Annotated in this window: 54 protein-coding genes, 1 tRNA gene and 2 pseudogenes; 31 read left to right on the top strand and 26 right to left on the bottom strand. The window is 58.4% G+C overall.

Going from position 1 to position 55,917, the window contains the following annotated elements:
• Positions 1-409 precede the first annotated feature (409 nt).
• Together preA and MUU53_RS16035 are read right to left on the bottom strand one after the other, a co-directional pair.
• Positions 410-1,723: an NAD-dependent dihydropyrimidine dehydrogenase subunit PreA gene (preA, locus tag MUU53_RS16040; RefSeq protein ID WP_247261793.1), complete on the bottom strand. Its 1,314-nt coding sequence runs from the start codon at positions 1,721-1,723 to the stop codon at positions 410-412.
• 15 nt (positions 1,724-1,738) lie between these two features.
• Positions 1,739-3,100, bottom strand: a complete 1,362-nt coding sequence (locus tag MUU53_RS16035) for an NAD(P)-dependent oxidoreductase (protein ID WP_247261792.1) — start codon at positions 3,098-3,100, stop codon at positions 1,739-1,741.
• A 232-nt stretch (positions 3,101-3,332) separates the two neighbouring features.
• Here MUU53_RS16035 and MUU53_RS16030 point away from each other — a divergent pair, with 232 nt between their 5' ends.
• The 5 genes from MUU53_RS16030 to MUU53_RS16010 all read left to right on the top strand — a co-directional run bounded on the left by MUU53_RS16030 (position 3,333) and on the right by MUU53_RS16010 (position 6,953).
• Positions 3,333-3,764 (top strand): hypothetical protein, encoded by a 432-nt coding sequence (locus MUU53_RS16030; RefSeq protein ID WP_165135033.1) that lies wholly within the window; start codon positions 3,333-3,335, stop codon positions 3,762-3,764.
• Positions 3,765-3,993: 229 nt separating this feature from the next.
• Complete coding sequence (locus MUU53_RS16025; RefSeq protein ID WP_062553783.1) at positions 3,994-4,335, top strand: DUF2325 domain-containing protein; 342 nt, start codon at positions 3,994-3,996, stop codon at positions 4,333-4,335.
• 3 nt (positions 4,336-4,338) lie between these two features.
• Complete coding sequence (locus tag MUU53_RS16020) at positions 4,339-4,569, top strand: hypothetical protein (protein ID WP_247261791.1); 231 nt, start codon at positions 4,339-4,341, stop codon at positions 4,567-4,569.
• Positions 4,570-4,641: 72 nt separating this feature from the next.
• Positions 4,642-6,189: a cryptochrome/photolyase family protein gene (locus tag MUU53_RS16015; protein ID WP_281435161.1), complete on the top strand. Its 1,548-nt coding sequence runs from the start codon at positions 4,642-4,644 to the stop codon at positions 6,187-6,189.
• A 74-nt stretch (positions 6,190-6,263) separates the two neighbouring features.
• Positions 6,264-6,953: an SDR family NAD(P)-dependent oxidoreductase gene (locus tag MUU53_RS16010; RefSeq protein ID WP_062553784.1), complete on the top strand. Its 690-nt coding sequence runs from the start codon at positions 6,264-6,266 to the stop codon at positions 6,951-6,953.
• A gap of 3 nt (positions 6,954-6,956) precedes the next feature.
• Here the strand turns inward: MUU53_RS16010 and MUU53_RS16005 are convergent, their stop codons facing one another.
• The 5 genes from MUU53_RS16005 to MUU53_RS15985 all read right to left on the bottom strand — a co-directional run bounded on the left by MUU53_RS16005 (position 6,957) and on the right by MUU53_RS15985 (position 11,371).
• Complete coding sequence (locus MUU53_RS16005; protein WP_247261790.1) at positions 6,957-7,379, bottom strand: DUF3429 domain-containing protein; 423 nt, start codon at positions 7,377-7,379, stop codon at positions 6,957-6,959.
• Entirely contained in the window at positions 7,379-8,374 is a 996-nt protein-coding gene (locus tag MUU53_RS16000; protein ID WP_247261789.1) for an NAD(P)/FAD-dependent oxidoreductase, read from the bottom strand. Before MUU53_RS16000 ends, MUU53_RS16005 begins: the two co-directional genes overlap by 1 nt.
• On the bottom strand, positions 8,371-8,523 hold the full coding sequence (locus MUU53_RS15995) for a DUF2256 domain-containing protein (protein ID WP_082547109.1): 153 nt from the start codon (positions 8,521-8,523) through the stop codon (positions 8,371-8,373). The genes MUU53_RS16000 and MUU53_RS15995 overlap by 4 nt, the downstream gene beginning before the upstream one ends.
• Before the next feature lie 75 nt (positions 8,524-8,598).
• On the bottom strand, positions 8,599-9,426 hold the full coding sequence (locus MUU53_RS15990) for an AraC family transcriptional regulator (protein ID WP_247261788.1): 828 nt from the start codon (positions 9,424-9,426) through the stop codon (positions 8,599-8,601).
• A gap of 217 nt (positions 9,427-9,643) precedes the next feature.
• Positions 9,644-11,371, bottom strand: coding sequence for an ArnT family glycosyltransferase (locus MUU53_RS15985; RefSeq protein WP_247261787.1), 1,728 nt, complete (start codon positions 11,369-11,371; stop codon positions 9,644-9,646).
• Positions 11,372-11,578: 207 nt separating this feature from the next.
• Between MUU53_RS15985 and arsC the strand changes: the two genes are divergently transcribed.
• The 3 genes and pseudogenes from arsC to MUU53_RS15970 all read left to right on the top strand — a co-directional run.
• Positions 11,579-12,001 carry an arsenate reductase (glutaredoxin) gene (gene arsC, locus MUU53_RS15980; protein ID WP_247261786.1) on the top strand — a complete coding sequence of 141 codons (423 nt, stop codon included), beginning with the start codon at positions 11,579-11,581 and terminating at the stop codon, positions 11,999-12,001.
• A complete protein-coding gene (arsK, locus tag MUU53_RS15975) occupies positions 11,994-13,178 on the top strand; it encodes an arsenite efflux MFS transporter ArsK (protein ID WP_247261785.1) in 1,185 nt (394 codons plus the stop codon). The genes arsC and arsK overlap by 8 nt, the downstream gene beginning before the upstream one ends.
• Positions 13,179-13,257: 79 nt before the next feature.
• Positions 13,258-13,418, top strand: a pseudogene (locus MUU53_RS15970) (IS481 family transposase); the annotation flags it as partial.
• A gap of 39 nt (positions 13,419-13,457) precedes the next feature.
• Here MUU53_RS15970 and MUU53_RS15965 read toward each other — a convergent pair.
• Positions 13,458-14,393, bottom strand: a complete 936-nt coding sequence (locus MUU53_RS15965; RefSeq protein ID WP_247261784.1) for a LysR family transcriptional regulator — start codon at positions 14,391-14,393, stop codon at positions 13,458-13,460.
• 205 nt (positions 14,394-14,598) lie between these two features.
• On the opposite strand from MUU53_RS15965, the pseudogene MUU53_RS23385 reads away from it, so the two are divergent.
• The 7 genes and pseudogenes from MUU53_RS23385 to pcaD all read left to right on the top strand — a co-directional run.
• Positions 14,599-14,778 (top strand): annotated as a pseudogene (locus MUU53_RS23385) (hypothetical protein); the annotation flags it as partial.
• Positions 14,779-14,946: 168 nt separating this feature from the next.
• The gene (locus MUU53_RS15955) at positions 14,947-16,305 is read left to right on the top strand and encodes a Rieske 2Fe-2S domain-containing protein (protein ID WP_247261783.1); all 1,359 of its coding nucleotides are present in this window, start codon (positions 14,947-14,949) and stop codon (positions 16,303-16,305) included.
• A complete protein-coding gene (gene benB, locus MUU53_RS15950) occupies positions 16,302-16,790 on the top strand; it encodes a benzoate 1,2-dioxygenase small subunit (protein WP_247261782.1) in 489 nt (162 codons plus the stop codon). The genes MUU53_RS15955 and benB overlap by 4 nt, the downstream gene beginning before the upstream one ends.
• Positions 16,791-16,828: 38 nt before the next feature.
• On the top strand, positions 16,829-17,854 hold the full coding sequence (gene benC, locus MUU53_RS15945; protein WP_247261781.1) for a benzoate 1,2-dioxygenase electron transfer component BenC: 1,026 nt from the start codon (positions 16,829-16,831) through the stop codon (positions 17,852-17,854).
• Positions 17,851-18,639 carry a 1,6-dihydroxycyclohexa-2,4-diene-1-carboxylate dehydrogenase gene (locus tag MUU53_RS15940; RefSeq protein WP_247261780.1) on the top strand — a complete coding sequence of 263 codons (789 nt, stop codon included), beginning with the start codon at positions 17,851-17,853 and terminating at the stop codon, positions 18,637-18,639. The genes benC and MUU53_RS15940 overlap by 4 nt, the downstream gene beginning before the upstream one ends.
• Positions 18,640-18,677: 38 nt before the next feature.
• Positions 18,678-20,006, top strand: coding sequence for an MFS transporter (locus MUU53_RS15935; RefSeq protein WP_247261779.1), 1,329 nt, complete (start codon positions 18,678-18,680; stop codon positions 20,004-20,006).
• Between the two features lie 52 nt (positions 20,007-20,058).
• A complete protein-coding gene (pcaD, locus tag MUU53_RS15930) occupies positions 20,059-20,844 on the top strand; it encodes a 3-oxoadipate enol-lactonase (protein ID WP_247261778.1) in 786 nt (261 codons plus the stop codon).
• Between the two features lie 178 nt (positions 20,845-21,022).
• Here the strand turns inward: pcaD and MUU53_RS15925 are convergent.
• The 5 genes from MUU53_RS15925 to MUU53_RS15905 all read right to left on the bottom strand — a co-directional run bounded on the left by MUU53_RS15925 (position 21,023) and on the right by MUU53_RS15905 (position 25,027).
• Positions 21,023-21,099: transfer RNA gene (locus MUU53_RS15925), tRNA-Arg, on the bottom strand.
• A gap of 118 nt (positions 21,100-21,217) precedes the next feature.
• Positions 21,218-21,757, bottom strand: a complete 540-nt coding sequence (locus MUU53_RS15920; protein ID WP_247261777.1) for a hypothetical protein — start codon at positions 21,755-21,757, stop codon at positions 21,218-21,220.
• A 6-nt stretch (positions 21,758-21,763) separates the two neighbouring features.
• Positions 21,764-22,630, bottom strand: a complete 867-nt coding sequence (locus MUU53_RS15915) for a transglutaminase family protein (protein ID WP_247261776.1) — start codon at positions 22,628-22,630, stop codon at positions 21,764-21,766.
• Positions 22,631-22,666: 36 nt separating this feature from the next.
• Positions 22,667-23,608 carry an alpha-E domain-containing protein gene (locus MUU53_RS15910; protein ID WP_247261775.1) on the bottom strand — a complete coding sequence of 314 codons (942 nt, stop codon included), beginning with the start codon at positions 23,606-23,608 and terminating at the stop codon, positions 22,667-22,669.
• 6 nt (positions 23,609-23,614) lie between these two features.
• Positions 23,615-25,027: a circularly permuted type 2 ATP-grasp protein gene (locus tag MUU53_RS15905; protein ID WP_062553901.1), complete on the bottom strand. Its 1,413-nt coding sequence runs from the start codon at positions 25,025-25,027 to the stop codon at positions 23,615-23,617.
• A 296-nt stretch (positions 25,028-25,323) separates the two neighbouring features.
• On the opposite strand from MUU53_RS15905, the gene MUU53_RS15900 reads away from it, so the two are divergent.
• Positions 25,324-26,205, top strand: coding sequence for a DMT family transporter (locus MUU53_RS15900; protein ID WP_247261774.1), 882 nt, complete (start codon positions 25,324-25,326; stop codon positions 26,203-26,205).
• Between the two features lie 62 nt (positions 26,206-26,267).
• On the opposite strand, the gene MUU53_RS15895 is transcribed toward MUU53_RS15900, so the two are convergent.
• Positions 26,268-27,956 (bottom strand): DEAD/DEAH box helicase, encoded by a 1,689-nt coding sequence (locus MUU53_RS15895; RefSeq protein WP_247261773.1) that lies wholly within the window; start codon positions 27,954-27,956, stop codon positions 26,268-26,270.
• Between the two features lie 319 nt (positions 27,957-28,275).
• Positions 28,276-28,614: a hypothetical protein gene (locus tag MUU53_RS15890; protein WP_247261772.1), complete on the bottom strand. Its 339-nt coding sequence runs from the start codon at positions 28,612-28,614 to the stop codon at positions 28,276-28,278.
• 371 nt (positions 28,615-28,985) lie between these two features.
• Between MUU53_RS15890 and MUU53_RS15885 the strand changes: the two genes are divergently transcribed.
• Positions 28,986-32,621, top strand: coding sequence for a response regulator (locus MUU53_RS15885; RefSeq protein ID WP_247261771.1), 3,636 nt, complete (start codon positions 28,986-28,988; stop codon positions 32,619-32,621).
• Here the strand turns inward: MUU53_RS15885 and mnmC2 are convergent, their stop codons facing one another.
• On the bottom strand, positions 32,622-33,347 hold the full coding sequence (mnmC2, locus tag MUU53_RS15880) for a tRNA (5-methylaminomethyl-2-thiouridine)(34)-methyltransferase MnmC2 (RefSeq protein ID WP_247261770.1): 726 nt from the start codon (positions 33,345-33,347) through the stop codon (positions 32,622-32,624).
• Between the two features lie 13 nt (positions 33,348-33,360).
• Between mnmC2 and MUU53_RS15875 the strand changes: the two genes are divergently transcribed.
• The 10 genes from MUU53_RS15875 to MUU53_RS15830 all read left to right on the top strand — a co-directional run bounded on the left by MUU53_RS15875 (position 33,361) and on the right by MUU53_RS15830 (position 39,962).
• Positions 33,361-34,548 (top strand): NAD(P)/FAD-dependent oxidoreductase, encoded by a 1,188-nt coding sequence (locus MUU53_RS15875; protein ID WP_377307359.1) that lies wholly within the window; start codon positions 33,361-33,363, stop codon positions 34,546-34,548.
• A gap of 84 nt (positions 34,549-34,632) precedes the next feature.
• Entirely contained in the window at positions 34,633-35,340 is a 708-nt protein-coding gene (locus MUU53_RS15870; RefSeq protein ID WP_247261769.1) for a DUF1045 domain-containing protein, read from the top strand.
• Between the two features lie 100 nt (positions 35,341-35,440).
• Positions 35,441-36,364 carry an allantoinase PuuE gene (gene puuE, locus MUU53_RS15865; protein WP_247261768.1) on the top strand — a complete coding sequence of 308 codons (924 nt, stop codon included), beginning with the start codon at positions 35,441-35,443 and terminating at the stop codon, positions 36,362-36,364.
• Positions 36,364-36,864, top strand: coding sequence for a 2-oxo-4-hydroxy-4-carboxy-5-ureidoimidazoline decarboxylase (gene uraD / locus MUU53_RS15860; RefSeq protein ID WP_247261794.1), 501 nt, complete (start codon positions 36,364-36,366; stop codon positions 36,862-36,864). The genes puuE and uraD overlap by 1 nt, the downstream gene beginning before the upstream one ends.
• A gap of 33 nt (positions 36,865-36,897) precedes the next feature.
• Positions 36,898-37,191, top strand: coding sequence for a nucleotidyltransferase family protein (locus tag MUU53_RS15855; protein WP_247261767.1), 294 nt, complete (start codon positions 36,898-36,900; stop codon positions 37,189-37,191).
• A complete protein-coding gene (locus tag MUU53_RS15850; protein ID WP_247261766.1) occupies positions 37,188-37,550 on the top strand; it encodes a HepT-like ribonuclease domain-containing protein in 363 nt (120 codons plus the stop codon). Before MUU53_RS15855 ends, MUU53_RS15850 begins: the two co-directional genes overlap by 4 nt.
• A gap of 6 nt (positions 37,551-37,556) precedes the next feature.
• A complete protein-coding gene (locus MUU53_RS15845; RefSeq protein WP_247261765.1) occupies positions 37,557-38,057 on the top strand; it encodes an ureidoglycolate lyase in 501 nt (166 codons plus the stop codon).
• The gene (uraH, locus tag MUU53_RS15840) at positions 38,054-38,410 is read left to right on the top strand and encodes a hydroxyisourate hydrolase (protein ID WP_247261764.1); all 357 of its coding nucleotides are present in this window, start codon (positions 38,054-38,056) and stop codon (positions 38,408-38,410) included. Before MUU53_RS15845 ends, uraH begins: the two co-directional genes overlap by 4 nt.
• Position 38,411: 1 nt before the next feature.
• A complete protein-coding gene (locus tag MUU53_RS15835) occupies positions 38,412-39,158 on the top strand; it encodes a metallophosphoesterase family protein (protein ID WP_247261763.1) in 747 nt (248 codons plus the stop codon).
• Between the two features lie 129 nt (positions 39,159-39,287).
• A complete protein-coding gene (locus MUU53_RS15830) occupies positions 39,288-39,962 on the top strand; it encodes a hypothetical protein (RefSeq protein ID WP_247261762.1) in 675 nt (224 codons plus the stop codon).
• Between the two features lie 68 nt (positions 39,963-40,030).
• Here the strand turns inward: MUU53_RS15830 and MUU53_RS15825 are convergent, their stop codons facing one another.
• From MUU53_RS15825 to MUU53_RS15810, 4 genes are all read right to left on the bottom strand, one after another.
• Positions 40,031-41,176: an alpha-hydroxy acid oxidase gene (locus tag MUU53_RS15825; protein ID WP_247261761.1), complete on the bottom strand. Its 1,146-nt coding sequence runs from the start codon at positions 41,174-41,176 to the stop codon at positions 40,031-40,033.
• Between the two features lie 95 nt (positions 41,177-41,271).
• Complete coding sequence (guaD, locus tag MUU53_RS15820) at positions 41,272-42,579, bottom strand: guanine deaminase (protein ID WP_247261760.1); 1,308 nt, start codon at positions 42,577-42,579, stop codon at positions 41,272-41,274.
• A gap of 1 nt (position 42,580) precedes the next feature.
• Entirely contained in the window at positions 42,581-43,825 is a 1,245-nt protein-coding gene (puuD, locus tag MUU53_RS15815; RefSeq protein WP_247261759.1) for a urate hydroxylase PuuD, read from the bottom strand.
• A gap of 113 nt (positions 43,826-43,938) precedes the next feature.
• Complete coding sequence (locus MUU53_RS15810) at positions 43,939-44,895, bottom strand: LysR substrate-binding domain-containing protein (protein WP_247261758.1); 957 nt, start codon at positions 44,893-44,895, stop codon at positions 43,939-43,941.
• 127 nt (positions 44,896-45,022) lie between these two features.
• On the opposite strand from MUU53_RS15810, the gene MUU53_RS15805 reads away from it, so the two are divergent.
• Entirely contained in the window at positions 45,023-45,244 is a 222-nt protein-coding gene (locus tag MUU53_RS15805) for a hypothetical protein (RefSeq protein ID WP_247261757.1), read from the top strand.
• On the opposite strand, the gene xdhC is transcribed toward MUU53_RS15805, so the two are convergent.
• From xdhC to MUU53_RS15775, 6 genes are all read right to left on the bottom strand, one after another.
• The gene (gene xdhC / locus MUU53_RS15800; protein WP_247261756.1) at positions 45,239-46,048 is read right to left on the bottom strand and encodes a xanthine dehydrogenase accessory protein XdhC; all 810 of its coding nucleotides are present in this window, start codon (positions 46,046-46,048) and stop codon (positions 45,239-45,241) included. The two genes, MUU53_RS15805 and xdhC, sit on opposite strands and share 6 nt — an antisense overlap.
• A 279-nt stretch (positions 46,049-46,327) precedes the next feature.
• Positions 46,328-46,705 carry an endonuclease domain-containing protein gene (locus tag MUU53_RS15795; RefSeq protein ID WP_247261755.1) on the bottom strand — a complete coding sequence of 126 codons (378 nt, stop codon included), beginning with the start codon at positions 46,703-46,705 and terminating at the stop codon, positions 46,328-46,330.
• A gap of 11 nt (positions 46,706-46,716) precedes the next feature.
• Positions 46,717-49,053 carry a xanthine dehydrogenase molybdopterin binding subunit gene (gene xdhB, locus MUU53_RS15790; RefSeq protein WP_247261754.1) on the bottom strand — a complete coding sequence of 779 codons (2,337 nt, stop codon included), beginning with the start codon at positions 49,051-49,053 and terminating at the stop codon, positions 46,717-46,719.
• Between the two features lie 235 nt (positions 49,054-49,288).
• Positions 49,289-50,761 carry a xanthine dehydrogenase small subunit gene (gene xdhA, locus MUU53_RS15785; protein WP_247261753.1) on the bottom strand — a complete coding sequence of 491 codons (1,473 nt, stop codon included), beginning with the start codon at positions 50,759-50,761 and terminating at the stop codon, positions 49,289-49,291.
• A 21-nt stretch (positions 50,762-50,782) separates the two neighbouring features.
• Positions 50,783-51,559 carry a 3-hydroxybutyrate dehydrogenase gene (locus MUU53_RS15780; protein WP_247261752.1) on the bottom strand — a complete coding sequence of 259 codons (777 nt, stop codon included), beginning with the start codon at positions 51,557-51,559 and terminating at the stop codon, positions 50,783-50,785.
• A gap of 108 nt (positions 51,560-51,667) precedes the next feature.
• The gene (locus MUU53_RS15775) at positions 51,668-52,165 is read right to left on the bottom strand and encodes an invasion associated locus B family protein (RefSeq protein ID WP_247261751.1); all 498 of its coding nucleotides are present in this window, start codon (positions 52,163-52,165) and stop codon (positions 51,668-51,670) included.
• A gap of 360 nt (positions 52,166-52,525) precedes the next feature.
• Here MUU53_RS15775 and MUU53_RS15770 point away from each other — a divergent pair, with 360 nt between their 5' ends.
• The 3 genes from MUU53_RS15770 to sbmA all read left to right on the top strand — a co-directional run bounded on the left by MUU53_RS15770 (position 52,526) and on the right by sbmA (position 55,791).
• On the top strand, positions 52,526-53,590 hold the full coding sequence (locus MUU53_RS15770) for an LLM class flavin-dependent oxidoreductase (RefSeq protein WP_062554727.1): 1,065 nt from the start codon (positions 52,526-52,528) through the stop codon (positions 53,588-53,590).
• Positions 53,591-53,610: 20 nt separating this feature from the next.
• Positions 53,611-54,366 carry a type I methionyl aminopeptidase gene (gene map / locus MUU53_RS15765; RefSeq protein ID WP_247261750.1) on the top strand — a complete coding sequence of 252 codons (756 nt, stop codon included), beginning with the start codon at positions 53,611-53,613 and terminating at the stop codon, positions 54,364-54,366.
• 147 nt (positions 54,367-54,513) lie between these two features.
• Positions 54,514-55,791: a peptide antibiotic transporter SbmA gene (gene sbmA / locus MUU53_RS15760; RefSeq protein ID WP_247261749.1), complete on the top strand. Its 1,278-nt coding sequence runs from the start codon at positions 54,514-54,516 to the stop codon at positions 55,789-55,791.
• The last annotated feature ends 126 nt before the right edge of the window (positions 55,792-55,917 follow it).

Below are 55,917 nucleotides of genomic sequence, written 5' to 3'. Positions count from 1 at the left end.
TGATCGCCCACATTCGCCTGATCACAAGGCGACTTGCAAGGTATGGATATCGTTGAAGGCTTTTCGAGTCAGACTCTAAAGTTACTAAGCGTCCGCGCCGATATGTTTGGGTGAAAGTGGAAGTAATCGGTCAGGATGAGAGGAATGATGTGGCGCATATCGGTTATGTGATCGACGGCACTAAAGTTGACTTGGTCAAAAACCTTCGGAAGGGGCATTTTGAAGCCCTATCACTGGCCGCTGCTCACGCCATTCGACACGGGCTACCTGAGATCGTTTGGTATCACGATACTACTTACGGATGGGTTTGATATTTGTTGGTTAAGCCCGCGACGTGAGCGGATATAGGCTCCCGATGTAAGAACAGGGCACTCTCGCGCCCCGCCCAATCTTTATTCCTCCAATCCGCTTACTCCGCGGCAACCTGTGCCATCGGGTTGTTGGGGTGCGTGGTCCAGTTGGCGTAGTTCGGATCGACGATCTTGCCGGTGCGCTGGTCCAGCGTTCCCGGTTCCAGCCCCACCATGGTGATGCAGTTTTCGACCGGGCAGACGTTGACGCAGAGGTTGCAGCCAACGCATTCGTCTTCCATCACCTCGAAGTGGCGCACGCCGTTGACCATGCTGGTGATTGCCTGGTGCGATGTATCCTCGCAGGCGATGTGGCAGCGGCCGCATTTGATGCAGGCATCCTGGTCGATATGGGCCTTCGCCACGTAATTGAGGTTCAGGTATTTCCAGTCGGTTACGTTCGGCACGGCGCGTCCGGTGATATCATCCAGCGAGCGGTGGCCCTTCTCGTCCATCCAGTCGGACAGGCCGGAGATCATTTCCTGCACGATCTTGAAGCCATAGGTCATGGCGGCGGTGCAGACCTGCACGTTGCCGGCACCGAGCACCAGGAATTCTGCCGCATCGCGCCATGTCGTCACGCCACCGATCCCTGAGATCGGCAGGCCATAGGTTTCCGGATCGCGGGCGATTTCTGAAACCATGTTGAGCGCGATGGGCTTGACGGCAGGGCCGCAATAGCCGCCATGGCTGCCCTTGCCGCCGACGGTTGGCACAGGTGCGAAGTTATCCAGATCGACCGAAACGATGGAGTTGATGGTGTTGATCAAGGAGACGGCATCCGTGCCGCCGCGTTTTGCGGCGCGTGCCGGGTTGCGGATATCGGTGATATTCGGCGTCAGCTTCGTGATCACCGGCATGCGGCTATACTGCTTGCACCAGCGCACCACCATTTCGATATATTCTGGCACCTGACCGACGGCGGAACCCATGCCGCGCTCGGACATGCCGTGCGGACAGCCGAAGTTCAGCTCGATGCCGTCTGCGCCTGTTTCTTCCACCAGCGGCAGAATGGCCTTCCACTCTTCCTCGACGCAAGGCACCATGATGGAGGCGATGAGGGCGCGATCCGGCCAGTTCATCTTCACCTGCTTCATTTCCTGCAGGTTGATCTGGAGAGGCCGGTCGGTAATGAGCTCGATGTTGTTGAGACCCAGCAGGCGGCGGTCGGCACCCCAGATTGCGCCATAGCGTGGGCCGTTGACGTTGACGACCGGCGGTCCTTCAGAGCCGAGCGTTTTCCACACCACGCCGCCCCAGCCTGCCTTGAAGGCACGCTCGACGTTATAGGCCTTGTCAGTCGGTGGCGCGGAGGCCAGCCAGAAGGGGTTCGGCGATTTGATGCCGACGAAATTATTGCGAAGATCAGCCATGGTTCATCTCCCGGTTCAAGCGACGGCCACAGCCGGCTGACCGGCGGAAGCGAAGGCAAGATGAATGGCGTCGGCGGCATCGCGCCCATGCGCCACGGCGGAAACGGTGAGATCTTCCCCCCGGTTGACGCAATCGCCGCCGGCATAGACCCGTTCCATGGAGGTGCGACACTGATCGTCCACCACGATGCGGCCTTTTTCCATGGAGAGCGCACCCAGACCGCTGGCCTTGAAGGACTGACCGATGGCCTTGAAGATCTGGTCGGCGGCAATCACGCCCGTCTCGCCGGTGCCGACAAGATGACCATCGCGAAGAGCGGTATATTCCAGCTCGATCCCGGCCACCGCGCCATCCTTGCCAAGAATGCGCTTCGGCGCCAGCCAGTGACGGATGGAAACGCCCCTGGATGCAGCGAGATCCTGCTCATACTCGGAAGCGTTCATATGCTCCTTGCCGCGGCGATAGCAGATGGTGACTTCCTCCGCGCCCAGCAACTTGGCCTGAACGGCAGCATCGACTGCGGTCATGCCGCCACCGAGCACCACCACGCGTCGGCCGATCGGCACATCCGCCTTGTTTTGCGCCTGTCGCAGATAGGCGATGAAATCCACCGCATCATCGACACCCGACAGCTCTTCGCCTTCGATGCCGAGGCCGTTGACGCCCGCAAGACCGATACCAATGAAGACGGCGTCATAATCGGCGGCCAGATCCTGCAGGGAGAAGTCGCGGCCCAGAGCCATGCCGTTGCGGATTTCGATGCCGCCGATGGCCAGCAGATAATCCACTTCCTTCTGGGCGAAATTGTCCGGGGCCTTGTAGGTGGCAATGCCATATTCGTTGAGGCCGCCTGCCTTTTCACGCGCATCGAAGACGACGACCGAGTGACCGTTCATCGCCAGACGGTGCGCGCAGGCGAGGCCCGCAGGCCCGGCACCGACAACCGCAATGGTGCGGCCCGTTTCCGCCGCCCGATGGAAGAACTGGCGGTTCTGTTCCATCGCAATATCGGTGGCGTAACGTTGCAGGCGGCCGATATCGACCGGACGATCCTCTGCGGTGTTGCGCACGCAGGCTTGTTCGCACAGCGTTTCGGTGGGACAGACGCGCGCGCACATGCCGCCCAGAATGTTCTGGGAGAAGATGGTGCGGGCAGCACCCAGCGGATTGGCTGTCGATATCTGCCGGATGAACAGCGGAATATCGATTTCGGTGGGACAGGCCGTCATGCACGGCGCGTCATGGCAGAAATAGCACCGGTCGGATGCTACCAGTGCCTCGTGCTTGTCAAAGCGCGGATGAAGGTCTGAAAAATTCTGTTCGTACTCCGCGGGCGCCAGACGGCCTCCCGCGATACCGCTTCCCAGTCTGTGCATGTTGCTTCCCTCTTTTATGGAATTTGTTACGCAACTGTATGAAAGGTAACACGGTCAAAAAATTTATCAATCGGTCAAATTTTGGGAAATTGGCAGAACGCAAGACCGGGATCGAGACGCTTGCGCGAGGCTTGCAGCACCGCTTTTCCGAGGCTCAATCGGCGTTGTCGGATCGATGGCTCAAGGTTATGCCTAATGCTTCATTAACGTGATTGCTGATGGAGTGCTGCCTTTGACCGGAACACAGAAATCGCGGCACTATCTTGCCGAACATTATCAGACGCTTGGGCGGATCGATCTCAACTATCGCGAAACGAACCTTCTGGTGCGTGCGGTCTATTCGTCCAAGGGCATGAAGAACTTCTCGACCATGCAGGTGCGCATAACCAAGCTTTCGACGGAAGGCGCGTTGCTGCACGGGCACCTTCTGGAATTCCTGCCGGAGCAGTTTTACCTGTGCCTTGGCGAAAAGGAGATCTTCATCACCTGCGCCAAGCGGCAGTTGAAGGACAACAAGATGGCGGTCGTCTTTGCACAGCCGGAATCATCCGCCTTCGTTCAGGCCCTGGTTCGGGTCCGCACGCCGCTCAGCATGTTGAAGCGGCTGCGCGGTGACTGTGCGCCTGCCATCGAAGCCAGGATCACCTCTCGTCACCGGGACTGACCAGCCGTCAGCCACGGGTCTGCCGATTGCATTCACAGGCCCGTGCGAAAATATGATCCGTTCTATCAAGTTTAATCTTTACTCTGTTTGTCATGTTATCTATGGTCCGCCTCGCAGTGTCCACCAAGGGCAGGCATATAAAGACGAGGGAAGACGAGCCGTGGCCAAGAAGGACAAGCGCAAGCCGGCAGGCAAGCAAGGGGGCAAGGCTTCGGCCAAGGGCACTCAGTTGCAGACGATTGAGAAGATCGACGATGCGTCCGGCGTGAAAAGCTTTCTCTATGTCGGCGGCAGGGATTGCCAGGTGGCCCATTTGCGCGAGATCGCCGAGAGCTATGGCGCGGAACTCATTCATCATGACGGCGGTTTGAGAGAGGCCGTTTCGCGCATCGATACGCTCTTGCCCTCCGTGGACTGCGTTTTCTGCCCGATCGACTGTATCAGCCACGATGCATGCCTGCGGGTGAAGACCGGCTGCAAGAAGTTCAGCAAGGCTTTCATTCCTTTGAGAAACGGCTCGAAATCGAGCCTGGAGCGGGCATTGCAGACCATGAAAGAACGGAACGCATAAGCCATGAATCACGATAGCCGCGATGGCACTTTCTTCATCGGCCTTCACAAGCTTGCCCAGCAGAATGGCGATGGTCTGGTGCCCGAGCTTTATGAACTTCTGACGCGCCGCCCGGATGAACTGGAAGAAACCGACAAGATCCTGCGCTTTCCCATCGGACGGACACGTTTGCCGAATAGCACTGCCTCGGAAGAGACAGGCCGGGTAATTCCCTTGAAAAGCCGGAAGGCGTGACGCAAGAGCGGTAATCTATCGACCGCCGAGCTTCGTAACGAGGACAAGTTTCCCCGTTGCGAAGTCCGGTTCATGCCATCCATCAGACATCTCATCTTCATTCTGGGCGATCAGTTGTCGCCAAATCTCGCCAGTCTTCGCGATGCCGATCCGGCGCAGGATGTGATCCTGATGTGTGAGGTGATGGCGGAAGCGACCTATGTACGCCATCACAAGCTGAAGATCGCCTTTATCTTTTCGGCCATGCGGCATTTTGCTGAAGAGCTTAGCGAGCGGGGTTTCACCGTCCGCTATTGCCGCCTTGATGACGAGGGTAACAAGGGGTCCTTCCGCGAAGAACTGCGTGTTGCCGTTACAGAGCTTTCACCGAAGCGGGTGATTGTAACGGAACCCGGCGAATGGCGCGTGCTTGAGGATATGAAAGGTTGGCGGCAATTGCTGGGTCTGCCCGTCGATATTCGCGCCGACGACCGTTTTCTCTGTCCGCACAAGGAGTTTCGCGACTGGGCATCCGGTCGTAAGGAACTGACCATGGAGTTCTTCTATCGCGAGATGCGCCGCAAGACCGGGCTTCTGATGGAAGGCGATCACCCAGCGGGTGGGCGCTGGAATTACGATGCCGAAAACAGAAAGCCTGCCAGCCCGGACCTTCTGCGCCCCAAGCACAAGAGCTACAAGCCGGACGCGCTATCACAGGAGGTGATCGCGCTCGTTGAGGAACGCTTCGGCGACCATATTGGTAGATTAGAGCGTTTCGGCTTTGCGGTCACTCGCGCGCAAGCGGAAACGGTTCTGGAAAGCTTTATTCGGGACTTTCTGCCGCAGTTCGGGGAGACGCAGGATGCCATGCTGGTCAGCGATCCCTTCCTCAATCATTCGCTCATCTCCTTCTATATCAATATCGGCTTCCTTGATCCCCTTGCCGTCTGCCGCGCGGTGGAGGAGGAGTATCGCGCCGGTCGGGCACCCTTGAATGCGGTGGAAGGGTTCATTCGGCAGATCATCGGCTGGCGGGAGTATGTGCGTGGCGTCTACTGGCTGAAAATGCCGGGCTATACGGAGCTGAATTTCCTGGAGGCGAAACGTGCGCTGCCCGGTTTCTTCTGGACGGGCGAGACGGATATGAAGTGCCTATCGACCGTGATTGGCGAGACTATCGACCACGCCTATGCGCACCACATTCAACGCCTGATGATCACCGGCAATTTCGCGCTGCTGGCTGGCATTGATCCATTTCAGGTGCATGAATGGTATCTGGAAGTCTATGCCGACGCCTATGAGTGGGTAGAGGCACCCAATGTGATTGGCATGACGCAGTTTGCTGATGGCGGAATCCTGGGCTCGAAGCCCTATGCGGCCAGCGGCAATTACATTTCGAAGATGTCGGACTATTGCCAGCACTGCCGCTATGACGTGAAGAAGAAAGTTGGCGAGGGCGCGTGTCCGTTCAATGCCCTTTATTGGGACTTTCTTGATCGCAATGGCGAGAAGCTTTCCGGCAATCGGCGGCTGGCGCAGCCCTATGCCACCTGGCGGCGTATGAGCGACGAACAGCGTGGCACCTACCGGAAAAGCGCGCAATGCTTCCTCAAAAAACTGGAAGCGGGCGAGAAGGTGTGAGCTTTGGAAAACCGCTTCTCTTCTGTCTGCGTAAAGCAGAATAGATTATTTGAGGAGACCTTCGCATGTTGTCCATGACTTCGCTTCCGCAAGGCTATCGCGCTCTGGTTATTGGTGCGAGCGGCGGCATTGGCAGTGCCCTGTCGACCGTGTTGAAGGGGGATGTTGCCTGCGGCGAAGTAGTTGCGCTCTCGCGTAGCGGCACCGGTCTCGACGTCACCAACGAGGAAAGCGTTGCAGCCGCAGTCGCCGCGCTGGAAGGGCCGTTTCATCTGATCTTCTGCGCGACGGGCGGCTTGACCATAGATGGCGTTGGTCCTGAAAAGTCGCTCCGGCAGATTTCGGCGGAAGCTATGATGCGCCAGTTTGCGCTCAATGCTGTCGGTACAGCTCTCGTGACGAAGTACTTCACGCCGCTTCTGCCGAAAAAAGAGCGGGGCCTGATGGGCTTCCTGTCTGCCCGCGTCGGCTCGATCGGTGATAACAATCTGGGCGGCTGGATTTCCTATCGCGCCTCCAAGGCGGCCCTGAACCAGATATTGCGCACGGCCTCCATCGAATTGGCGCGCACCAATCCGGAAGCGGTCATCGTGCCCCTGCATCCTGGCACTGTGGCCACTTCACTCTCCGAGAAGTATTCCGGCGGGCATGAGCGGACAGAGCCTGCGGTTGCGGCGACAAACCTGCTGACGGTGCTGAACGGACTTGCTCCGCAGCAATCCGGCCAGTTTTTTGCCTATGACGGATCAAGGATCGAGTGGTGACCGTCAGGTCATCAGAACAATGATCTGAATGACATAGGCAATTGCGACCGCCGCGGTAATGCGCATGCGCATGGTAAAGTACCAGGGTGCCTCGCGCCCCTCGGCATCAATCCGGCGGTCTACTTCCAGCAAGCCTAAGAAGATGATGAGTTGAAGCCCGATCGCGACAAGCTGCGACGGAATGAGCAATGACGTCCATGTGGCCAGAGCCAGAATATTGCTCGCCACAATCGGGAGCACCGGCGGATCGCGGTCTCGCTGCGTCAAACCCCAGAGGGTGCCGGCCATGAAGGAGGCGATGATTGCGCCATAGGTCAGAAAAGCGTGGAAACGAATATCCGGCGCGATGAAGCTAGGGATCAGCAGCAAGTAGAAGGGTAGCGCACCGCTGAAGGTCAGGCTCTGGGTAAGGCGCTTCGTCGACATCAGGCTGTTTCCATTTGCAACAGGAGTGCATCCGCCAGAGCGTTGGCGCTCTGGAACGCCGCTTCGACGCGGTTGCCGAGGCACCAGTCCCCGCAGGCCGCAAGATGGCGGTCCATATCCAGCAGGAACGGCTTCCCAAGCGGCGTTTCCACATTGGCATAACGCCAGCGGTGGAGGATCGGCGGCGCGATCAGAGCGTTTCTCACCACAGGCAATAGTGCTTCCAGGGCGCCAATCATCCGTGCCTGCACCTGTTCCGGCGGCTCTTCCAGATTGGTATCCGACCAGCGATTGTTGGCATGCACGACAAGATGATTGCCCGTCTCACGGCCCGGCTTGGTGTTGTTGTGGGCAATCCAGCCAAGGATCGGATGGGAAACCTGGGCTGCCGCAAAAGGAAGATCGATGTCCGGTTTCATCTGGAGCATCAGGGTAAAGCACCCGTTCATGCGGACACCTTCCAGCGCCTCCTGATCGGCAGGATCAAGCGGCAGCAGGGAGGCGGTTTGCGGGGCAGGGGCGGTGGAAACCACCCAATCGAACCTGCCTTCCACGCTGCCGTGATCGCAATCGAGCTTCCAGTCGCCGACTTTGCCTTCCAGCGCGATTGCCCGCGTTTCGAATTGAACTTTCAACGGTCTGGCCAGCCATTTAACCAATCTGGACATGCCTGGCACTGCAACGAAGCGCGGCGAGCGGTCTTCGCGTTGCTCCAACGCGCCCGTTGCCGTCAGGTGGTGAACTGGCGTGCTCCAGGTTTCGATGACGCCCTCATCAAGGGCCGGTTCGACAAGCGCGTGAAAACCTGCATCCCGGATGGTGAAATACTGCGCTCCGTGATCGAAACTCACACCGTCCTTGTGGCGGGTCGCCATGCGCCCACCGGTGCCGCGGCTTTTCTCCAAAACCAGAACATCGGCATGCTGATCAAGCCTTCGTGCCAGCGTAACGCCGGCCAGTCCTGCGCCGATGATAGCGATACGAGGCCTTATCATGACGCGCTTCCTTTCGAGGTTCGGCAGCGGTCAGAACAATATTTTACATTATCCCAGTCTCGCTCCCATTTTTTGCGCCAGGAAAAGGGGCGTCCACAGGTTTGGCAAACCTTGGTGGGCAGGTTCTGTTTTTTGATCTGCTTGGCCACAGCCCGTCTCGCTTGTCACCTGTCTTACTGTCACACATAGGTGATTACGGCGTGAGGCTGACAGCGGATCAGAATTCAGGCGAGCTTGCTGAGACTGCGAAACTGCTTGTGATAGACACTCGGGGTCGTGCCATAGCAGGATCGTATCCATCGGGTCAGATGGCTCTGGTCCACGAAGCCACAAAGCGCTGCGACCTGGGCCGGAGCATGTTGCCGCAGCAGCATCTTCGCCCGGGCCGTCCGGCGCGCCTGTATGTAAACATGCGGTGTTACCCCGACATGTGCGCGGAACAGGCGCAGAAAGTGGAACTTACTGAGTTCGATCTGCTCGGCCAAAGTATCCAGTTCCAGGGAAGAGACAAGATTGTCTTCGATGTATCTGCGAATAACTGTGATCCGTGCATCCTCGACTTCAACATCAGGCCTTTCGCGGGAAATAAAAAGCGCCGTACATTGATGGAGGAATTCCGTCAGGCGTGCGTGCCAAATGGCCTTTTCACGGGTCGCATCCAGCATGGCCAGTTGTTCGCTCAGGCGTCGCGCAATGGAGTGATTGTAGAGAACGGGCATGGGAAACCGAAAACCCGCAAGCGCAATGTTTTCCATTGCCTGGGCAGGCACATGGAGGGTCTGATACTGGACGCTGTGGCCTTTCAAGGCTCCTGCCGAACTCAGCTCACCCGGATTGAGGAAGGTGATTGAACCGGCTGGGACGGCATGATCGATCCCCTTATGGATGAATGACTGCACACCCGTGAGGACAATGCCAATGACAAATCCTTCATGGGCATGCGTGGCGAAGCTTGTTCGTGCAATGCGGGCATCGAACCTTTCTACTTCCGGCCAATGTCGCTGACAGCGCAGCTGGGAGCTTTCCTTGAAGATTGTGCGAGATATATTCATTACATCCTCTCCCGCTCGACCATCGGGTGAATGAAATTATAGTATTTATTCACGTTGATTTTGGATGCTGATCGTCATCACCTGCTGACGACACCATCTAAGCCTCAAAATTCTCATGAAATTGGTGCGCCAGAACTGTAGGTGTTTCAAGCAAGTTCCATTGAACGCAACCTTCAATTTTATTTCTATTAGAGCCTTATCCGGGGTGGTGGCTATATCAGCGCTTCAGAAAGACCTGCATTTGGCGTAAGTTGAAGCCGTTCAGATTTCGTCCTTCGACGATCTGGACAGGGGTCGTAACTTCCCCGAGCGCGAGCAGGCTCTTCTGGAAATTCTCGCTTTCCCCGACTGTAACGGCTGCAAAAGCGCATGAGGAGCGATAAAATGCCGTGGCTGCATCATCGGCAGCCAGGCGTTGCATGCCCGTACCCAGACGGAAGACGAGGCTGGGCTCTTCGTAACCGACGGTCAGGATGATCGGTGCAGGGCAGGTGATCATCTTCGTCGCTGCATTGGCGATGCGATCTGTCAGCCACAGGCGTTCGGCACCGGGCAGGATGATGGCAAAGGCCAGGACATAGGCCATACCGGCAGCAAGAATGGAGACGGCGATCCCCTCTCGCATTTTGTTCGCTACCAGCAGACGCCAGGCCGCAACGGCCACCAAGGCAAGTACGCAGCCAAGCGCCATGCCGAGCCAGGATAGCCTGTGTTCGGAGACATAGAAAACCGCGTTCAGGGCGATTGCAAGCAGGATACCGAGGGCGGCGATGCCAAAATAGGTGAACCGGAACCAGCGGCTTTCGGTCCGCAGGCCTTTGTCTGCCAGGGCAAGGCCGGTCAATACGGCCAGGGCGGGCATCATGGGCAGGATATAGTTCGGCAGTTTTGTTGCGATCAATTCGAAGATCAACCAGGCGGGAACCGCCCAGAAGAAAAGGAAGCGCACTTCAGGGCTTTTTCGCTGTGTCCAGCCCCAGAGAATGGCAAGCGAGGCAAAGATGGAGAGTGGCCAGAAGGTGCCGAGGCCAATGAGGAGATAGGTTCCGGGTGGGGCGCCATGACCTTCCTGTCCTGTCGCGACTTTGCCCAGCATGTCGTGGCCGACCGACTGGGCAAAGAAGGCACCCTTCGAAATCCAGCCGATCGCCGCGAGCCAGGGAAGGACCACCAGTAGATAGACCAGAACGCCGCGCACGGGCGAGAGCGCGCGGATCAGCGACAGATTTCGCTCGGTCGCCGTTAATCCGATGATGGTGAGGCCTGCAATCATGGGCGCAACCGGGCCTTTAATCAGTGTGCCGAGCCCAAGGGCTATCCAGAACAGCCCGTTGCGCCACAGCACCTGCCTGCGCTGCGGGTCGAGATAGGCGCAAGCGAGCCCGAACTGCGACGCAACGATCATTGCGCAGAGCATGGCATCCGTCTTGCCGATGCGAGCTTCGAAGGCGAGTTCTACGGTACTTGCGGCAAGAAGCCCGGCGATAAGGCCTGCCTTTGATCCACCAATTCGCGCCGCAATGGCATAGGTGAAAAAGGCCGTGAGAAGGGCGCCGAAGAGGGAGGGCAGGCGATAGATCCACAAAGGGCTGGCAGCCCCTTCGCCAAACACCTTCGCCGACAGGCCTTGAAGCCAATAGATGCCGACCGGCTTTTTGTAGCGGGGTTCCTGCTGGAAGCGGATATCAACCCAGTCACCTGTTTCGAGCATCTGCCGACTGGCCTGGACATAGAGCGCCTCATCGCGATCCGTTAGTGGCATCAGGTTGATGCCGGGTGCGAATAGGAAGAGGCTGACAAGACCGATGATGATTAAGTTGAGGACATGCCGACGCCTTTCGACAGGTACTTTCTCGGCTCTTGCAAGCGACGAGCCGGGGGGCATCGGAAACACATCTGCGTCTCCAGCTTCCTCTATGGTTTCAACGCTGGGACCGATGCTCATAGCTGTCGCCAACTCCTATCCGGCCCCTGACTACTGCGCGATTATGTCAAACTGATTGCATGCATCCAGAATGCTCCGGGTGGATTGGCGAGGCACCCGGCCATCTGAAGGGCCTTTCGACGGAACTTGTTGGCATAGCCTTGAGTCCTACTCTAGAATGAGCAATGTTCGCCGCGTCCCACCGAACAGCATAGAGCCAGACCCACCATGGATGTCACCATTTACCATAATCCCGCCTGTGGGACGTCCCGCAATACGCTTGCGCTGATCCGTCATCACGGCATCGAGCCGACAATCCTCGCCTATCTCGAAAATCCTCCTTCGGTGGACGGATTGCGGCAGATGATATCGGACGCGGGGCTTTCCGTCCGCGAAGCCATACGCCAGAAGGGCACACCCTATCTGGATCTGGGTCTCGATGATCCGGGTCTGAGCGATGATGCATTGCTGGCAGCCATGGTCGATATCCCCATTCTCATCAACAGGCCCTTTGTCGTGACACCACTGGGCACAAGGCTTTGCCGCCCCTCGGAACTGGTGCTGGACATCCTGCCCGCGGCGCCTCAAGGCGAGTTCCGCAAGGAGGATGGTGAACAGGTGCTGGATTCTGAAGGCAAAAGGGTTGTCTGACCTCCGCTTGCCGGTTGCTGCCGTAATCCTTCTCGGCATAACCCAGATCATCGGCTACGGAACGCTCTATTATTCGTTCAGCATTCTGGCGCCAGCTATCGCGCGCGATTTCGGTCATTCGACCGAGTGGATCTTTGCTCTTCTGTCCTGTGCCCTGCTGGCGGGCGGACTGGCTGCGCCATGGATCGGCAAGGCTTTCGATCTCTTCGGTGCGGGCAAGGTCATGTGTTTTGGCAGCGTCGTTGCCAGTCTTGCCCTCATCATCTGCTCATTGTCTTCCGGCATGGGGTCCTTCGCGGTCTGCCTGCTTATGCTCGAAGTGGCTGCCAATCTCGTGCAATATGGAGCGGCCTTTGCCTTGCTGGTGCAGTTGCAGCCTGCCGCCGCCACGCGCAGCATTACCTATCTCACATTGATCGCTGGCTTCGCCTCAACCCTGTTCTGGCCCTTCACGTCGGCCCTGCATAGCTGGATGACCTGGCAGGAGATCTATCGGCTCTTTGCCGTCTTGAATTTCGCAATCTGTTTTCCGGCCCATCTCTGGCTTGCAGGCCAGTTGAGCCGGTCGCGCCGTCAGCAGAACATCTCAGCCGGACCCAGGGCCGAAATCCCCGGATTGCTTGCGCCCGACCGGCGGCGTCAGGGGTTTTTGTTGATGGCCTTTGCTCTTTCCACACAAGCGCTCCTGAGTTCCGCGATCCTCGTGCATATGGTGCCACTGCTGACAGCGCTTGGTCTCGGCGGTATCGCGGTCATCGCCGGTAGCCTGTTTGGGCCGTCGCAGGTGGCCAGCCGCCTGATCAACATGCTGTTCGGTCGCGATCTTTCGCCATTGGCGCTCGCGATCATTTCTGCGGTTCTGATGGCGATTGCGCCTGTCGCACTGCTTTTGGGTGCGCCATCCATCGCATCGGCCATGCTCTTTGCCTGTGTCTTCGGTTTTGGAAACGGCCTCTACAGCATCACGGCCGGCACCTTACCGCTCCATTTGTTTGGAAGCGCAGGCTATGGAGTGTTGCAAGGCAAGGTTATCTCCGCTCGCCTCGTATCATCCGCTTTCGCGCCCTTTGCGCTCGCCTTCTTGCTGGCGAATGCGGGAACAACGATCTCGCTTCTATTGCTTGGCTTCCTGGGCCTGATCAGTATCGGTGCCTTCCTGGCAATTGATCGGCGATGATCGCCCATTCTACAGCGATAGGCTGCTTGATCCAGAGCTTTTGTAGTGCAATTTTCTTGCAAAAGTATAGTGGCACACTATGGGCCAGGTTTTACAGGGGATCGCCACGACGACAGAGCCAGTCCGTCGAGCAATGCAATATAGTCAAAAGAGTCTGAGAGCGCTCTCAATGCGGTATGAGATCAACCCAAAGGTCGTTTGCTGTGGAGGAAGCGTACATCAGTTGCCGATTTGGCGACCAATACAACAGCTCTTCTCGGCTTGTTGGGCACAAACGCTTTATAATGACCGGGAGACCGTCGCATTGTGTTCGAGACCGAGCGAGATCGGGTTTTCACGATACATTTCCTGGATCAGCCGCTTGACCAGCTCGATATGCGGCGAGCCGTCGCCTGCGCGGTGGCTCAGCACAATTGGAGAAGTTGCGCGTTCACCCTCCAGGAGGCGGTAGTGGACATCCGACCTTAGTTTGCGTGCTGAGGACGGCACGACGCATAGCCCCGCTTCTGCGGCTACAAGACCAAGGGCTGTCTGGATTTCGCTTACCTCCAGAATTTGCGCCGGTCGAACATCACGATCAAGCAGGATGTTCAGGATCTGATCGGCGAAGCTTGGCCTCGGTTCCCGGGGGTAGACAATCAGCTTCTCGCCAGTCAGGGCCTGAGGCTGCAGCGGTTCACTGGTGGAAGCTAGCGGTGTGCTCTGCGGAATGGCAACGGCCAGTCGTTCCTCGCGCAAGACAGTGCTAACAATCATCCCATCGTTGTGGCGAAGTCGTCCGAAGCCGATATCGATCCTCCCCTCCTTCAACGCAGGCAATTGATGGACTGACATCATCTCAAGAAGCTGGATATCGAGATCCGGTGACTGTTGCCTGAGTTTTCGCACAAGCGCCGGCAGTCCACCATAAAGGGTTGATGCCACAAAGCCGATCGACAGAACACTGTTCTGGTTGAGACCCACGCGACGGGTGGCTTCCTTCATCTGTTCGACACGCCCAAGAATCTGCAGGGCTTGTTCGTAGAAGACACGACCGGCTTCTGTCAGGCGGACCGGACGGCTGGAGCGGATGATCAGATCTACGCCCAGTTCCTCTTCCAGTAACTGGATCTGGCGGCTTAAGGGCGGCTGCGCGATGTGCAAAAGCTCAGCGGCGCGCGTGAAGTTGCGCTCCCGAGCCACTGCCACAAAATACCGAAACTGTCTGAGATCCATCTACATACCTGCGCGAAACTATCATAGTTCGAGAAAATTGCACTAAATCAAAGCGAAAATCCAGTAGATGTAACAAATAACATACCTTCAAGGTATAGTACGACACTCAAACAGTCTTGGACTGGGCGCCCGATCCTTTCCATTATTATCCTCATGAACAAGATATCCATGCACCTCTTTAGACACCTGCAAATATCAACATTTCGATGTGGCCGACAATGAAGCACCACACACGTTGCGTTCCGGTCTGCCGCTTTTCAGGTTCATGGACATCGATGTGATGCCGTTGCTGCGCTATCCCTCTGCTGTTCGCGACGACGACCGCAGACGACAACACCGGAGCAATCCGGCTCAATTCATCCCATGTGAGGAGGGCATGACATGAGCCTAAATATTTTCAATCGTCCCGAAGTTCAGGTGAACGCCCTGCGTCCGCGCGCCGCCGCCTGATTGTCAGGCGGTCCGGCAGGACCGGGCCGCCTCCCCATACCATCATCATTCATCGACATCGTTGCCACGGCGGGGAGAGACCTTCCGGGGCGGGAGAGAGACCGTGTCCAAGATCATCGACAAACATGCTGCCCTGCACGACTTGTTGACCAATGCGGTGGAAGACGATCACGAGAGAGGCGTCTTCCGGTGCCGCCGTGACATCTTCACCAATGCAGACCTGTTTGAACTGGAGATGAAGTACATCTTCGAAAGCAACTGGGTCTATCTCGCGCATGAGAGCCAGATCCCCGAGGTGAACGACTACTACACAACCTCGATCGGTCGGCAGCCCATCGTCATCACCCGTGACAAGACGGGGACGCTCAACGCAGTCATCAATGCCTGTGCCCATCGCGGCGCGATGCTCTGCCGCCGCAAGCATGGCAACAAGGGCTCGTTCACTTGCCCCTTCCATGGCTGGACCTTCTCCAACAGCGGCAAGCTGCTGAAGGTGAAGGACGAAAAGACGACGCAATATCCCGAGCAGTTTGCCAAGGATGGATCGCATGATCTGACGCGCGTTGCCCGCTTCGAGAACTATCGCGGCTTCCTGTTCGGCAGCCTCAATGCCGATGTTGCCCCGCTTGAGGACTTCCTAGGCGAGACGAAGGTGATCATCGATCAGATCGTCGATCAGGCCCCGGACGGTCTCGAAGTCCTGCGCGGAAACTCCTCCTACATCTATGATGGAAACTGGAAGCTGCAGATGGAGAACGGCTGCGACGGCTATCACGTCAGCTCGGTTCACTGGAACTATGCCGCGACCATGGGTCGCCGAAAAGAAGAGGGCACCAAGGCAGTCGACGCCAACAGCTGGAGCAAATCTGTCGCCGGTGTCTACGGCTTCGACAATGGTCACATCCTGCTCTGGACCAAAACGATGAATCCGGAAGTGCGCCCGGTCTACAATCGCCGCGACGAGATCCGCGAGCGCGTCGGCAGCGACAAGGCCGATTTCATTGTCAATCAGACCCGCAATCTCTGCGTCTACCCCAACGTTTTCCTGATGGACCAGTTCAGTACGCAGATCCGGGTGACACGCCCGATCAGCGTCGACAAGACCGAGATCAGCATCTTCTGTTTCGCACCGAAGGGCGAAAGTGCGGCCGACCGCGCACTGCGTATCCGCCAGTACGAGGACTTCTTCAACGTGTCCGGCATGGGCACGGCCGACGACCTCGAGGAATTTCGTGCCTGCCAGACCGGCTATGCCGGCACGGCGGCCCTGTGGAACGATCTCTCGCGCGGCGCTCCTCTCTGGATCGACGGTCCGGATGAAAATGCCCGCGAGATGGGGTTGAACCCGCTTCTTTCGGGCGAACGCAGTGAGGACGAAGGGCTCTTTGTGCGCCAGCACGAATACTGGGCCAAAGTCATGCGCGAAGCACTGGCCCATGAAATGGAAGGAGCCGGCGCATGAGCACGATTCACTCTCAGGTCGCCGCGTTTCTGTATCGCGAAGCCCGCCTGCTCGACGACCGTCAATGGGACGAATGGCTGACCTGCTACGCAGAAGATGCCACCTACTGGATGCCCGCCTGGGACGACGACGATCAGTTGACCGAGGATCCGCACAGCGAAATCTCGCTGATCTATTACCCGGATCGAGGAGGTCTCGAAGATCGTGTGTTCCGCATCAAGACAGAGCGGTCGGGGGCATCCACGCCCGAGCCTCGTACCAGCCATATGATCTCGAACCTCGAGATCCTGTCGGAGGACGGTGCCGAAATCGCGCTTCGCTACAATTTTCACACGCTGAACCATCGCTACAAGATCACCGACCATTTCTTCGGGACGGTGTTCCTGACGTTGCGGCGGGCAGAAACGGGCTTCCTGATCGCGGCCAAGAAGATCGTTTTGAAGAACGATTACATCCGTCAGGTCATCGATATCTACCACATCTGACAGATCAGAAAGCTCGCCTTTCTCGAGGAGGAGAAACCATGAGCAGTTACCGGATCGCATTGAATTTCGAAGACGGCGTCACGCGTTTCGTGGACTGTCGGGCGGGCGAGAAATTGCTGGATGCGGCCTATCGCAGCCAGATCAATCTGCCGATGGATTGCTCCGACGGGGTCTGCGGCACCTGCAAGTGCCGCTCGGAAACCGGGACCTATGATCTCGGCGACGACTATATCGAGGATGCTCTCAGCCCGGACGAAGCAGCAGCGCGGCTTGTGCTGACCTGCCAGATGCGGCCGACGAGTGATGGCGTCGTTTCCGTTCCGACCCGCTCGTCGGTATGCAAGACGGCGCAGCAGAAGCTCGTGACCACCGTGACCCGTGTGACGCCTCATGGCGATGCTGCGGTGGTTCTGGAATTGCAGGTTGAAGACAACGGCAGGCCGCAGTTTCTGCCGGGGCAATATATCAATCTCGATGTGCCTGGAACCGGGGCGAGCCGCTCCTATTCCTTCACCAATGCACCGGGTGGCAACCACCTTGGCTTCCTGATCAGGAAGCTGCCTTCCGGGCTCATGAGCAACTGGCTGACCCATGCCAAACCCGGCGACCGAGTGACGGCGACCGGCCCCCTGGGCAGCGTTTATCTGCGTGACACAGATCGTCCGCTTCTGTTCCTGGCCGGAGGCACGGGCCTTGCGCCCTTCCTCTCGATGCTGGAGGTACTTGCCGACAATCCGTCGCGGCAGCCGGTCCACCTCGTTTACGGGGTCACGCGGGACGAGGATCTCGTTCTCGTGGATGTGCTGGAAAGCTATGCGGATCACCTGCCGCAATTCACCTTCACCACGGTCGTTGCGGACAAGGGTTCCCGGCATCCGCGCACGGGTTGGGTTACGGATCACATGCCAGCCGGTCTTCCGAGCGGTGAAACGGATGTCTATCTGTGTGGCCCGCCGCCCATGGTCGATGCGGTTCGAAGCTGGTTGAACGACCGCGCCATCACCCCGAACAGCTTCCACTACGAGAAGTTCACACCAAACCTCGCCTTGAAGGAAAGCGCATGAGCACGCTGACCTTTGAAGGGCGGTTTCGGGACAAGGTCCTGGTCGTCACGGGCGCGGCCCAGGGCATAGGTCTTGCCGTCGCAAGGCGGGCCGTGGCGGAAGGGGGCAGGGTGCTCTTCGTCGATCGGGCAGAGTTGGTTCACGAGGTGGTGGCTGAGCTTTCGACAGACAGAGCAATTGGCTTCGTTGCGGACCTCGAAACCCATGATGGTGCGGCGGCAGCGATGCGTCATGCTACGGATGCTTTCGGTGGTATCGACATCCTGATCAACAATGTCGGCGGCGCAATCCGTATGCGACCCTTTGATGCCTTCGAAGCCCCGCAGATCGACGCGGAGATCCGCCGATCGCTGATGCCGACGCTCTATTGCTGTCATGCCGTCCTGCCGCATCTCTTTGCGCGCGGGACGGGCACCATCGTCAATGTCTCGTCGAATGCCACCCGCGGCATTTATAGGGTTCCCTATTCCGCCGCCAAAGGTGGCATCAATGCACTGACGCAATCGCTTGCGATGGAAGTTGCGGACCGGAACATTCGCGTGGTCGCGACGGCACCGGGGGGCACGGAAGCGCCTCAGCGGCGCGTTCCGCGCAATACCGACGGCGACACGCCCGAGGAAAAGGCCTGGATGCGCGACGTCGTCGATCAGGTCAAGCAATCGAGTTTCATGAAACGATACGGAACCCTTTCGGAGCAGGTTGCCCCGATCCTGTTCCTGGCTTCGGACGAGGCCTCCTACATCACCGGATCCATCCTGCCTGTTGCAGGCGGCGATCTCGGCTGAATTCAAACCATCACGCACACGCACTGGGAGGAGTGAACATGCGCAGCATAGATGTGACGGAAGCAATAGACAGTGGTCAGTTCGGCCGTTTTCAATGGATGATCCTCAGTCTCTGCGGACTGCTCCTGATCGTGGACGGTTACGACGTCTTCGTGGCCGGGACCGTATTGCCGAAGCTGATTGCCGAGTGGAACCTGAGCAAGCCGCAAGCCGGAGCGCTGCAAGCCTGGGCATTGTTCGGCATGATGTTCGGTGCCCTGATCTTCGGACCGCTCGCCGACAAGATCGGTCGCAAGAAAGGCATTGCGCTCAGCTTCATACTGTTCACGACCGCAACGGTTGCCACCGGCTTTGCCACGTCGCCCGATCAGTTCAAGATCTTCCGTTTCATCGCGGGACTGGGATGCGGCGGCCTGATGCCCAATACCGTGGCGCTGATGAACGAATATGCGCCGAAGCGGCTGCGCGGCACGATGGTTGCCCTGATGTTTTCCGGTTATTCGATTGGCGGCATGGTGGCGGCCAGTCTCGGCATCGCCATCATCCCGTCCTTCGGTTGGCAATGGATGTTCTATGTCGCTGCTATCCCGCTTGTCCTGCTGCCGCTCATCCTCTGGAACCTGCCGGAATCGCTTGGCTTTCTCATCCGCCAGAACCGCCAGACGGAAGCGCGAACCATCTATTCCAAACTCTTACCCGGCGAGCGGCTTGCCGAGGGCGACCGCCTGATCTTCAGCGAAACGGCAACTTCTTCGGCCTCCGTGCTTGAGCTTTTCCGCCATGAACGCGGGCTACGCACATCGATGCTGTGGGTGTCCTTCTTCTGCTGCCTGCTGCTTGTCTATCTCTTGTCGTCCTGGCTGCCTAAGGTGCTGCAGGAGGCCGGCTATGCCGAGCGCGCAAGCCTGCTCAGCCTGTTTTCTCTCAATTTCGGAGGCATGGCCGGAGCTATTCTCGGGGGTCGTCTGGGAGACCGCTTCGGGCTTCCGAAGGTCGTCGTCGGCTTCTTCGCTTCCGCCGCTGTTTCGATTGCGCTGATCGGAATGGGACTGCCGACCGTTCTTTTGTTCATCAGCGTCTTCGTTGCCGGTGCAACCACGATCGGAACTCAGATCCTGCTCTACGCGAGTGTTGCTCAGCTCTACACGCTTTCGATCCGTTCCACCGGTCTCGGCTGGGCATCCGGTGTCGGCCGCATCGGCGCCATTGTCGGCCCGACCTTCGGGGGATACCTTCTCGCGCAGGAACTGCCACTGCAACAGAACTTCATGCTCTTCGCTGTTCCGGCCGTCATCTCGGCATTTGCCATGCTCGCCTATGCGTCGCTCAATGCACGGCAGATTCTACGGACACCCGTCGTGGCCTGAAACCAGCATTCGGAAGGCTCGCTTGCGGGCCTTCTCATCACAGGATCACCCTATGCCGTATCTCGACCTGCCTACCCATCGCCTTCACTATCGACTCGACGGGGCAGGCGCCGACAAGCCCTGGCTGATCTTCTGCAATTCGCTCGGTACCGATCTTCACATGTGGGATGGTCAGATGGAGGCTCTGGCCAAGGATTTCCGGATCCTGCGCTATGATCGACGCGGACATGGTCTGTCATCCGCACCTCCTTCTGCCTTCACGCTGTCTGAGCTCGCGGATGACGTCATCGCGTTGATGGATCATCTGGCGATCGAGCAGGCCAATTTCTGCGGGCTATCTATCGGAGGGCTCGTTGGGCAGTGGCTCGCGATCCATGCTGGCCACCGCTTCGACAAATTCATTTTCTGTGCCACGGCGGCCAGGATTGGGACCGGTGATTCCTGGCAGGCGCGGATCGATGCCGTCGCGGAGAAGGGTCTTTCGCCCTTGCTTTCGGGCACGGCCGAGCGATGGTTCTCGCCGGAGTTCCGGTCGAGTGCATCGGACGTCGTTCAGATCTTCATCGAAACGTTCGGGATGACGTCAATCAATGGATACATGGGTTGCTGTGCAGCCCTGCGTGATGCGGATCTTCGTGTCGATCTCGGCCGAATTGACCACCCGGTGCTCGCCATCTCCGGCATGGACGATCCTGTCTGCCCGCCGAGCGATTTGGAATACATCGCTGCATCCGTCGTCCATGGTCGGCATGTGTCCCTGCCGGGGCGCCATATCGTCAATGTCGAGGCTGCGGACCGGTTCAACGCGACGTTGGCGGAGTTCCTCAAAACCAGATAGTCGGTGTCCGTGGCTCCGCATCGGTTTTCCGGTACGGTGTTCATCCATGACCGGCGGCGATCATGGCTGCCTCTCAAGTCCGTCAGAAAACGCATCGCAACAGATAGTGCGCTCCTGGATCGTCAGCGTTCCTGCAAGGGGGTGTTTGCTTGATCGGCTTTGTCAGGCAAAACGGAAATGGCGCACCCGACAGGATTCGAACCTGTGACCTTTGGAATCGGAATCCAACACTCTATCCAGCTGAGCTACGGGTGCTTTTCAGAATCGTCCGATGCGGACGGCTGTGCCGGTGCGAGGTTCATAACAAAGGTCAGGGGCGGCATCAATCGCCCGGGGTGCAAAAAAGTGGTATGTCACCCATAATGTTCATGCCTTATCGATGCGGATGCAGGCGAAGTGCCTGATCGATCAACATGTTCGCGACTGTCATCCGGCGTGTTGCCTGCGGGCGGAAATCGGGATGCACGCGATCGGGGTGATTGAGCTTGGCGAAAGCACGGCGTCGCGCCATCAGCTTTTCTGGCGTATCCTGCGGTTTGAGGGCAAGATCCTCGGCAATTTCCGTGTCCGTCAGCCGGGCAAGATGCGGCGGCATGACAGGCGGAGGAGGCGGGGGCTCTTCAATCTTGGAGGGCGTCTGTTCTTCATCAAGGCCATAGAGGCGATGGAGGCTTTCTGTCGACGAGGGCTCAGGCCTCTCCCAGGTTTCCGTGACGAAACCCATCGGCAGGCCAGACACACGAAAATTGGCGTGCGGCTGGGCGTCTGCCTCCTGCGCATCCTCGTCGTCAAGCCGTGTCAGAATAGACTGGAAGACAGATTTTCCGAACAGCATCGGCTCCCCTTTCGGAGAGACATTGTGCAGAAGGCAGTTGGTGCGGAGCTTGTGCGCCGCACTTCTGTCCTTCGTCATTGTTCGTCAAGACTGACTTTGGTTTTGGGACTGCGTGCCGCCCTGGTCGCTTGACTGACTTTGCGACTGGCTCTGGCCTGGGCCCTCGACACTCAGTGTCACCGTCAGGTTCTCGCCTGCGGAACCAATGCGCATACCGGAAACCGGGGCGGCATCGCTATAGCAGAGGCCGGAGGCAATGCGGACATAGCGCTCGTCCGGGCAGATCTTGTTGGCCGCATCAAAGCCAACCCATCCGAGACCCGGGATGTGCACCTCCGCCCAGGCATGTGTCGCGGTTTGTTCGATCCGGTCTTCCATCATCAGGTAGCCGGAAACATAACGCGCCGGAAGCTTCAGGAAGCGCGCAGCCGAAACGAAGATATGGGCATGGTCCTGACAGACGCCTGCCTTTGCTTCCAGCGCCTGTTCAGCCGTCGTTTCGGATGATGAGGAACCGGGTTTGTATTCCACATTCGCGTGGATCAATTCCATCATAGCGTGCATCTGCGCAAGTTCGCTGTCACCGGTCACACTGCGGGCCAGTTCCTTGATGAGCTTGCCCGGCTTGGTGCGTTCTGTCTCGCGCAGATAGAGCCAGAGCGGCACGAAGCCATGATGCGGACCGAGCACGCCTGCGCGGTCGATCGTCTCCACTTCGCCTGTGGCGATGATGCGAATGGTGTGCTCGCCGCCTTCGATCGAGACAAGATCCACCCGGTTGCCGAACTGGTCATTATATCCGGCTTCGACCTTGGCGCCCTCGACACTCAGTGACCAGTTGAGCACCGTCTGTACATGGCTCGACTGCGGGTGCAGCCGAAGACGCTGGAGCGCATAGGCAACCGGCTCTTCATAGAGATATTCGGTCGTATGAGAAATCTTTAAACGCATATGGCCAATCCGTCCCCCGGTGTGCCCATGCCCCGCTCAACGGTAGAAGCGGTAGCCCTCTGAAATTTCGACGCTGAGCTGGTTGTTGCGGCTGATGAAATCCTTAAGGAATTCGTGCAGACCCTGATCCATCACATCGCCGATCTCGCCCCTTTTCAGCATGGTGCGGATGCTGTCCGCCGTGTCATGCGCGGAGTGACGCTCGCCGTAATCCTCCGCTAGATAGCGCAGATTGCTGACGATCTTTTCGTAGCAATAGGCGAGCGACCTTGGCATGCGGCGATTGAGAATAAGGAAGTCGGCGATGTTGGAGGGGCGATACTCCGCATCATAGACCCAGCCGTAAGATCGGTGCGCCGAAACAGACCGCAGGATGGATTCCCACTGGAAATTGTCGAGCGAGGAGCCCACCTGGCTGACAGCCGGCAGCAGCACGTAATATTTCACGTCCAGAATGCGGCTGGTGTTGTCCGCACGCTCGATGAAGGTGCCGATGCGCGAGAAGTTATACAGATCGTTTCGAAGCATCGAGCCGTGGAAGGCGCCGCGGATCAAGCCCGCACGCCGCTTGATCGTGTCGATCACAGCCGGCAGATCCGCAGGCTTCACCCGCTTTTCCAAGAGCTGCTTGAGTTCGATCCAGCATTCGTTGGTCGCTTCCCATGTTTCACGGGTCAGCGCGGTGCGTACCATGCGCGCATTGTTGCGGCCGGAATCGATGCAGGACATGACGCTGGAAGGGTTCGTCTTTTCACGCAGCAGGTAGTCTATTGCGTTGGCTGTGGTCACCTTGCCGTGCAGTTCCACATATTCGTCGCGCACGCCTGCGCTTTGCAGCACGCCATCCCAATCCTCATCCGTCGAGCCCGTCCGCGTCAGCGAGACGCGCAGACCCGCATCGACGAGACGCGCGATGTTTTCGGCGCGCTCGATATATCGGAACATCCAGTAGAGGCCGTTCGCAGTTCTTCCCAGCATGTTCGCTCAGTCCTCTAGAACCCACGTATCTTTGGTGCCGCCGCCCTGGCTGGAATTGACCACCAGGGATCCCTTCTTCAGGGCGACGCGGGTCAGCCCGCCCGGAATGATCTTGACCTCCTTGTCGGATACCAGAACGTAGGGGCGCAGATCCACATGGCGGGGCGCGATGCCCTTGTTGACGAGGATCGGCACGGTGGACAGCGAGAGCGTTGGCTGGGCAATATAGTTTGAGGGGCGGGCGCTGAGCTTCTCGGCAAAATCAGCCCGTTCCTTCTTGGAGGCCGTCGGCCCGACCAGCATGCCATAGCCGCCGGAGCCGTGAACTTCCTTCACGACCAGCTCTTCCAGATGCTCCAGAACATATTTCAGGCTGTCGGGTTCGGAACAGCGCCAGGTCGGCACGTTTTCGAGCAGCGGTTTGCGGCCGGTATAGAACTCGACGATTTCCGGCATGTAGGAATAGATCGCCTTGTCGTCCGAAATGCCTGTTCCCGGCGCATTGGCAATGGTGATGTTGCCGGAACGGTAGACATCCATGATGCCGGGAATGCCAAGCGCAGAGTCGGGCCGGAAGGTTAGCGGATCGAGGAAGTCGTCATCGACGCGGCGGTAGAGCACATCAATGGCTTCATAGCCGCGGGTGGTGCGCATCTTCACCTTGCCGTCGATGACGCGCAAGTCCGATCCTTCGACCAGTTCGACACCCATTGTATCAGCCAGGAAGGAATGCTCGTAATAGGCGGAATTATAGATGCCGGGCGTCAGAACCGCCACGCGCGGCTTGCCTTTGCAGCCGGGAGGGGCGAGCGATGCCAGCGATTGCCGCAGCAGATAGGGGTAGTCCTCCACCCGCTGCACCTTGTTCATGGCAAAGAGTTCCGGGAACATCTGCATCATGGTTTCCCGGTTCTCCAGCATGTAGGAGACGCCGGAAGGCGTGCGGGCATTGTCTTCCAGCACATAGAACTGGTCTTCGCCGGTGCGCACGATATCGGTGCCGACGATGTGGGTGTAGACCCCGCCCGGCGGCTTGAAGCCGATCATTTCCGGAAGGAAGGCTTCGTTCTTCTCGATCAGTTCGCGCGGGATGCGCCCTGCGCGGATGATTTCCTGCTTGTGGTAGATGTCGTCCAGAAAAGCGTTGAGCGCCAGCACTCGCTGCTCGATGCCCTGGGCCAGCTTGCGCCACTCGCGCGCTGAGATGATGCGGGGAATGATATCGAAGGGAATGAGCTTTTCAGAGGAATCGGCATGTCCGTAGACTGCGAATGTGATGCCGGTCTTTCGGAAGATCGATTCCGCGTCCTGCGATTTCTGGATCAGATGCGCAGGATCCTGTGCGGCATACCACTCCTGGTAAGTCTTGTATGGTGGGCGCGGAAGGTCTTCCGCAGTCAACATTTCATCAAATGCCAATGGTGCGTTCCCCGATTTTGGACCATAAGAGTACAACGCAAACAGCATTGCAAGAACCATGCGTCATCGAAAAACAAATTAATTAGGCAATGCTGTCTGATGGCTTGATACAAAGCGCAAAGGCGCGCCAGATTGCTCGAAGATTGTGCGCGTAGATGGTCTAACGCTCATGCAAACGCACTGCTTTTGCTATCTTTCCCGTTTCTGCGATTGTTCAACACTTCTGCTTTGCCTTGTTCTTGCATGAGGTTTAAGCAGCATCTGCACAATCCATCAGCATTTGATTCAAGGCTAACATGATGCTCGACCGCCTGGCCCCCGCGATCTTTGTCGTCCTCTGGTCGACAGGTTGGATCGTTGCCAAGATTGCAGCGGCCCACGCCGATCCGTTGACATTCCTCAGGACCCGCCATGCGCTCGCAGCGGTTGTCTTTGCCGGTTTCGTTCTGGTCTCGAAAGCACAATGGCCACGCACGCTGAAGCAGGGCCTCCATGCGTTTTTGTCCGGCATTCTGCTGCATGGCCTCTATCTGTCAGGACTCTGGTGGGCGATCGGGCAGGGCGTTCCGGCCGGTCTCTCGGGCGTTATTGCCGGGCTCCAGCCGTTGCTGACAGCGGCGTGCGCCTTCCTGCTTGTGCGCGAGAGGATCAGCCGTATACAGGTTGCCGGTCTCGCGCTTGGTTTCGCGGGCATCGCAATTGCTGTGTCGCCTCAGTTTGCCGGGGTTCTGCAGCGCGGCCTGACCGGACTCGCGATTCCGGTGCTGATCAACCTCATCGCCATGCTCTCCGTCACGCTCGGCACGCTTTATCAGAAGCGCTTTCTGGGAGACGGAGATCTTCGCGCCATCGCGACGCTGCAATATCTGGGTGCCTTTGCCGTGACGGCGCCCTTGGCCTATGGATTGGAAACGGGCCGGTTCGACTGGACCGTTCCTGCGATCGCGGCGATGGCCTGGTCGGTGCTCGGCATTTCCATGGGGGCCGTGGGCCTGTTGCTCTACCTTATCCGGCGCGGACAGGTCTCGCGCGCAGCATCCTTGATCTACATGATGCCGCCGCTGGTGGCCATTGAAGCCGCTGTGCTGTTTGGCGAGGCTCTGACCGTGCCGATGGTGATTGGGACGGTGATTGTGGTGACCGGGGTTTATCTGGTCAATCGCAAGCCGAACGCCTGAGACGGCAAAACCCGCCCTCGTTGCCGAGAGCGGGTTTCTGAGGTCAAGATATGTGTGATTGATCAGGCGCGATCGCGACGCTTCTGCTGGCCTTCGCCGCCGCCAAACTTCACCGGGCCACCATTGCCGCCGGTCTTGGCCTGACCTGGGCGTCCCTGTCCACCACGGTGCGGGCGCTTTGCACCCGGTTCGTGTGCGCCGTGGCTTGCATGGTCACGCTTGCCATGGCCCTGTGGACGGCCCTCGGCGCGATGCGGGCGACCTTCGCCCTGCGGACCGCCGAACTGCTTCTTGCGGCCCTGTCCGAAGTCTGCCGTTGCGGCCAGATCGTTGTCTGCTTCGAAACGCGGCGCTTCTTCACCACGACGCTGGCCGCGGAAGTCTTCGTTGCGCTGACGGGCAGGACGGTTGTTACTACGGCCTTCGCCGCGCTCCAGTGCTGCCTCGCCATCAGCGAAGATGGGCCGGCGTGCCGGACGGGTTTCACTGCGATTGCGGTTTGCCGAACGCTGGCCACCTTCACGATTGCCACCTTCACGATTGCCACCGTCGCGATTTCCGCCTTCACGGTTTCCGCCATTGCGAGCCTTTGTCGGGCGCGCGGGGCTGCGCATTTCAGCCGGACGCTGACCCGATGCAACGGTGATCTCGATGTTCATCAGGCGCTCGATGTCGCGCAGCAGGCGCGTTTCATCCGGGGCGCAGAACGCAATCGCGATACCATCACGGCCTGCACGGGCGGTACGGCCAATGCGGTGAACATAGGCATCCGGCACTTCCGGCAGATCATAGTTGAAGACGTGCGTCACGCCGGGAATGTCAATGCCGCGGGCTGCCACGTCGGTTGCCACGAGCACCTTGATCTCACCATCGCGGAAGGCCTTCAGTGCGCGTTCGCGCTGGCCCTGGCTCTTGTTGCCATGAATCGAGGCCACGGCAAACTGCTGGTCGGCAAGATGCTTGGAAAGCTTTTCCGCGCCATGCTTGGTGCGCAGGAACACCATGGAACGGCCATCCGGATTCGCCAGAAGGGCGTTCTTCAGAAGCGCGGTCTTATCGTTCTTGCCGGCCACGAAATGGACATACTGCTCGACCTTGTCGGCAGCCTTGCCCGGAGGGGTAACCTCGACCTTGACCGGATCCTTGAGGTAGTCACCGGCCAGATCGGCAATCGCCTTCGGCATGGTCGCCGAGAACAAAAGCGTCTGGCGCTTGTTCGGCACCATCTTGGAAATCTTGCGCAGATCATGGATGAAGCCAAGGTCCAGCATCTGGTCCGCTTCGTCAAGCACGAGATAACGCACGGTCGTCAAACCGATGGCGCGACGGCTGACGAGGTCTAGCAGACGGCCGGGTGTGGCGACCAGGATGTCGGTGCCCTTTTCCAGCATCTGCTGCTGCTTGTTGATCGAAGCGCCGCCAACGACGGAGTTGATCTTGAGCGGCGTGCCACGCACATAGGCCTTCAGATTTGCAGCGATCTGGTTCACCAGTTCGCGGGTCGGGGCCAGGATGAGGGTGCGGGTGGTGCGGTTGTCGGGGCGCTTTGCGTCCTTCAACAGCATTTCGATGAGCGGCAGACCAAATGCTGCCGTCTTGCCTGTGCCCGTCTGGGCAAGGCCAATCATGTCGCGGCTCTGAAGAAGAAGCGGGATCGCCTGCTCCTGGATCGGAGTCGCCGTTTCGTAGCCCAGCTGGGAGAGAGTGGCTACGATCTGCTTGGAAAGACCAAGCTCATGGAAATTCGTCAAGTCGAATACCTTTCGGGGCGCCAAACGAGGATGCCCGGTCAGGCACCATGCCGAACCGGTTTCATCTGGCGTCAAGAACCCCGCGTGAATTGGGAACTTGTGTGTGGAAACTGCTTTCCAGCGCTGGCCAAATAAGGCCAATACTCGTGGCGCTTGCCTTCTTCGCGAGCCATTTTCGTCGCAGGGCCTGCTCACGCGGCGGCCGGAAGGTGAAAGCTGGGCTGCATGTGCTGCTTTGCACACAAAAAGTCAAGAGCCCGCGGCCATATTGGCGCGGGCTCTGGCAATTATCATCATCTTACGAAGCGATCCGCGCCCCTCAGTACGGGCAGACCCGCACACGATAAGCCTCGCCCCAACCATTCTCGCGCCATTCATAATGGCAGCGTGGTGCCGGTGCCGGACGGTAATAGGTGCGCTCGTAGTAAACGCGGCGTGGCGGCGGTGGTGGCGGTGGATCGATATAGACCGGGCCTTCATAAACCCGACCGCGAGGCTGCGAGGCAATGGCACCGCCAATCAGGCCGCCAACGAGGCCACCGGCAAGGCCAGCCGCGAAATCGTCCCGGGCTTCTGCCGCAGGTGTCGTGACTGCCAGCGCGCTTGTCACCGTCGCAACCGCCAGACCGCACGTTATGACTTTGCTCAATGCGAACATGGATTTTTCCTTTCACCCTTCTGGGCACGTTTAGAGAGTGAAACAGAAAGGCGGCAGTTTGATGGAAAGCGCTCAGGAGAAATCTGAACAAGCGTTCAGCCAGACGAAACGTGAAATTGTTCTGAGAGATCGAATCTACTCGCGCGACTAGCAATTCGGCGTAGTTTTGGCGAATGCGTGGCGAATTTGTGGGCGCCGAAAGAATCGCATCTGACACTTTTCCGGCCCGCTGATTGGTTGAAAAGCAGAATTCCGAGGCCTTATGCCCCGGTTTATCAAGCGTTGGTTAACTATACCCGTGTCAATTCTTGGGAAACAGCGCACCATGCGAATCAGTGATCTGGCGTTCAGCGTGGTTCTTGGGGGATGAGTTGGAGAACGACAGCGCTTTACTGGAGAAGGCTTGCCGTCGGATCGGCGATCTGACGACGCCTGCCTTCATCAAGGATGGCAGCCTGCGCTATGTGGCCGTCAATGCTGCCTATGCGAGCCTCAGTGGCATTCCGCTCCACTTATTCAAGGGACGACGTGCTGAAGACATAGGTGGCTTCAAGGAAACTGCCGAGTTTTCGGACAAGCAGAGGCGTGCTCTGGTATTCGGTACGGATGAGGTTGTGACGGAGCGGGAAAGCTCCGGCCGCCCGCTTTATGAAGTCCAGATCGAACGTTTTTTGTCCGATGACGATAGCGCCTTTCTCTTTGCGCTCTACAGACCGCTGGCGGATCCGGACGTTTCTATTCTGGAGCAGGGCGGAGGCCTTTCGGATTTGGCTGTTCTCGGGCCATCTCTCGATCTCCTTGATGCTGGTATTGCGATCTTCGACGAAAATGAACGGCTTGTTTTCTTCAACGAAAACATGCAGGCCCATTTCGCCGCTCTTAGTACATCCCTCGCTGTGGGGCGCAGGCTGTTTGACATCGTTTCTGATGCCTTTCGCAGCGCGGATGCGGGTACTGATTACGGCCTCAATCTTGGTCTTATGGGACGTGAGGCTGTCGAGGCCCGTCTTGAGATTCTGCGTAGGCCGGAGTGGCATGCCGTGGAGCCCATGCCGGATGGACGATGGTTGCGCAGTGTTAACAAGCGGTTGGACAATGGCTGGATTGTCCTGTTGCGGCAGGATGTAACGGATATCAAGGTGCAGGAAATGCGCCTGGCGAGGGAAGTCGAGGAGGGCCAGATTTTCCGTGCTGTGTTCGAAGATCTGCCTGTTGCCGTGTTCTTGCGCGATAGCCGCCACCGGATTCTATATGTCAACCGTATCTACGAAGAAATGCTGGGTGGTGACCGGCAGAAGTTCATCGGCAAGACGGAACAGGAGATGTTCCCGGATTCCGCCGATCGGTATCGCGAGGAACATGAAAGACTGTTGCAACATGGCGGCAGTATCGAAAAGGATGAGGATGTCGTATTTCAGGACGGCCAAGTCATGGCGGCCATCACCCGGCTTGGCCGGATCTCATCACCATCGGGCGAGCCGTATATCGTCGGCTCTGTGACCGATGTTTCTCTCGCACGGGATGCGCAACGGCGCGCCGAGGCAATGCATGAGCAGTTAAGGGCTATACTTGAAGCTCTGCCCGTCGGCATTGCCATTCTCAACAGCGCTATGCGGCTCGAATACGTCAACCAAACACTGAACGAGTTCTGGAGGGCAGACGGTGACGAATACCGGAACTGGACGGGCGAGCAGTACCAGGATTTCCTGCGTTTTAACTTTGCGCGCGGGATATACGATAATGAAAAGATCGACGTCGATACACTGATCCACCAGCGGACCGAGATGCTGCGTCGCCCCGGTCCCATTCCACAATTCGAATTGTCCAATCCAAATGGCCGACGCATTCTGGTGGACCGGATGCATGTGGGCGACGACAAGATCCTTTTCACCTGCGTCGACATCACGGCCATCCGCCGTCGGGAGCAGGAGGCTCTGGAGGCAAGGGAGGCGCTCGACAGCCATGCGGAGATGATGCGCGACGCGACCGGCGCCATGTCGCAGGGCATTCTCATAATGAATGGCGAACAAATCGCCTTTTGCAATGATGCGGTCCATCGACTTCTGGATCTTCCCGAGGATGATCTTCAGGTCGGCAAGCAATGGCGACCGCTTTACCTGCGGCTGATCGAGCGTGGCAATATTCCTGACGCAGACAAAGTGGTCCATCAGTTACAGGAATGGGCGCAGGGGCCTGTCGGCGGCGCAAGCGCAAGGATCTCCATGTGTATTGGTGGCGATCGCTTCATTGACCTCGAAATGAAGAAGAGCGGCGAGCAGCAATATCTCGCCGTCTACACCGATGTCACCGAGATCCGCCACCGTGAACGGGAGCTCCAGCGTCTGTTGGCGCGTGCGGAAGCCGCCGACAAGGCGAAATCCGAATTCCTCGCAAATATGAGCCATGAGATCAGGACGCCTATGAATGGCGTGCTTGGCATGGCAGAGCTTTTGTCCAAATCCAACCTGGATACGAAACAGAAGACCTTCACCGAAATCATCGTGAAATCGGGCAAGGCGCTGATGACGATCATCAACGACATCCTGGATTTCTCCAAGATCGATGCAGGGCAGATGAGCCTGCGAAAAGTGCCGTTCGATGTCATCGACGCGGTGGAGGATGTCGCAACACTCTTGTCTTCCTCTGCGGCTGAAAAGGACATCGAGCTCATAGTCAAGGCAAGCGGCGGGGACATTCGCGTACTTGGCGATGCCGGACGCTTCCGGCAGATCGTCACCAATCTTCTGGGCAATGCAATCAAGTTTACGGAGCAGGGGCATGTACTTGTGGATGTCCATGCCGAGCGCACCGAAGACCACCACGTTTCTCTTCACTTGAGGATCGAGGATACTGGCATCGGTATTCCGGACGAGCAACTGGACCGGATTTTCGAAAAGTTCTCCCAAGTCGATGGCTCTTCGACGCGACGGCACGAGGGAACCGGTCTGGGACTGTCAATCACAGCGGGTCTGGTGGAAATCTTCGGCGGTACGATTCGCGTTGAGAGCAAGATCGGGCAGGGCTCCATCTTTTCGGCAGTTCTACCCTTCGACGCGGCACCTGGAAGCGGCGTGTCGCTCACCACGCCGACCAGCGTGCAGAACGCCAGAATTCTCGTCATCGATGACAATCCTATCAACAGGCAGATCCTTTCCGAACAACTGGCATCCTGGGGCTTCGACGGCGTTGCAACCGCCAGCGGGGAGGAAGGGCTTACGGTTCTCAGGGCGGCGGATGAGTTGGGTGTTCGGGTGGATGCCCTCATCCTCGATTATCAGATGCCTGAAATGAACGGGCTTGCGGTCGCAGCTGCCATTCGCAAGGACGCCCGGTTGGCGGACCTGCCGATCATTTTCCTGACCTCCATGGATACGGCGCATGCGGAGGTGGGCAACGAAGGCCTGAATGTTCAGGCGCATCTCATGAAGCCTGCCCGCGGGCAGTTGCTGCACTCTACGCTCGTCGATGTGGTGCGAAATGGCAGGCGAGACAGAGAAGCCTCAAATGCCTCCAGAAGGCTTTCGGTTTGGCATGCCGGGTCAGTTTCCAGAGCAGCCCACGACGGCCCGGTCCCTAAACCCGAAGAAAGGCGGAAGATGCCCGGGGCGCTCGAAATTCTTGTCGCGGAAGACAATGAGGTTAACCAGATCGTTTTCACCCAGATCCTGCAGTCCATGGGCGTGCGCTTCCGCATGGTGGAAAATGGAGAACAGGCCGTTGCCGCGTGGATGCAGGAAAGACCGTGCCTCATCCTGATGGATGTCTCCATGCCGCTCATGAACGGACACCAGGCGACGCGTCGCATTCGGGAGATCGAACGGTCCGAGGGAGGCCGTACCCCCATCATCGGCGTGACGGCCCATGCGCTGGAAAGCGACCGTGATCTCTGTCTGGCAGCGGGAATGGATGACTACCTCTCCAAGCCAATCAGCCCGGAAATCCTGATCGCCAAGATCAGTGATTGGTATTCACTGGATGCGGAAGCCGACGGCGCCTTTCAGGTTTGATCATGCTGGATCTTTTGAGAGCCTGATACCACACAACATTTCTCGCTTGCCCGCAAAGCCCGGTCGTCGTTCCACGACAAAGCCTGCCGCCTGCAAGTTTCTCCGCACGAAGCCCGCCGCTGCATAAGTGGCGAATGTACCGTCCATGGCGGTTTTCTCACAGACTGCCGTCATGAGGTCCAGCGACCACATGGTTGGATTGCGCGAGGGTGCGAACCCATCCAGAAACCACGCATCGAATATGCCATCCCAAAGGGGAACGTTTGTACCCGCTTCTCCGCACACGACAGTCAGGCGAACCCGGTCATTCAGGTTCAGCGATACTATGCCTTCGGGCCGCTCCGGCCAGAGGGCGGTGAGCGCCTTGCGCTCTGCATCCACCTCCGGCCAATGGGCAAGCGCGCGGTCTATTTCGTTTGCAGCCAGCGGCAGCAGTTCGAATGAGGTGAAATGCAGGCTTGCGTCGAATGGTGCTGTCTGCTCCCACTGGCGCCATGTTTCGCAAAAGTTCAGGCCCGTTCCGAAGCCTAGTTCGCCGATGCGGAATTCGCCCGGCCTCTGCCAGCGTTCCGGCAGACCGTTTCCAGCCAGAAACACGTGGCCGCATTCGAGCCTGCCATCGGTCTGACAATAAAAGTGATCGCCAAACTGGGTGGAATAGGGCATATCGCCCTCGCGCCATTCCAGCGGTGTCGCCTCGTTTTCAGTCTGTCCGGGAGCCGTCATGGTTCATCCTTTTCTGACCCATGCGGATAGTGCGCTGCCCTCCGGCGGTCAATCCGTATCGGCAAGGCGCACTGTCGATCTTCTTGTCATCGGTGCAGGGGTCATGGGGCTGTGGTTTGCGCTGAAGGCCGGCCGCGCTGGATTAAAGACCCTGCTTGTTGATGCACAGGCGCCCGCCGCGGGTGCGAGCGGCGGCCTGCTGGGCGCCCTGATGGCGCACACGCCCGACCGCTGGAACGAGAAGAAACAGTTTCAGTTCGATGCGCTCGTGCAACTCGAAGAAGAGGTAGCGCGGCTGGAGGCTGCAACAGGCCTTTCCTGCGGCTATAGCCGGTGCGGGCGGTTGATCCCGCTGCCCAAGCCGCATCTGCGCACCATTGCAGAACGTAATGGTGAGGATGCAGTTCTTCGATGGCAGAACGGCGAGAGGCGTTTTGAATGGCGGGTGCTGGATACACCTGCCGATCCCAATTGGCTTTCTCCAGACGCGTGTGGTGCCGGGTTGATCGATGACGGTCTGGCAGGACGTGTATCACCACGCAGTCTGGTCGCCGCACTCGTGGCTGCTTGCGACCAGTTGCCGACCGTAAGCCGGCTGGATGGTGAGGCCGTTGCCAGGGTTCTCCCTGATCGGGCCATCCTGTCGAATGGCGAAGACCTCCGGTTCGGTCAGGCAGTGGTTGCGGCAGGCGTTGGTTCATTCGCACTGCTGGATGGGCTGGGGCCGGTACTTCGCAAACCGTTAGGGCGCGGCGTGAAAGGACAGGCGGCCTTGCTGAAGGCGGATGTTCCGGCAGACGCTCCGATCATTTATCTCAACGGGGTCTATGTGGTGCCGCACGAGAATGGCACGGTTGCAATCGGCAGTACGAGCGAGGAAGAGTTCGATGCGCCGTTCGACACGGATCATCGGCTGGATGCGCTTGTTGAAAAGGCGCGGGCTCTGTGTCCGGCGATTGCCGAGGCGCCGTTGGTAGAGCGGTGGGCCGGCTTGCGGCCAAGGGCTGTGGATCGCGATCCGATGATTGGCCCGCATCCCGATGCGCCCAATGTTTTCGCACTGACGGGCGGTTTCAAGGTCTCGTTCGGGATCGCCCATCGTCTGGCGGATGCGGTCCTTTCCGGCATGGCGGGGCAGCCAATGTTGGTTCCGGGTAGTTACGTGCTGGAGCATCATCTGAAAGTTGCATCCGCGGAGTAAAATCGACATATCCGTGTCGTCACGCTGTCATCTGAATCACCTATCTGCTGCTCGGCGAGGTCGGGGGACCTTGGAGGTTAGCAGATGCGGTATGCCATCAATTTTACGCCCACGGCGGCAGATCCACTGACCATTGCCGCATCGCAATGGCTTGGGAGAAACGCGTTCTCCGGTGAGGCCATGGAATTGCCGTTCATCCGGGAACTCGGCCTGCACGAGATTGCCTTCAACACGGCGGTGCCGCGCCGCTATGGCTTTCACGCGACGATGAAGCCGCCCTTCCGGCTTGCAGACGGCATGACCGAACCGATGCTGCTGCGGCATCTTCTGCATTTCACGGGTCAGCATCAGCCGATACCCCTGCCACGTCTCGAAGTCGTGCGGCTTGGAAACCGTTTTGCGCTCGCGCCGGAGCGCCCATGCCCGGACCTCAACCATCTGGCTTCGAGCGTCGTGATGCATTTCGATGCGTTCCGGGCTCCGCTTTCGGAGGCGGAACTGGAGCGGGTCGATACGGAGCGCCTGTCGGCCTCGCAGTTTTCCAATCTGCACCGGTTTGGCCATCCGCATGTGATGGACGAGTTTCGTTTTCACATGACGCTGACAGGTCCGGTGGGATCGACGGAAATGCCGGTCTTCGAGCAGGTGCTGAAGCGCTATTTCGAGCCTATTCTCCAGCGGCCGCAGGTGCTGGTCAATCTGGCGTTGTTTGTCGAGACAGAGCCGGGTGCGCCGTTTCTGGTGCACTCGCTTCATCCGTTGGGCAGTGTCTCCGCGAGGCGGATCGCTTGAATCGTGTTTCGTGAAAATGTCTTGTGCAATGCATTAGAAACACTCGACATTTGATTGGTGAGTGCTACCGTCGAAACCCTGTTTGAGAAGGTGATTTTCGATGGTGGCAGAACTCTATCCGCGTGATCTCATTGGTTACGGTCGCAATATTCCGGACCCGAAATGGCCGGGTGGTGCGCGTATCGCGGTCCAGTTTGTGATCAATTACGAGGAAGGCGGCGAGAGTTGCATTCTCGATGGTGATCCTGCATCGGAAAACCTGCTGTCGGAAATCGTCGGCGCGACCGCATGGCCCGGGCAGCGCAATCTCAATATGGAAAGCATCTATGAATATGGTTCGCGCGCTGGCTTCTGGCGTCTGCACCGCCTGTTCACGGAGCTGAACGTTCCCTGCACGGTCTATGGCGTCACCCTGGCGATGATGCGCAACCCGGATGCTGTGGCAGCCATGAACGAGGCGGGCTGGGAAATCGCCAGCCACGGCTATCGCTGGCACGAATACAAGGATTACCCGGAGGAGCTGGAACGGCAGCATATTCTCGATGCCGTGCGCCTGCATACGGAGGTCGCTGGCGATCGCCCCTATGGCATGTATCAGGGCAAGCCATCCATCAACACGTTGCGACTGGTGCAGGAGGAGGGCGGTTTCCTCTATTCCTCCGACAGCTATGCGGACGATCTGCCCTTCTGGGTGAAGGGTGTGGATGGCAAGCCTTTCCTCATCATTCCCTATACGCTGGATGCCAATGACATGCGGTTTGCCACGCCGCAGGGTTTCAATTCGGGCGACCAGTTCTATACTTACCTGAAGGACACGTTCGACGCGCTCTATCAGGAAGGCAAGGACGGCGCGCCCAAGATGATGTCCGTCGGTCTGCACTGCCGCCTCGTTGGCCGTCCGGGCCGTATCGCCGCGCTCAGGCGCTTCATGGAATATGTGCTCGAACACAAGAAGGTCTGGATTCCGAAGCGGATCGAGATTGCCCGCCATTGGCACGAGCACCACAAGCCGGACACGATCTGATCATGACACGGGAAGACTTTGTCGACCGCTTTGGCGGCGTTTTCGAACATTCGCCCTTTATTGCAGAACGCGCCTATGACGACGATCTGGTGCGCGGTGAGGCACTCAATGCCCAGCGGGTTCATGCAGCGCTGGTGGCGGTCTTTCGTGTAGCATCCGAGGAAGAGCGGCTAGGCGTGCTGCGCGCGCACCCGGATCTCGCGGGCAGGCTTGCGATTGCGGGGGAACTCACCGAAGACAGTCGGAAGGAGCAGGCAGGCGCAGGGCTGGATCGCCTTTCGCCGGAAGAGCATGCCCGATTCACCGAGTTGAACAATGCCTATACGCAGAAATTCGGTTTCCCCTTCATCATTGCGGTCAAGGGGTTGAACAGGCACGATATCCTGTCCGCTTTCCAGACGCGGGTGAACAATAGCTGGGACGAAGAGTTTTCGACCGCATGCGGGCAGGTGGAGCGTATCGCACTCCTGCGGCTTGAAAGCATGCTGCCTTCCGCATGAGGATGGGGTAGAATAGTCCGGCAGGAGTTGAACATGCGCCCATCGGAAGTGCTGGAGAAGAACAGGGAACTTATTCGGCGGCTCGTAGAGAAGCGCCAGGCAGCCAACCCGCGTGTATTTGGCTCCGTTGCCCGAGGAGAAGATCGCGAAGACAGCGACCTCGACATACTGGTGGATCCTCTGGATCATACGACTCTTTTTGATCTCGGCGGATTGCTGATTGATTTGCAAACTGCGCTTGATGGTATGGAGGTGCACCTTCTGACACCGGGTGACTTCCCAGAAAAAGTGCGGAGCGCGGTTTTGCAGGAAGCAAGGCCGATATGACAGATTTCCGTCTCCTGACTTACGTCGAGCAAATGACATCGGCTTCGGAAGAACTGTTGATGTTTGTTTCCGGCATGACGAAAGACGAGTTTCTGCGAGACGTTATCATCCAGCGTGCAGTCGGAATGAACCTGCTTATCATCGGTGAAGCAGCTGCCCAACTGGTGGAGAAATATCCGGATTTTGCCGCTCAGCATCCTGAAATGGCGTGGTCCGAAATGCGGGGTATGCGAAATCGTATTGCCCACGGCTATCTGAGCATCAACCTTGATACTGTTTGGGCAACGGTTGTTTCCGCGGTTCCCCAACTCCTTGCCCAGCTACGCGCTCTGCGCCATATCCATGCCCAAGGTGAATAATTCCACATGTCCAGGACCCTGCCCATCCAGCCGCTCACTCAAGCCGCATTTGCGCCGTTCGGTCAGGTGATCGAGGCCGATCCCGCCCGCATGAAGTTCATCAATGGCGGTAATACGGAGCGGTTTCATGCGCTCGCGGAAGCGGAGGTTTCAGGTGAAGATGCGCGTGTCATAATCAACATCTTCCGGGGCCAGCCTCGGCCGTTTCCCTATGCGCTGACGATGATGGAGCGCCACCCGTTCGGCAGCCAGAGTTTTTCGCCCTTGAATGGCCGTCCCTATCTTGTTGTGGTGTCGCAGGATGAGGCGGGCAGGCCCGGCGAACCGCAGGTGTTTCTGGCGCGGGGCGACCAGGGCGTGAACTATCGCCGCAATGTCTGGCACCATCCGCTGATGACGATCGGCACGGTTTCCGATTTCCTGGTTGTCGACCGCGACGGATCGGGCAACAATCTGGAAGAATTCTTTTATCCGCAGCCCTATAGCATCAGCGAGCCCAGTTTATGACCGGATTGACCACCCATGTTCTCGACACCGCACTCGGTAAACCCGCTGAGGGTCTAGCAATCGATCTCTTCCACCTGGAGGGCGAGACGCGCCGGTATTTGAAGTCTGTGGTGACCAACGCCGATGGGCGGGTGGATGGCGGGCCGATCCTGATCGGCGAGACGTTCCGCAAGGGAACGTATGAACTCGTATTCCATGCCGGTGACTATCTGCGCCGGTCCGGAGCCATCCTTGCCGAGCCCGCATTTCTGGATGTCATTCCCATTCGTTTCGGAATTGCGGACGAAAGCGGCCATTACCATGTGCCCCTGCTGATCTCGCCCTACAGCTATTCAACCTATCGAGGCAGCTGAGATGCGCTTTGCCGCCATCGCCGACATCCACGGGAACTGTGCGGCGCTGGAGGCGGTGCTCACGGATATCGGTCAGCAGGGTATTCCCACGAACGCCATCGTCAATCTCGGTGATTGTCTTTCAGGGCCGCTCGATGCCGGAAAGACCGCAGATCTTCTGCTCTCGCTCGATCTACCGACGGTCCGCGGCAATCATGATCGATACCTGGTCGAGCAGGCAGTCAGCGACATGGGGCAGTCTGATGCAGCAGCATTTGCGCATTTGACGGTCGAACATCTGGATTGGCTGCGCAGTCTGCCGGCATCGCTGGTGTGGAAGAACGAGGTCTTTCTCTGCCATGCCACGCCGCAGGCGGATGATGTCTATTGGCTCCAGACCGTCAGTAGAGATGGGTACGTTCATCAAAAAGCGCGTGCGGATATCGAGGCCCTGGCTGAGGGTATTTCCCAGTCGCTGATCCTGTGTGGTCATACGCACATGCCGCGCGCCGTAATGCTTTCTGACGGACGCCTGATCGTCAATCCCGGCAGCGTCGGCTGTCCCGCCTACTCCGACGCGGAGCCCGTGCCGCATCGGGTGGAAACCGGTTCACCGCTTGCCTCCTACGCAATCTGCGAGCGGCGTGACGGTCTATGGAATATTACGTTCCGGCTTGTGCCGTATGATCATCATCGACAGGCCGTGATTGCTGAGGCCAACGGTCGTCCGGAATGGGCGGCGGCACTCGCCACCGGTTGGCTTTCGTGAGGGAATAGTGATTTGCGCAAACGCAGCGGTGATCAGCGCAAAGGTCACCGCGTTGTGCGCTCAGGTATGTCCCGATATTTCTAAAACCGCAGGTCGTGATCCTGCGGTTTTATGTATGGGGGATTTTCCATGGAAGATATTTCAGTTGCTCAGGCGCTTGCGGATTTTGCGCAACGTCACTCGGGCGTCATTATCGAATCCACATCCGCTACAGTGGTCATCTACACAGGTGATCTCTACAACGTCGTAGGAAGTACGCCGGACCCGAAGATCAATGGCGTGACGTGGAAACAACTGCTGATCAACAACGGGATTGGCACCAATTCCAATGATCACTGCTATGCCACCTCACCTCTGCCGACCGGCTCTTCGTCGCATCCGAATTTCAGTGTGGGCGGTCACATGACACCGAACAGCGATGGCTCGGTGCCGACAGGTGGTAGTTGTTATCTGATGCCGCTTTGCTACTGGCACAACAGCACGTCCAACAATGGTGTGCCGTTTCCGCATTCGCCGGACACGATGCTGCAACTGTCCGGTTACATGCAGAGCGATCTGGCCGCGACCTTCGTGGCGCGCATGCCGAGCGCGGCGCCCTATACGCTTGTCGGGGCGCATGACGGTAATGTCTTCACCGCCGATGTGGCGGGGCCGGATGTCGCATCGTCCTGGGTCGGTCAGAAGGATGCCGCAACTGGCGGAGCTTTCCCGGAACATTACATCCTCTTCCGCCAGATCCGGGAGAAGGGTCTCATCAAGTACGTGATCGAGGATGCACGCGTGCCTGACCCGGCAAGTAAGTAACCGGATCAGGGATAAGGGATATCTCCGCGTTCCGGACCTGATAGTCCAGAACGCGGAATGTCAGACGCTTAATATGGATTGTGAGCCAATATGCTGCGATCCACCGTCTGAATATCACGCTTGCCGCAGAGCGCCATGGTCACATCCAGTTCCTTGCGCAGGATGCTCAGGGCCAGGTCCACACCCTCCTTGCCCATGGCGCCGAGGCCATAGAGGAAGGGACGGCCGATATAAGTGCCGCGCGCACCAAGGGCGACGGCCTTCAGGACATCCTGACCAGAGCGAATACCGCCATCGACATGCACCTCGATGCGATCCCTCACGGCGTCGACGATCTTCGGCAGCATGCTGATCGAGGAGGGAGCGCCATCCAGTTGACGGCCGCCATGGTTGGAGACGATCACCGCATCAGCTCCGGTATCGGCCGCCGCGCGAGCGTCTTCTTCATCCAGAACACCCTTGATGATGAGCTTGCCGCCCCACTGCTGCTTGATCCATTCAATGTCTTTCCACGAAAGACGTGGATCGAATTGTTCTGCCGTCCAGGAGCCGAGCGACGAGAGATCGGATACATTCTTGGCGTGGCCGACAATGTTACCGAAGGTGCGGCGCTTCGTGCCCAGCATTCCAAGGCACCATTGCGGGCGCGTTGCCATCTGCCAGACATGCTTGGGCGTGAACTTCGGCGGTGCCGAGAGGCCGTTATGAATATCCTTGTGGCGCTGGCCGAGGATCTGCAGGTCGGCAGTCACCACCAGTGCCGAGCAGCCGGCGCGCTTTGCGCGATCAATCAGGTTCTGGACGAAATCGCGGTCGCGCATCACGTAGAGCTGAAACCAGAACGGCTTTGTTGTGACTGACGCGACATCCTCGATCGAGCAGATGCTCATGGTGGACAGCGTGAAGGGAACGCCGAATTCTTCAGCGGCCTTTGCTGCCAGCATTTCGCCATCCGCGTGCTGCATTCCGGTGAAGCCGGTCGGGGCCAGAGCAACCGGCATGGCGACGTCATGACCGATCATGGTGCTCGTCAGCGACCGGTTGGTCATGTCGACCATGACGCGCTGGCGCAGTTTGATGGCTGCGAAGTCGTCTTCGTTCGCCCGATAGGTGCCTTCCGTCCAGGAGCCGCTATCCGCGTATTCAAAGAACATTTTTGGCACACGGCGGCGGGCAAGCCACTTCAGGTCGGCAATCGTCAGCGGGGCAGTCATCAGTCTCAAATTCCTCCGGGTCGTTGTTCAACAACTAGCATAGGTGTCGCCCGAAGGAAGCAAAAAGTATGATTTGGGAAGCCTTTGCTGCTCACCTAATCCAGAGGCTTCATCGGGTTTCCGGCCACGTAGGTTTCCACGACGGAACGGTCGTCACCCAGTGTTTGCAGCAGGAAAAGCTCTTCCGGCAGAGTGTTGACCGTTTCCATGCGCAGCCGCATGGCCGGTGTCGCGGAGGCGTTCAGCACCACCAAATCGGCATCGGTGCCTTCATCCAGCGTGCCGATGCGGTCTACAAGCGAAAGCGCTTCCGCGTTGCCCCGCGTCATCAGGTGGAAGCTTTCCAGCGGGTTCAGCCGCTCGCCCAGCAATTGCTGGATCTTGTAGGCCTCATCCATGGTCTTGAACATCGAATAGCTGGAGCCGCCGCCGATATCGGTTGCCACGCCGACGCGCACGGGCTTCTCGCGACGCCGGATGGCTTTCAGCGGAAAGAGACCGGAGCCGAGGAACAGGTTCGAAGTCGGGCAATGCACCGCAACGGATCCGGTTTCTGACAGCACATCCGCCTCGCGTTCCGAGAGATGGATAGCGTGGCCGAGCAGCGTCTTTTTGCCCAGCAGGCCGTAACGGGCATAGATGTCGGTGTAATCGGTCGCGTCCGGATAAAGCTCGCAGGTAAAGCGGATTTCGTCGTGGTTTTCCGAAAGATGTGTCTGGATGTGCAGATCCGGGAATTCGCTCGCCAGCGCCTGCGCGGCGCTCATCTGCTCTGGTGTCGAGGTGATGGCAAAGCGCGGCGTGATGGCGACGTGGTTTCGACCGTTGCCATGCCATTGTTCGATGACGGCGCGCGTCTCGTCATAGCCCAGCTGCGGTGTATCCAGGAGACCCTGCGGCGCGTGGCGATCCATCATCACCTTGCCGCCCACCATCAGCATGTTGCGCTTCATGGCCTCACTGAAGAAGGCGTCAGCAGAGGCTTTGTGAACGGAGCAATAGGCCACGGCAGTCGTGGTGCCCTGGCGCAGGAACTCGTCGTAAAAATGCGTGGCAATGCGGACCGCGTGGGCGCTTTCGACGAAGCGGCATTCTTCAGGGAAAGTGTAAGTGTTCAGCCATTCCAGCAGGTTGGCCGCGTAGGAGGCGATGACCTGCATCTGTGGGAAATGCACATGGGTATCGATCAGGCCTGGCAGAATGAGGTGCGGGCGATGGTCCACTTCCTCCACGCCTTCCGGTGCGGCAGCCTTCACCTGCGAATAGCTGCCCATCTTCGCGATGCGCCCGTCCTGCACCAGCAGACCGCCATCCTCTTCATAGAGATAGCTTGCAGTGTCGGTCAGGCTTTCCGGTGCGCGATGGAAGGAGAGCAGGCGGCCGCGAAGAAGAAGTGAGGTCATGTTACTGTGTTGCTCCGGCACCCTTGACGGCGCTTTCATACCAGGCCGTCAGAAGCCTGCGTTCTTCCAGCGAAATCTCGGTGATATTGCCCGGCGGCATGGCATGGCTGCGGCCTGCCTGAATGTAGATCTCATGCGCATGACGGGCGATCTCGGCATCGGTTTCGAACTTCACATCCTTGGGCGCAAAGCGAATACCCTCCCACACCGGTTCTGCCGCATGGCACATGGAACAGCGACCTTGGACGATTTCCTTCGCCTTACCGAAATGCGCATCGGCCACGAATTGCTGCTGCATGGGGGAAAGTACGGCCGCCTGCTTTTCTCCCGTCAGCACTTTCGGCACGGTGGAGAGCCATATGATGAGGATGAACAACAGCACGGTCACGAGCCATGTCCAGGTGGGCTTTCCCTTGCGGGCGTGCGTGGTGTTGAACCAGTGGCGGATGGTAACGCCCATCAGGAAGACAAGTGCTGCGATAACCCAGCTGAACTGGGTGCCGAACGCCAGCGGATAGTGGTTCGACAGCATGAAGAAGATGACAGGCAGCGTGAGATAATTGTTGTGCAGGGAACGCTGCTTGGCAATTCGGCCATATTTCGGGTCTGGTGTGCGGCCTGCAATCAGATCCGCCACCACGATCTTCTGGTTCGGAATGATGATGAAGAAGACGTTGGCGGACATGATGGTGGCGGTGAAGGCACCAAGATGCAGGAAGGCGGCGCGACCGGTAAAGATCTGCGTGTAGCCCCAGGCCATGGCGACCAGCACCACGTAGAGGATCGCCATAAGACCCCAGGTATTCTCACCAATGGGGGATTTGCAAAGCTGATCGTAGATGATCCAGCCGATGGAGAGCGAGGCCAGGGACAGCAGAATGGCCTGCCAGGAGCTCAGCGGCAGCACATCGTGATTGATGAGGAAGAGATCGGCGCCGCCATAATAGACCACGCAAAGCAGCGCGAAACCGGAAAGCCAGGTGACATAGCTTTCCCATTTGAACCAGGTCAGGTGTTCCGGCATCTGCGCGGGCGCGACCAGATATTTCTGGACGTGGTAGAAGCCGCCGCCATGCACCTGCCATTCTTCGCCATAGGCACCCGGCGGCAGGTGAGGGCGCTTCACCAGCCCCAGATCCAGCGCGATGAAATAGAAGGACGAGCCGATCCATGCGATTGCAGTGATCACGTGCAGCCAGCGCACGGCGAAGCTCAGCCATTCCCAGGCTATGGCATATTCATACATTTCGGTTTTCCCGATTCATTCCCCGACATGACACTTTGCGAAAATTCTTAAACGAAGAAAAGCAGAAAGGGTGCATTGCAGCAGATATTCAGTCTTGTTTGTATACGCGGCGGCTACGGGTTGCCGATATCCGGTGGCAGGTTGCTCGCGTTTGGTGGAAGCTCCATCGGCAATAATCTCAGGTCGTCTGCCAGCTTCTTCGGCAACCAGTCTCGAAAGGCCTGGATCTTTGCCATTCTGCGACGGTTTTTGGGATAGATGAGCCAGTAGCTAAAGTTATCGAGCATGTAGGTATCAAAGGGCGCGATAAGTCTGCCAGCGTCAAGTTCCTCACGATGGAAGAACGGGCTCAGCAACGCGACACCATTGCCTGCTATTGCTGCGTTTCCCTCGAGATCCAGAGCTCCAAAAGTGTCGATGGTGGTCATATTGGTCTCAGGATTTTCTACGCCCACTTTCCTGAACCAGGCTTGCCACCACGTTCCGCCGCCAATGATCAGCGGTAATCTTAGAAGGTCGGATGGATTCTGCACACCGCCAATGCTTTCCGCCAATCGTGGACTAAGCATTGGCGCGAAGTGAATACGAAAAAGCTCAAGCGCCTCCGCATCTGCGGGAGGGATGTCACCTCGCCAAATGAAAACATCGGCATTGTCTGTTCGAAAATCGACCGGTTTTTCTGCACGCAAAATGCGAACCGCAAGACCGGGATGTGAAAGCTGGAACGACCCGATATGGCGGGCCAGCCAATGGGAGGCAAAGGTTGGCGTAGACCGGATTTCCAGAACGCCCTCCGCCTCCTGCTTCGCGTCGGCGATTGCTTCTGACAGGAGTGAAAACGCTTCCGTTACCTTCGGGATCAGAAGTTCACCGGTCGCAGTCAGCGAGATGCTGCGTGCCTCCCGCAGGAAAACCGTTCGCTCCATATGATCTTCCAGCAGTTTGATCTGGTAGCTCACGGCGGTCTGGGTCATGCCCAGTTCTTCGCCCGCCTTTGTGAAGCTCTTCAGACGCGCCACCGCTTCAAAGGCTCGAAGACCGTTGAGCGGGAGCTTCCGAGACATTTTCATGCATAAGCTCTCTTTCTGGGTCGCTCGTCAGATTGAATTGGTAGAGTGCAGGAAACGGGTGGTATGTCACCGGATATGGGCTCATTTGTCGAGCCAGACATGAAAAAATCTAGTGTTGGAGGCGATCATGGCGGTCTGGACCTTTGGTTCTGCCCGGCGCAAAACTGCGTTCCGGACTTGGTACACGCATCTCAGGGGCAGGCTGTTGCGCTTGCCTTCGAAGGAGGTGGAACCGGTGCCTGACGAGCTACAGCAGGATCTCGCGATCAGTGGAGGAGATCGTCATTCCGATCGACCACGCGAGGATTTCTGGAAGCGGCTCGTCGAGCGCAGGCTGCCGCGTTTATGAGCCGCGGTCTGTAGTACGGCGCGCATAGGTCTCCAGCAGTTCCGCAGCCACCAGCGCCGCAATCACCGCCGGACGCTTGTCGCGGACCGTCCTGCCGCCGATGGGAAGAACCAGCTTCTCGCTTGAGACTGCGCCCTCCGTTTCCTTCGCCAGCCAGCTATTGAAGGTCGCCCGCTTGGTGGATGAGCCGATCATGCCAATATAGGCGAGATCGTTGCGGGCAAGGGCTTCCTTCGCGATGAGGAAATCCAGCGCGTGATCATGCGTGAGGATGATCACGGCGCTGGCTGCTGGTAGATCTTTTATCAGGGCTTCCGGCATGGCCACATGCCGCGCGGTCGCGGTGTCCGGCAGGCCGAGCAGTTCTTCCGCTCTTGTTTCCACCACCGTCACCTGCAAGGGCAGGGGCGAGAGGGCTGTTGCCAGTGCTTTTCCCACATGTCCCGCGCCGAAGAGCATGACTCTGGGGTTGGCCGCTGACTCTGCGGCAAGGCGTGACTCAAGGTCGGCTGCCAACTGTGGTGTTACGTGCTCGAAGGTTAGCAAGGTTCGCCCGCCGCAGCATTGGCCGATTTCCGGTCCGAGAGGCACGTCCATCTGCGTCTGGCCGCTGCCGTCGAGACAAGCGCGCGCATTGTCGATTGCCATGAATTCCAGCTGCCCGCCACCGATGGTCCCGAAGCATTCCGCAGCAGACACCAGCATGAATGCGCCCTGTTCCCGCGGCGTCGATCCCTTCGCGCTGGCAACGGTCACGAGGATGACGCGCGGGTTACGGCTGAAGAAGGTGGTGAGAGAGGTCATCTGATCGCGCCCTCAATCATCGGGTGGAATGCGAAAAGGGAGGCACCCCCCTCTGTCCTGCCGGACATCTCCCCCTCAAGGGGGGAGATCGGCAAGACGCAGCCTTTGAGACTCGCTCTTGCTCCACGGATGCCACGATCTGTGTAGGTACCAAGTGAATGGGCAGCTAACCACGAATCGATCTCCCCCCTTGAGGGGGAGATGTCCGGCAGGACAGAGGGGGGTAGAGCCGCCACATGCCGAGCACGGGACAGAGGGGGTAACGCTCCGACGTTGACGCTATAATTCTTCAAAGCGTTCAATTCCGATAACCTTAAGTATATGCGTGCAAACATCGTCCATTCGATTGAGCACTTCATCATTGGTGAAGCGGATGACCCGCCAGCCGAGTGCATTCAGCGCGGCATCCCGGTGGTCATCTCGCTTAATCTGCTTGTCCAATGAATGTGTGGCTCCATCGATCTCGATAATCAGCCTATGCTCAGCGCATGCGAAGTCCGCGATGTAGCCGCCAATTGGCATCTGCCGCCGAAAGCTTAAATCCATCAGCCGGTGCGCACGCACTGCATTCCAGAATTTCAGTTCCGGTTCCGTCAACGCGCGACGCATGCGCCGCGCATTTTGACGATTGCGAACCGGGACTTCGAAATGCGGCATGGCAACACTCGTTACATCGCCTTCAGCCGCTCCACGGCCATCAGCACGCGTTCTGGCGTTGCGGGTGCATCGAGGCGCGGGCAGACGGTGTAATCCGCAATGGAGGCAACGGCCATCGATAGCGCTTCAAGCACAGAAATGCCCAGCATGAAGGGTGGCTCGCCGACCGCCTTGGATCTGCCGATGGTGGCTTCCTTGTTTTCAGACCATTCCGCAAGCTTGACGTTGAAGATCTTTGGACGGTCGGATGCCAGCGGGATCTTGTAGGTAGACGGCGCATGCGTGCGCAGGCGGCCCTTCGTATCCCACCAGAGTTCTTCCGTCGTCAGCCAACCCATGCCCTGCACGAAAGCGCCTTCGACCTGGCCGATATCGATGGCCGGGTTCAGCGACTTGCCGACATCGTGCAGAATATCGGTGCGATCCACCAGGTATTCGCCGGTCAGCGTGTCTATGGAAACTTCCGAGCAAGCCGCGCCATAGGCGAAGTAGTAGAAGGGGCGGCCCTTGCCCGCCGCGCGATCCCAGTGGATCTTGGGCGTCTTGTAAAAGCCTGCGGCGGAAAGCTGAACGCGGTCGTAATAGGCGGCACGCACCAGCGTATCGAACGGCACCTCGTCCTCACCCACCCGCACGCGATTGGCAAGGAACTCTACCTGTTCCTTCTCCACCTTCCACTGGCGGCAGGCAAAATCGATCAGCCGTTCCTTGATCTGGCGTGCGGCGTCATAGGCGGCCATGCCGTTCAGGTCGGAACCGGAAGAGGCGGCAGTGGCCGAGGTGTTTGGCACCTTGCCCGTGGTCGTGGCGGTGATCTTCACCCGGTCAATATCGACGTTGAACGTGTCGGCCACCACCTGCGCCACCTTGGTGTAAAGGCCCTGGCCCATTTCCGTGCCGCCGTGGTTCAGGTGAATGGAGCCATCCTGATAGATATGCACCAGCGCACCGGCCTGATTATAGGCGGTCATGGTGAAAGAGATGCCGAATTTCACGGGCGTCAGTGCGATGCCCTTGCGGATGACCGGGCTGTTTTCGTTGAACTCGATGATGGCCTGACGGCGAGCGCGGTAATCACTGGAGGCCTCCAGTTCTTCCACCAGCTTCAGGATGATGTTGTCTTCCACCTCCTGATGATAGGGCGTTAGCGTGCGGCCCGATCCTGGTTGGCCGTAGAAGTTCAGCTTGCGGATATCGAGCGGGTCCTTGCCCACCACATAAGCGATTTCCTCGATGAAGCGTTCGCCGCCCACCATGCCCTGCGGTCCACCAAAGCCACGAAAGGCAGTGTTGGAGCAGGTATGTGTTTTCAGGGGTTTCGAGGTCAGGTGCACATGCGGATAGAAGTAGCTCGAATCCGCATGGAACAGCGCGCGATCCGTCACGGGGCCGGAGAGATCCGCCGAGAAACCGCAGCGTGCCGCAAAGGTGGCGTCCACCGCGTGAATGCGGCCTTCCTCATCGAAGGCGAGATCGTAATCGACGCGGAAGTCGTGGCGTTTGCCGGTGACCGCCATGTCTTCATCGCGATCAGGCCGGAATTTTACGGCGCGGTTCAGCTTCTTGGCTGCCACCGCTGCCAGGCATGCAAACAGATTGCCCTGCGTTTCCTTGCCGCCAAAGCCACCGCCCATGCGGCGAGTCTTCACCTCAACCGCGTTGTTGGCGCAGCCCAGAACATGGGCCACCATATGCTGCACTTCACTGGGATGCTGGGTGGAGGACCAGACGAGAATATCTTCGTCTTCACCCGGAATGGCCATGGCGATCTGGCTTTCCAGATAGAAATGCTCCTGACCGCCGATATACATCTGACCCTGAACGCGCAGTGGTGCCTTTTCGATTTCCGTTTCCGGTTCGCCGCGCTTCAGCGTCATGGGCTTGACGACCAGCGGCGCATCATTGGCCAGTGCGCTGTCAATGTCCGTCCAGTGCGGCAGATCGCGGTACTCGATCTTTGCAAGACGGGCAGCCCGGCGGGCGTGTTCTCGCGTTTCGCCGATGACCACGAAAATCGGCTGGCCGTGGAATTCGACCTTGTCGGTCGCGAGCAGTGGCTCGTCATGCTGGCCGGTTGAGGCGACATCGTTGATGCCGGGAATATCGGCAGCGGTAATCACATCCACCACGCCGGGAGCGGCGCGGACGGCGGTGAGGTCGATAGACAGGATTTCGGCATGTGCCCGATCTGCCATGCCAAGTGCTGCATGCAGCGTGCCAGCGGGTTCCGGAATGTCATCGATATATTCGGCGGTGCCGGTCACATGCTTGTGGGCGGAATCATGCCTGAGCGAGGTGTGCATTGGGCCGTTGATGGTGTGCTTGGCTTCGAAGGTGGTGGTATCCATTAGCGGGCTCCTTCGATCAGGATGTGTTTTGCAATTGGCTGGTGGCGGTCACTCCATCCGGCCAAAGAAAGTCCCCCTCTGGCTGCCGCCATCTCCCCCACAAGGGGGGGAGGATATGTGGCACCGCCTTCGCTGAACCGGAGCGCTGAAGGTGCGGCAAGTTAAGTCCCTCCCCCTTGTGGGGAGGGGTTGGGGAGGGGTTTTTATTCAAACTTTCAAGCGCTACAGCCATCCCTCAAGCCTCCTCGGGCTCGAAGCGAGACAGTTCCTGCGGCTGACCAGCCGTCTCCAGGAAGAAGCGCGTTAGCAGGTTCTTGGCGGTCAGCGCGCGATACTCGGCTGTAGCGCGCCAGTCCGTCAGCGGCGTGTAATCTTCATCGAAGAGATCGCGCACGGAAGCCACCGTGTTCCAGGTCCAGGGGCGACCTGCCAGACCGTTTTCGACATGGTTGGCGCGCTTGGGTGTACCGGCCATGCCGCCGAAGGCGATGCGACAGGTTTCCACGCAGCCCTCGCCATCCAGCTTCAGGTAGAAGGTACCGCAGAGCGCCGAGATATCCTCATCGCGGCGTTTGGAGATCTTGTAGGCTGCGTAATATGCTTCCTCATCCGGCAGCGGAACCGTGAATTTCTCAACGAACTCGCCGGGTTGACGGTCCTGCTTGCCGTATTCGATGAAATACTGCTCAAGCGGCATAGATCGCGAACCGGTGGCGGAGCGCAGTGTGAGTTCGGTGCCGAGAGCAATCAGCGCCGGAGGCGTATCCCCGATGGGTGAGCCGTTGGCGATGTTGCCGCCGATGGTTCCCATATTGCGCACCTGCTGGCCGCCGATGCGATCAATGAGGCGACCAAGCGCTGGATAATGGCTTTCCAGCACTTCGAAGGCTTGGGTATAGGTGACGCCCGCGCCAATGACGATGCCTGTTTCATCTTCCGTGATCGTCTGAAGGTCCGTCAGATGATTGATGAAGACGACCGGATTGATGGGCCGCATCTGTTTCGTCACCCACAGACCGACATCGGTTGCACCGGCAACGATGGTCGCGCCCGGATGCTCGGCCAGCACCTCTTCCAGATCGGAGAGTGTGCCAGGAATGATGGCCTGATTTTCACCCTTTGAAATACGGATGGTCTCGCTGGACGAGCGGATGGTCCAGAGCTTGGCCATGATCTCGGCGCGGTCTCGCTCGATCGGGTCGAAGAGGGCGCTTGGGCGTTGCATCGCCACTTGCTCGGCAGCCTTCACGATAGGTTCATAGCCGGTGCAGCGACAGAGATTGCCTTGCAGCGCCGTTTCGATTTCCGCCCGCGTCGGGTTCTCGGTCGTCATCCACAGGCCGTAGAGCGACATGACGAAGCCCGGCGTGCAGAAACCGCATTGCGAGCCGTGGCAATCCACCATGGCCTGCTGAACCGGGTGAAGTTCGCCGTTCTTTCCCGCCAGATGTTCCACCGTCACCACATGGGTGCCGTGGAGTGAGCCTACAAAACGGATGCAGGCATTGACGCTTTCGTAGCGCAGCGCGCCGCCGATCAAGCGACCGACAAGCACGGTGCAGGCACCGCAATCGCCTTCCGCGCAGCCTTCCTTGCTGCCGGTCAGCCTTCGTCTCAGCCTCAGATAATCCAGAAGCGTTTCCGTCGGAGCAAAATCGTCTAACGCAACGTCCTCGCCATTGAGAATAAAACGGATGGCCGATGTCATGCCTGTTCCCTTATGAACGGTTTATTGGGCGGTCCAGCCGCCGTCGATGGAGATGTGTGTGCCAGTAATTTGCCGTGCTGCGTCGCTGGCGAGGAAGAGGGCGGTTGCGGCCACTTCCTCGATGGAGACGAATTCCTTCGTCGCCTGCAAACGGAGCATGACGTCCGTCTTGACCGCCTCTTCCGAGATACCACGTTCGCGCGCCGTGTCGGGGATTTGTCTCTCCACGAGGGGCGTCAGCACGTAGCCGGGGCAGATGGCGTTCACTGTAATGCCGGTTTCGGCCAATTCCAGTGCGGCGGTTTTGGTGAGACCCAAAACGCCGTGCTTGGCTGCCACATAAGCAGATTTGAACGGGGATGCAACAAGTCCGTGCGCCGAAGCCACGTTGATGATGCGCCCCTTGCCCGCCTTCTTCATCAGCGGAATTGTGTTGCGCATGGTGTGGAAGGCGGAAGACAGGAGGATCGCAATCAGCTGATCCCACTTCTCGACTGGAAAATCTTCGATTTTCGAGACATGCTGGATGCCAGCATTGTTGACCAGCACATCCACCGTTCCGAACTCGCGGGCAGCCGTGGCAATAAGGTCGGCAATCTGGTCCGGCTTGGTCATGTCCGCGCCGTGATAGAGAACGCGGCCCGTGGAAAGCGAATCAAGCTCTGCGCGAGCGGCCTCGATTTCTTCCGCTTTGCCGAAACCGTTGATGATCACGTTGGCGCCTTCGGCTGCGAACGCACGGGCAATGCCAAGCCCGATGCCGCTGGTGGATCCGGTTACGACGACGCTTCTGGCCATGCTCATTCTCCCTGTCTCACGGCTCTGTTGCAGTGCATGAGAGGAAGGTATGCCTAAAGCGGCACGGCTGGCAACGCCGTCGTGAACCTGTCGTTCGGTACGGATCCTTTAGCGGCAGTTGCTGACCGCGCTGAGCGCTGCGGAGACACCTTTCAGTGAGTAGGTGTAGCTGGTGTCGGTGCCGCGTGCAGATATGGCTTTGATAGTCATGTCGCTGCCGCCACGCATGGCCGCAACAAGCTCTGGCTCTCGCTGCGGGTCGCGGACCCAGGCCGCGTTCTCCTTCGGAATCATCGTGAAGGTATCGCCGCCAATGGTAACGGTGAGCTTCGAGCCTTCCTTGAGGCTGTAGCCCATGATGGCCTGCGGCATCAGTCCGGATTGTCCGGTCTGCGGCGCGACCAGAAAGAAATTGTCCCCGTGACTAACGCTTGCCGGTTGCTGCTGCACCGGCACGGAGAGCACATAGCAGTTCTTGGCCGTGCCAGCGCCATAAGAATAGACGCCCCAGGCATCGAATTGCTTGATCCGGTTCGGTTGGGCTGCAAAAGCCGAGGTGGATAGCAAGGCGATGGAAATGACTAGGGCGCATGTCTTTATGGACATCGAACTCTCCTGATCAGAAATGTGAAAAACAGCCCAGCCGAGCAAGCTCGAGACGGGCGTGACAGCGTGTGATTGAACCGGGGCAGAGTTATCGAATGGTTAAGGACGGGATCAACCCTTGAGACACTCCGCTCACAAAGGGTTGATGATATGTGCTCATATACCATCGATCGTTGGGTTGAAGTGGCGTGCGAGGTTCCTGCGATCATGCTTCCGGAAGGCGCCGTAACCGGCTGATTGCGGAATCGTTTTGGCAGTTGCGTATCGAATTTCTTGACAGATTGTTTCGAGACTTTCTGCTTTGCAGGAGGCGTGCCAATTTTCTATCTACGAGCTAATGTTAAAACACGGATGATGATCATGGAACTCGGCCTTTATACCTTTGCGGATGTCGATCCCAATGCGGCGACCGGAAAACGCGGACCGGATGCGGCACTGCGGCTGAAGCATCTGCTGGAGGAAATCGAGCTTGCCGATCAGGTAGGGCTCGATGTCTTTGGCCTTGGCGAACATCACAGGCCGGATTATGCCGTCTCGTCACCGTCCACGGTTCTGGCTGCGGCGGCGGTCAAGACAAAGACCATCCGGCTGACGAGCGCTGTTTCCGTGCTGAGCTCCGATGATCCGATCCGCGTGTTCCAGCAGTTTGCGACGGTGGACCTTCTGTCTGGCGGACGCGCCGAAATCATGGCTGGCCGTGGATCTTTCATCGAATCCTATCCGCTGTTCGGCTACGACCTCAACGACTACGACCATTTGTTTTCCGAAAAGCTGGACATGCTGCTGACGCTCCGTGACCAGGAGATCGTCAACTGGTCCGGCGAATTGCGGGCGCCGATCAACAATCGCGGTGTCTATCCGCGTCCGCTGCAGGAGAAGCTGCCGATCTGGATTGCTGTCGGTGGTACGCCGCAAAGCGTGGCGCGGGCTGGCGCCATGGGACTGCCGCTGGCCGTTGCGATTATCGGCGGTGAATATGCGCGCTTTGCGCCATTCTTCGAATTGTACCGCGAGGCGGCCCGGCGCGCCGGCCAGGATCCGACAAAGCTGAAGACCAGCATCAATGTTCATGGTTTCATCGCCGATACGACGGAAGCTGCAGCCGATCAGTTCTATGGGCCGCAGGCGGCAGTCATGGATCGCATCGGCCGGGAGCGCGGCTGGCCACCCACCAACCGCGCACAGTTCGACCGTGCACGGTCTGCGCCGGGCAATCTGTTTGTTGGCGACCCCGAACTGGTGGCGGAGAAGATCGTGGCCGCGCATCGCGTGTTCGGCAATGACCGCTTCCTGCTGCAGATGGCAATCGGCCTGATGCCGCATGATCAGATCATGCGGGGCATCGAACTCTTCGGCACGAAGGTTGCGCCTCTGGTCAGAAAAGAATTGACCTCGCAACCGGAAGGGGCGAAACCCGCCGCCTGACGCGGTTGATGGATGATGTGATGATTGTTTCCAGCGAAGACGAATTGGAGAAGTTGAAGGCCATCGGGCGGTTGTGCGCCCGGGCCGTCGACCTGATGGGCAAATCGCTGGAGCCCGGTATCACCACGAAGGAACTCGACGATATTGGCCGCCGGCTGCTGGAAGAGAACGGAGCGCAATCGGCACCGGAATTCTGCTACCAGTTTCCGGGCGCCACCTGCATAAGCGTCAATGAAGAGGTTGCACACGGCATTCCCGGAGACCGCGTCATTCAGGCGGGCGATCTCGTGAATATCGATGTCTCTGCCGTGAAAGACGGATTTTTCGGCGATACAGGATCTTCCTTTGCCGTGCCGCCGGTGAAGCGTGAGATCGAAAAGCTGGTGCGCGATGGACGTCGGGCGCTCTGGACGGGTTTGCAGCAGGTGAAGACCGGCAAGCCCATGGCAGGCATCGGCAACGCCATCGGGACCTTTGCCAAGAAAAACCGCTATACGCTGATCACCAATCTTGCCAGCCATGGCGTTGGCCGTTCGCTGCATGAGGAACCCTCGGAGCTTCCGACATGGCCCGATCCGGACGAGACGCGGACCATGGAGGAGGGGCTTGTCTTCACGGTCGAGCCGTTTCTGTCGCTGGGCGCAACCTGGGCCGAAGACGGCGGCAATGGCGACCCGTGGACGCTTTACGGGGATCCGCGCGCTCCGACCGTGCAGTTCGAGCATACGATTGTGGTGACGCGGAACGGCCCGCTCATTCTCACGCTGACGGAATAAAGATTAGGATTAGGCAGCTTTCGTTCGCGCCTTACAAATGCGTAAGATAATGGCTGCGGCATTGCTGCGCCGCATGAACTGTCCTAGTTTCGCGCGCAAATCAATCCATGCGGCCACTTTCGGCTGAGCACAAGGAAACTCGCTTCCGTGTTTCACTCGTTTTTTCCCAAACCGAAATTCTACTTCGCTTCCGGAATCATCTGGTCGCTCGTGTGCGTCCTTGCCTGGTACTTCTTCGTGGATGGCCTGGGCGCAAGGCTTGGCTTTGCCGTGCCGGACGGAACGCCTGAACCTTACGATCTCAGCTATTTCGCGTTTCCACCAAACGTCTGGTTTTACGCCTATTTTGCGCTGTGCCTTTTTCTGTTCGGCGCGACCTGGACGGTGATCGCCAAGGATCATCCGTGGAAATGGTGGTCGATCTGGGGAAGCCTGCTGATCATTGCCGTGACCTATTTTGGCGTGCAGGTCACCGTTGTCATCAACAACTTCCGTCGGCCTTTTGGGGATCTGCTGCAGAACGCCCTGTCACAGAAGCCCGGCATCACGGTCTGGGATTTCTACAATCTGCAGATTATTTTTGCGAAGATCGCCTTCCTTTCCATGGGCGTCTCCATTCTGACTGACTTCTTCACCAGCCACTACATCTTCCGCTGGCGTACGGCGATGAACGATTTCTACATGGCCAACTGGGAAAAGCTCCGTCATATCGAAGGCGCCTCGCAGCGTGTGCAGGAAGACACGATGCGCTTTTCCGCAACGCTGGAAGGCCTCGGCATCAACCTGATCAATTCGGTGATGACGCTGATCGTGTTTCTGCCGATCCTTTATGCGCTTTCAAGCTACGTGACCGAACTGCCCGTCATTGGCGAAATCGCGCATCCGCTCTTGTGGCTTGCCATATTCTGGCCCGCCTTCGGCACCGTGCTCCTGGCTGTTGTCGGCATCAAGCTGCCCGGCTTGAACTTCCGGAACCAGCGCGTGGAAGCGGCTTACCGAAAAGAGCTCGTCTACGGCGAAGATGACGCTTCTCGAGCTCAGCCGCCGACGGTGAAGGAGTTGTTCGGCAATGTGCGCAAGAACTACTTCCGCCTGTACTGGCACTATCTCTATTTCAACGTGTTCCGCTATTTCTATGTGCAGGCAGACGGCATCTTCCTGCTGATCATGCTGGTGCCGACGATCGTGGCGGGCAAGATTACTTATGGTATCTACCAGCAGATCGCGACTGCTTTCGGGCAGGTCAGTAATTCGTTCCAGTATCTCGTCAACTCCTGGACGACGATCATCGAGCTTCTCTCCATCCACAAGCGCCTGAAGGCCTTCGAGGCGGCCATCGATGGCGAGCCTTTGCCGGAGATCGACCAGCGCTACCTCGCCCGCGAAGACAGCGATGGCGAGATGGCGGCAAACAAGCCGACCTGAAGAAGACAGAAGGCCACGCGGGAAACCGGGTGGCCTTATTCTTTCAGAGGCTAGGCGGTAGTGACGATTTAGCTATTTGAGCCAGATGGCGATGGCTGCGAGTTTGACGAATCCCATGAAGTTGGC

Origin of the sequence: Affinirhizobium lemnae (assembly GCF_022968395.1) — a bacterium.
GTDB classification, from domain to species: domain Bacteria; phylum Pseudomonadota; class Alphaproteobacteria; order Rhizobiales; family Rhizobiaceae; genus Neorhizobium; species Neorhizobium lemnae.
The sequence above is the reverse complement of the archived record's forward strand: the minus strand, read 5'-3'. Positions and strand labels throughout refer to the sequence as shown.

What these genes read in the sequence shown, in the direction of transcription:
- MUU53_RS15990 (WP_247261788.1), bottom strand. Translation starts at nt 9,426, where the DNA reads ATGAATATATCTCGCACAATCTTCAAGGAAAGCTCCCAGCTGCGCTGT.
- MUU53_RS16000 (WP_247261789.1), bottom strand. Translation starts at nt 8,374, where the DNA reads ATGATAAGGCCTCGTATCGCTATCATCGGCGCAGGACTGGCCGGCGTT.
- MUU53_RS15910 (WP_247261775.1), bottom strand. Translation starts at nt 23,608, where the DNA reads ATGCTGGGAAGAACTGCGAACGGCCTCTACTGGATGTTCCGATATATC.
- MUU53_RS15850 (WP_247261766.1), top strand. Translation starts at nt 37,188, where the DNA reads ATGACAGATTTCCGTCTCCTGACTTACGTCGAGCAAATGACATCGGCT.
- preA (WP_247261793.1), bottom strand. Translation starts at nt 1,723, where the DNA reads ATGGCTGATCTTCGCAATAATTTCGTCGGCATCAAATCGCCGAACCCC.
- puuD (WP_247261759.1), bottom strand. Translation starts at nt 43,825, where the DNA reads ATGTATGAATATGCCATAGCCTGGGAATGGCTGAGCTTCGCCGTGCGC.
- puuE (WP_247261768.1), top strand. Translation starts at nt 35,441, where the DNA reads ATGGTGGCAGAACTCTATCCGCGTGATCTCATTGGTTACGGTCGCAAT.
- MUU53_RS15795 (WP_247261755.1), bottom strand. Translation starts at nt 46,705, where the DNA reads ATGCCGCATTTCGAAGTCCCGGTTCGCAATCGTCAAAATGCGCGGCGC.
- MUU53_RS16015 (WP_281435161.1), top strand. Translation starts at nt 4,642, where the DNA reads ATGCCATCCATCAGACATCTCATCTTCATTCTGGGCGATCAGTTGTCG.
- MUU53_RS15855 (WP_247261767.1), top strand. Translation starts at nt 36,898, where the DNA reads ATGCGCCCATCGGAAGTGCTGGAGAAGAACAGGGAACTTATTCGGCGG.
- xdhB (WP_247261754.1), bottom strand. Translation starts at nt 49,053, where the DNA reads ATGGATACCACCACCTTCGAAGCCAAGCACACCATCAACGGCCCAATG.
- MUU53_RS16020 (WP_247261791.1), top strand. Translation starts at nt 4,339, where the DNA reads ATGAATCACGATAGCCGCGATGGCACTTTCTTCATCGGCCTTCACAAG.
- pcaD (WP_247261778.1), top strand. Translation starts at nt 20,059, where the DNA reads ATGCCGTATCTCGACCTGCCTACCCATCGCCTTCACTATCGACTCGAC.
- MUU53_RS15900 (WP_247261774.1), top strand. Translation starts at nt 25,324, where the DNA reads ATGATGCTCGACCGCCTGGCCCCCGCGATCTTTGTCGTCCTCTGGTCG.
- MUU53_RS16035 (WP_247261792.1), bottom strand. Translation starts at nt 3,100, where the DNA reads ATGCACAGACTGGGAAGCGGTATCGCGGGAGGCCGTCTGGCGCCCGCG.
- MUU53_RS15775 (WP_247261751.1), bottom strand. Translation starts at nt 52,165, where the DNA reads ATGTCCATAAAGACATGCGCCCTAGTCATTTCCATCGCCTTGCTATCC.
- MUU53_RS15965 (WP_247261784.1), bottom strand. Translation starts at nt 14,393, where the DNA reads ATGGATCTCAGACAGTTTCGGTATTTTGTGGCAGTGGCTCGGGAGCGC.
- map (WP_247261750.1), top strand. Translation starts at nt 53,611, where the DNA reads ATGATTGTTTCCAGCGAAGACGAATTGGAGAAGTTGAAGGCCATCGGG.
- MUU53_RS15825 (WP_247261761.1), bottom strand. Translation starts at nt 41,176, where the DNA reads ATGACTGCCCCGCTGACGATTGCCGACCTGAAGTGGCTTGCCCGCCGC.
- MUU53_RS16010 (WP_062553784.1), top strand. Translation starts at nt 6,264, where the DNA reads ATGACTTCGCTTCCGCAAGGCTATCGCGCTCTGGTTATTGGTGCGAGC.
- MUU53_RS15805 (WP_247261757.1), top strand. Translation starts at nt 45,023, where the DNA reads ATGGCGGTCTGGACCTTTGGTTCTGCCCGGCGCAAAACTGCGTTCCGG.
- MUU53_RS15830 (WP_247261762.1), top strand. Translation starts at nt 39,288, where the DNA reads ATGGAAGATATTTCAGTTGCTCAGGCGCTTGCGGATTTTGCGCAACGT.
- MUU53_RS15915 (WP_247261776.1), bottom strand. Translation starts at nt 22,630, where the DNA reads ATGCGTTTAAAGATTTCTCATACGACCGAATATCTCTATGAAGAGCCG.
- MUU53_RS15935 (WP_247261779.1), top strand. Translation starts at nt 18,678, where the DNA reads ATGCGCAGCATAGATGTGACGGAAGCAATAGACAGTGGTCAGTTCGGC.
- xdhA (WP_247261753.1), bottom strand. Translation starts at nt 50,761, where the DNA reads ATGACATCGGCCATCCGTTTTATTCTCAATGGCGAGGACGTTGCGTTA.
- benC (WP_247261781.1), top strand. Translation starts at nt 16,829, where the DNA reads ATGAGCAGTTACCGGATCGCATTGAATTTCGAAGACGGCGTCACGCGT.
- MUU53_RS15845 (WP_247261765.1), top strand. Translation starts at nt 37,557, where the DNA reads ATGTCCAGGACCCTGCCCATCCAGCCGCTCACTCAAGCCGCATTTGCG.
- MUU53_RS15985 (WP_247261787.1), bottom strand. Translation starts at nt 11,371, where the DNA reads ATGAGCATCGGTCCCAGCGTTGAAACCATAGAGGAAGCTGGAGACGCA.
- MUU53_RS15835 (WP_247261763.1), top strand. Translation starts at nt 38,412, where the DNA reads ATGCGCTTTGCCGCCATCGCCGACATCCACGGGAACTGTGCGGCGCTG.
- mnmC2 (WP_247261770.1), bottom strand. Translation starts at nt 33,347, where the DNA reads ATGACGGCTCCCGGACAGACTGAAAACGAGGCGACACCGCTGGAATGG.
- MUU53_RS15940 (WP_247261780.1), top strand. Translation starts at nt 17,851, where the DNA reads ATGAGCACGCTGACCTTTGAAGGGCGGTTTCGGGACAAGGTCCTGGTC.
- xdhC (WP_247261756.1), bottom strand. Translation starts at nt 46,048, where the DNA reads ATGACCTCTCTCACCACCTTCTTCAGCCGTAACCCGCGCGTCATCCTC.
- MUU53_RS15870 (WP_247261769.1), top strand. Translation starts at nt 34,633, where the DNA reads ATGCGGTATGCCATCAATTTTACGCCCACGGCGGCAGATCCACTGACC.
- benB (WP_247261782.1), top strand. Translation starts at nt 16,302, where the DNA reads ATGAGCACGATTCACTCTCAGGTCGCCGCGTTTCTGTATCGCGAAGCC.
- guaD (WP_247261760.1), bottom strand. Translation starts at nt 42,579, where the DNA reads ATGACCTCACTTCTTCTTCGCGGCCGCCTGCTCTCCTTCCATCGCGCA.
- MUU53_RS15810 (WP_247261758.1), bottom strand. Translation starts at nt 44,895, where the DNA reads ATGAAAATGTCTCGGAAGCTCCCGCTCAACGGTCTTCGAGCCTTTGAA.
- MUU53_RS15770 (WP_062554727.1), top strand. Translation starts at nt 52,526, where the DNA reads ATGGAACTCGGCCTTTATACCTTTGCGGATGTCGATCCCAATGCGGCG.
- MUU53_RS16005 (WP_247261790.1), bottom strand. Translation starts at nt 7,379, where the DNA reads ATGTCGACGAAGCGCCTTACCCAGAGCCTGACCTTCAGCGGTGCGCTA.
- arsC (WP_247261786.1), top strand. Translation starts at nt 11,579, where the DNA reads ATGGATGTCACCATTTACCATAATCCCGCCTGTGGGACGTCCCGCAAT.
- MUU53_RS15780 (WP_247261752.1), bottom strand. Translation starts at nt 51,559, where the DNA reads ATGGCCAGAAGCGTCGTCGTAACCGGATCCACCAGCGGCATCGGGCTT.
- MUU53_RS15890 (WP_247261772.1), bottom strand. Translation starts at nt 28,614, where the DNA reads ATGTTCGCATTGAGCAAAGTCATAACGTGCGGTCTGGCGGTTGCGACG.
- MUU53_RS15920 (WP_247261777.1), bottom strand. Translation starts at nt 21,757, where the DNA reads ATGACGAAGGACAGAAGTGCGGCGCACAAGCTCCGCACCAACTGCCTT.
- uraH (WP_247261764.1), top strand. Translation starts at nt 38,054, where the DNA reads ATGACCGGATTGACCACCCATGTTCTCGACACCGCACTCGGTAAACCC.